Raw genomic sequence first — 44008 nt, forward strand, 5'->3', positions numbered from 1 at the left:
CTCTGGAGGAAGAGTTCGGCGTTTCCGCCGCTGCTATGGCTGCTCCCGCTGCTGGCGCTGCTGCTCCCGCTGCTGAGGAGAAGACCGATTTCGACGTGGTCCTGACCGGCTTCGACGCCGCTGCCAAGATCAAGGTCATCAAGGTTGTCCGCGAGATCACCGGCCAGGGCCTGGCCGAGGCCAAGGCCACTGTCGAGGGCGCTCCCAAGACCCTGAAGGAGGGCGTGTCCAAGGACGACGCCGAGGCTCTGAAGAAGCAGATCGAAGAGGCCGGCGGCAAGGTCGAGCTGAAGTAATTTCGCTCTCAAAGCCACATAGAAAAATTCCCTGTCCTTTGGGCAGGGAATTTTTTTTGCCTGCACACACTGCTTATGAGATATTCCGCCCATGCCTTCCGTATTACAGGTGAAAAGCTTTTCAAGGAGAGAGGCCCATGCTGACAAAGCAGGAATTTGACCGCGCTGCGGAACAGTATCTGGATATGGTGTACCGGATTGCCCTCAACTACTTCCGCCATCCCCAGGACGCGGAGGATATCGCCCAGGAGGTGATGCTCCGGCTATGGCGGGAGGAGGGGGCATTTGGCAGCGATGCCCATCTGCGCTACTGGCTGGTGAGGGTGACGCTGAATCTCTGCCGGGATCACGCCCGCAGCGCGTGGCACAGGCGCACGATCCCCCTGGTGTCCTGTCCGGAGCCGTCCTTTTCCACGCCGGAACGGTCAGCACTCTATCAGGCGGTGATGGGGCTGCCGGCCAAGTACCGCCTGCCGCTGTATCTCTATTATTACGAGGGCTATTCGGTGACGGAAGTAGGGGAACTGCTGCGTCTGAACCCATCTACCGTCCAGACCCGTCTGGCCCGCGCCCGGGCAAAGTTGAAACAGGAATTGGAGGAATGAACCATGGAACAGCAGTATCGGGAGATGTTTGATGAGGTGCGCTCCTCCAGCCGTTTACAGGAGGAGGTACGAAAGATGAGCGAGATGGAACGCAAGCCCGCAGGAAGAAGATTTCCCAGGAAAATTCTCATGGCTGCGGCAGTACTGGCAGTGCTGGCCGGAACGGCGGTGGCGGCCGTGGGAGCACCGGGAACCCTGCGGGGCTGGTTCGCCCAGGAGTGGGAGGAGACCACCGGATCCACTATGGACGAAGAACAGCTGGCCCTCATTGACCGGCTGACCCAGCCGGTAGGCGTCAACGATACGCAAAACGGTGTCACGGTGACGGTGGATTCCGCCACCATTGGAAACAGCACCGTGTGGCTGCTGGTGAAGGTCAGCGGGGAATACGCGGAGGACTCCTCCCTCCGATACCACTTTGACAGCATAGACATGACTCTGGACCCGGACCCGGATGAAGTGGGCACCCCCGGCGGATACGGTTTTGAATTCCCCTATGCCGGTGTATCCCAGGATGGCACGCTGACCATGCTGGTTCAATATACCATCGATCTTGCGGGGCAGAGCTCCCTGATGGATGAGCCCCGGCAGGTCACGCTGCTGCTGGACGACTTGGTATGCAATGATATGACCGCGAGCGGCGACGAGGATGTGGTCCTGGCGGAGGGCCACTGGACCTTGACTTTCTCCCTGGAGCCCGGGGAGGCGGGGACCATGCTGACCATGGAGGAACTTCAGGCTCCCGCCATGGATTTGTCGACCCAAGACATCAGAACCGTCACCTTGTGGGATGTGGAGATCTCCGCTACGGACATCACTTATGTTCAGCTTGCGGAAGATCAGGAATGGAGCCCCCTGAAATGCGCCCTGGTGCTGGAAGACGGCAGTCAGGTGAACTGGTCCAGCGGCTCCAGCCGCTTCCGGGACGAGGCCAGTACTCAGTGGAGCAGCGTTTATTACTGGCAGGTGCCCGTGGACCTCAGCAAAGTCACGGCCCTCCGCTTCGGGGAAGTGGAGATTCCCCTGAACTGAAAAAACAGGAAACCTCCCGGCGCGGACAGCGCCGGGAGGTATTTTTGTGGTATCCTGTGACCAACAGGGGATAAATCCTGTCTATAAGGGTGAGAGGGGAGGGATGGCCATGGAGGACCGGGAGATCCTGGCGCTGTTTCAGCGGCGGGATCAGGAAGCGATACCGGCTTTGGATGCACAGTACGGCGGGCGGCTGCGTGCACTGGCCATGCGGCTGCTGGGGAGTCCCGAGGACGCTGAGGAATGCGTCAGCGACACGTACCTGGCCGCCTGGAACGCCATCCCGCCGGAGGAGCCTGTATATCTCTTCGCGTATCTGGCTGCCATCTGCCGCAACAAGGCCCTGAGTATGCTGGGCCGGGAGAATGCGCAAAAGCGCCGTGGGGAGCTGGTGGCGCTGACGGCGGAACTGGAGCTGTGTATCCCCGATGAGCGGCGGGAGATGGAGCAGGATGCCCGGGAGATCGGGGAGGCCCTCGGCCGCTTCCTGGCGGGCCTGGGAGGGGAGAACCGCCGGTTCTTCCTGCGGCGCTACTGGTACGCCGAGAGCGTAAAGGAGGTAGCCCAAAACTGCGGCGTCAGCGAGAGCAAGGTGAAGATGTCGCTGCACCGGACGAGGAAAAAGCTGAGGGAATTTTTGCAGAAGGAGGGACTTTGGCAATGAACGGACAGGATCTGTATGAGGGGCTGCGGTATGTGGATCCGACTTTGCTGGAGGAGGCCATGGAGCCGGTGAAACAGCCCAAGTGGCGGCGGTATCTGCCGGTGGCGGCCTGCCTGTGCCTGCTGCTGGCGGGGACAGCGGCGGCAGTGCTCCACAGTGTGGAGATCCGGATTCTGGATGTGGAGCACCTGGAGGATTACCGGGATGCGGATCCTACCTTGAAATCCATCCAGAACGGATCGGCGGACCAGGCGTACCAGGCGGCGGCTGAAGTGGAGATCACGCCTCTGGCATCCTTGTCGCAGCAGATTCGGGAGGATGCTGCGGCAGGCAGGAGAAGCCATAAATTTGACAGTTGGGACGAGGCAACAGAGTATCTGGGTGTCGACCTGCCGGGTCCGGAGGGCCCCACTGACCTTTATTTCAAGCTGGAGGAGGGTCAGATCTCGGAGATCAGGCTCAGCGTGCACAACACATATGAGGGGGAATGGCACGCTGGAATCGGTGTGAAAGCATATCTGTACACGGAGTATTACTCCGGAGAGCCGGGAGAATTTGTGCTGTTCCACGGAGATTTTGAAGAGATTCAGGCGGAGGAACTCACACTCTCCAATGGGGACACCGCTCAGCTGGTACCAGTGTTCGGCAGTAATGGCTTCGGAGCAGTGATGGCCTTCATGGCTCGGGGACAGGGGTTCTATATAGCGGATGCCGTCTGCCCGGAGGAATACGAGCAGCAGGCGACAGAGGAGGTGATCAGGCTCCTGAGCGGCATCTGACCCCAATCAAAAAGAGACGGCTTATGCCGTCTCTTTTGCTATGTACGCCTTCACAGGAACTGGCAGAGGAGGATGGGGAAGAAAATCGCCGGAACCATATTCATCACCTTGATCTTGGTGATATTCAGCATGTTCAAGGACAGGGCGATGATCAGCAGGGAGCCCACACAGGTCATCTCACCGATGACGGTGTCGTTTTGCAGCAGCGGCGCCAGGAAGGCGGCCAGCAGGGAGATGCTGCCCTGATAGAGAAACACCGCCACGGCGGAGAATGCCACGCCGATCCCCAGAGAGGAGGCGAAGACGATGGAGATGATCCCGTCCAGCATGGCTTTGGCAAAAAGCATGTCGTGATTGCCGGTAAGGCCGTCGTTGAGAGCGCCCACAATGGCCATGGCTCCCACGCAGAAGAGAAGGCTGGCTGTGAGAAATCCCTCTGCAATGGTAGCTGTGCCGCCTTCGTGAAAGACCCGCTTTGTACGCTCCTGTACCCAGTTGCCCAGTGTCTGCATCCGCCGGTCCAGGTCCAGCAGCTCCCCGATGAGGCAGCCCAGCACCATGGAGAGGATGGAGATGAGAGAGTGTTCTCCCTCCAGGCAGCCGCTGATGCCCAGGTACATCACGCACAGCGCGGCTCCCTGGGTGATGATAGCCTGGAGCCGCAGCCCCGTGTTAGAAGCCCCGGCAAAGAGCGTGGAGAAGCGGGTACCCAGCCACTTGATAAGCAGCCCGACGGCGGAACCGACTAAAATAGCCAGTACATTGACAATGGTGCCGGTCAGCATGGGACGACGCCTCCTTTTCCTGCAATGAGATCCCGCACAATGGCACTGCCCAGCAGCAGCCCGGCGACGGCGGGAACCCAGGGAGTGCTGCCTGGTACACTGCGGCGCCCCGGTGGCGGGGCCTCCAGCTGTTGCGCCTCCACAGCTTCCTCGGGACTGAATACTACTTTTACATGTTCCATCCCCAGCCGCCGAAGTTCACGGCGCATGACCCTTGCCAGGGGGCATCCGTAAGTCTTGGACAGGTCTGTCAGACGCAGGAGGGAGGGATCCAGCTTGTTGCCGGTGCCCAGGGCCATCACCAGGGGGATTCCCAGGCGGCGGGCGGTCTGGGCCAGATCCAGCTTGCAGGAGACCAGGTCGATGGCATCTGCAATGTAGTCATACCGGCAGCCCTCCGGGAAAAACTGCTCCCGATGGGCGGCGTCGTAGGTGGCGTGGATGGGATGGAGCACCAGAGCGGGATTGATATCCAGCAGCCGCCGGGCCACTGCCTGCACCTTGGGCTGCTCCAAGGTGGAGTGGAGGGCTTCCAGCTGGCGGTTCAGGTTGGTGAGGCTTACGGTATCCTGATCCACCAGTGTCAGTTCACCGACACCAGCCCGGGCCAGACACTCCGCCGTATAGCTGCCCACACCCCCCAGGCCGAAGAGAATCACGTGGCTTGCCGCCAGGCGGGCCTGAGCCTCCGGCCCCCAGAGCATTTCACTGCGGAGGAATTGATTTTCCATAGCGTGCTTGTCTCCTTTTCCTGTTTAGGGGAGTTTTCCCCGGAAAAAAGATGCCGGCTTTAAAAAGCCGGCATCTTTTACCTGAATCAATCAGCCAACGAACCGCATACCGAAGGAGCTCTGCTCAGCGGTATAGCCTTCAACTTTCTCCTCGCTCCAAGTGGCCATGTCATCGGACTTGAGAGCATTGGTGACCTGCAGCTCCCAGTAGGTCTCAGGAGCGGTGCCCACGAAGTACATGATGTGGTAGCCGTAGGTGGTCTTCACGATGCCGGTGTCGCCGCTCTGACGTGCGGGATCAAAACACCAGTCCTCAAACTCGGAAACCATGGTGCCGAGCGTGACATCCTCGTAGAGACCGCCCTGGGCGGCATTGGAGTCCGTAGAGTTCTCCTTGGCCAGTTCGGCAAAGGAGTCCTCAGTGGCCTCGCCGGCCTTCCACTGAGCCAGCAGATCCTCGGCTTTCTGCTTGGCTTCGGCGTCCTTGGCCTCCACATCGGCCTCGTAACCCTCGTCATCGGAGCTCAGCTCAGAATCCTCCGGCTGGATGAGAATGTGGCGGACATTGATGGGGTGATAATCGTGGAGCCGCTCGTTGAAGCCCACCACATAGTAGGCGGAGCCGTCGGTGTCCTCCAGCACGGCGGTATCGCCGGCCTGGCGGGCAGAGTCAAAGAGCCAGTTCATAACAACGCTGTCACTGTAAGTGCCGGCTTCGGCAGAGGTGACAGAAAGTCCTGCGTCATCCGCCAACTGCTCCAGATCGCCGCCGGCCTGCCAGTCGGCATAGAGCTGATCGGCGGTGGCCTTGGCATCAGCCATGGCCTGGGCGGTCATCTCATCGGTGACCTCGATCTCGTTGCCGTCTTCGTCCGTAGTGGCGGCAGCGCCGCTGATGCGGACATACTGGTAAGATACCTGATCGTAAGCGTTGGGATCCTCGTTATAAGCGGCGGTGAGCTCGTCTTCCGTATAGGTCAGGTTGTCCTGATGATCCTGAGAATAATACTGGGCCAGGAGGGAACGCTTGAGCTGTTCCTGATACACCTTTTCGGTCATGGTGCTGCCGTAGATCGTGCCCAGGTACTGCTTTTCCGTGTAACCATAGCTGGAAGCAGTGCTCTTGAGAGCCTCCAGAGAGCTGTCATAGTCGGCCTGCATCTCATCGTCCCAGGTGAAGCCTTCCTCAGCGGCGGCGTCGTTGAGGGCCTGGACGCTGGTCATGTAGTCCAGGGTCTGCTCCATGAAGAAGTCAAACCAGGACTGGTCGTCGCTGTAGGCCTGGTCCCGCAGATCGGCGGTGGTGTCCAGACCGATATAGCTGAGATAGTAATAGTTCTGGTTCACCCAGTTGGTGTAATAGTTCTGGAAGTAATAATTGACCTCAGCGGCGGTGTACTTTTCACCGTTGATGGTAGCGGCCGTAGCCGTCTTGGGAATGATGTTGGATTTCCAGATCACTGCGATGATCGCCACGATCAAAAATACCACGCCAATGGTGCCATAGAGGATGTTGGTACGCTTTTCCTCCTTGCGCTGCTGTGCCTCACGGGCGGTCTTGGGATTGCTCCAGTCGGAACCGGAGAGATCCTGCCGGTTTTTCTTTTCTCTTGATGCGCTCATTTGTGTTTCAGTCCTCTCAAGTATTGGTGCAAGGTTCGCAAGAAACCGTAATTACGCACTCGCTTATTATAATGGAAAAGCGCCGCATGTGCAAGGGGAAATTCTCTGGAATTCCGGTTCTGCGGCGGAGATTGGGGCAAATTACGCCAGTAAAAAAGCGGAGCAGTGTTTTTCTGCTCCGCCGGTGCCGACAATACAGGAAGATCCCCACAGCGGCCGTGTAGGACTCGTTATAACCTGCACCTTCAAGGCCAGGTGGGTCGCCTCCAGCCCGCTTTATCGCTTCCAACTTCCAACCGCAGACGGCAGTCGGGAGGCCTGCGAACCACGGACTGATCCGGCATCCCTTATAACGAAATGTGGGTTAAAAAAAGACCTATCACGAACCCCGCAGGGATCCTTTACAACGTATCACAAAAAGCGGCGGAATGCAATCGAAACCGCGCTCTCAGCCATCGTCTTCCTCGTCGAACAGTTCTTCCATAAAGCGCTCATAGACTGCATCCAGTTCCTCATCGGAGTCCAGGGTGGAAAGCAGATCCTCACCGTCTTCATGGATGACCTTCAAAATCACAAGACCGCTGTCCGGATCTTCTTCTTCGCCCTCGGTCTCAGCGGGGAAAAACGCCTGATACTGCTGCCCGTTATACTCCAGAGCGGAGACGAATTCCAAAACGATCTCCTGACCGTCCTCATCGGTGACTGTCAGGAAAGTGGGGCCGAACTCCTCACTCATGTGCGCATGCTCCTTTCGTGTATGCTGGCATTATTGTAACTGACTTCCGGAAAGATTGCAAGGGCCGGAAGTTTTGAAAATAAGGAAAAGCACGAAGGCACCGACGGGATTATCCTGCCCAAAACAAAGAAACCCATGCGAACAGGGAACTTTTTCTTGACGAATTACGACTTTTTCAATATTGACACGGGATGTTAGAATAGTAGATATTATGGATTCGTGCGGCCACGCGCCATGCGGCGGCACGGCACAGCAACGGGGGAGAATCCCCTATAAAAATCTGAGCAAAGGAGGTGCCCTGAGTTGGAGCACGGAAAGCGGGAATCCATTCCTGAGCGGCCCCCCCACCGGCAGGGGACCAAAAAGAAGCGGCAGGGGAGCAGCGCAGGCCATCGGGTGCTGTTTGTCTTGGGGACATTGGTGCTGATCGGGGTGTGCACATCTGCCATCATCGCCGGTATCTTTATGAAGTACGTCAATACCACCCTGGCACCCACCCTGTATGTCAACGCGGATGACTACAACATGAGCTACAGCTCCTTTGTCTACTATCAGGACAAGGAGACCCAGGAGTGGAAGGAGTATCAGACCCTGTACGGCGATATAAACCGTATCTGGGTGGATATTGAGGATGTGCCGGATGCCCTGTGGCAGGCGGTGGTGGCCATTGAGGATGAGCGGTTCTTTGAGCATAACGGTGTGGACTGGAAGCGGACTGCCGGCGCCACGCTGAATATGTTTATCGGCATGCGGGATACCTTCGGTGGTTCCACCATCACCCAGCAGCTGCTTAAGAACATGACGGGCGACGATGACGGCACGGTGAACCGTAAGGTCCGGGAGATATTCCGGGCATTGGAGTTTGAGAAGAATTACAGCAAAAAGGACATTCTGGAGCTGTATCTCAACTATATTTACCTGGGCAAGAACTGCTACGGCGTGCAGACGGCCGCCCAGTTCTACTTTGGAAAGGATGTCAGCGAGCTGTCTACGGCGGAATGCGCCTGTCTGATTGCCATTACCAACAACCCCTCCATGTATGGGCCCATGTCCGACATTGAGGTCCCGGTGGAGCAGGATGACGGCACCATCCGGTACAAGACCCCACGGGAGTTGAATAAGGAGCGGCAGGAGAACATCCTCAAGAAGATGTCTCAAGTGGAGGGGCCTGCCACCCTGGACGGAGATTCCACGGATTCCAGCACCTGGGAACCTTTCCTGACGGAGGAGGAGTACGAGACCGCCGTGAACGAGGTTCTCCAGTTTACTGACGGTACCACCTCTGCGGAGGATCTGGTGGCGGAGGTCTCCGGTGCCAGCGGCATCAACTCCTGGTTCGTGGACCAGGTGATCCTGGATGTCTCCAAGGACCTGGCGGAGCTCAAGGGGATTTCCCCGGGCGAAGCACGGACCCAGCTTTACAGCGGCGGCTATAAGATCTACACCACCCTGGACCCGGAGATCCAGGAGATCGCGGAGTCTGTCTATGAAGATCGAGGCAACCTCAATAACCTCACCTCTTCTAATGGACAACCCATCCGTTCCGGCATCACCATTATGGATCCCTATACCGGTGACATCGTGGCTCTGGTTGGCGACATGGGGGAGAAAACCGGCAATCTCATTACCAACTACGCCACGGACAAGCGTCAGCCGGGTTCTTCCATTAAGCCGGTGACGGTATATGCTCCGGCTCTGGACGCGGGGGCCATCACCATGGCTTCCACCTTTGATAACTATCCTGTCCGGCTGCTCAACGGTACGCCGTGGCCTAAAAACTCCCCCAACACCTATACGGGCATGACCACCTTGGCTACCGGTGTGGCCAAGTCCATCAACACCGTGGCCATCCAGGCTCTGGAGCGGGTAGGCGTAACGGAGGCCTATGCCTTTGCCACAGAGAACCTGCATCTGGGGCTGGTGGCCCAGGATATGAATGAGAGCCCTCTGGGTCTGGGCGGCCTCACCTACGGCCTGTCCACCGTGGAGATGGCAGCGGCCTACTCCACTTTTGCCAACGGCGGAATCTACAACTCTCCCCGAACCTATATCCGGGTGGAAGATCGGGACGGCAATGTGGTTCTGGAGAACGAGACCCAGAGTGAGGAGGCCATGAAGGAGACCACCGCCTACTTCATGAATCAGCTCCTGAAGGGGGCTGTAACCAGCGGTACGGGTTCCAGTGCCAGGTTCAGCGGCATGACCATTGCGGGTAAGACCGGTACCACCAACGATAACTACACCCGCTATTTCGTGGGCTACACGCCTTACTATGTGGCGGCAGTGTGGACGGGCTATCAGTACAATGCCCGGGTCAGCTATAACGGCAACCCCGCTATCACCCTCTGGAAAAAAATCATGCAGCAAGTCCATGAAGACCTGCCCTACAAGGATTTTGAAACGCCTTCCAGCGGGCTGGTTACTGTTCAAGTCTGCAAGGACAGCGGCATGCTGGCCGGTGAAGCCTGCGCCCTGGATCCCCGGCAGGATCGGATCCAATCGGTGACGGTGGCGGCGGGAACAGCGCCCACCGAGACCTGTACCATGCACGTGGTGCGGGATTACTGCACAGAGGGCAACTGCCTGGCAGGCGAGTACTGCCCGGAGAGCTCTGTGGTGCAGAGGGCATTTCTGGATCACGTCCGGGAGGACTACGGGCCCAATATCAAAGCGGATGACGATGCGTATCTGCTGAGCACCGTGGAGGAGGCCTTTGCCGAGACTGGCTGCACGGTTCACTCCTCGGAAACTGTGGTACCGGAGAATCCAGAGGACGGAGAGAATCCCGCCATTGATCCCAATGATCCCAACTATGATCCCTCCGGCGGATTCGGAGACGAGAATATGGATGATTCCAACAACGGAAACTCCGAAAGCAATACCGGTGGAAATTCCAGCGGCGGAAACTCCGGTGGTGGAAATACCGGCAATGCCGGGGATGACTGGTGGAGCGGATTCTGGAACAGCGGAACCTGACGAAAAGAGGACGCCTCAATTTGAGGCGTCCTTTTTGTATGTTTCATCAAAACCTACCGGGAAAGGAGGGGGACATCTTCGCAGCAGGTCAGTCCTTGAGAGCGGCGCAGTCAGCGGGGGCACCGGAGAGCATCTCCAGGCCATGAGCCAAGGTGGGGAGGACTGCCTCCAGATTCTCCTTGGCAGCTTTGGGGGATCCTGGAAGGTTCACGATCAGGGTTCCGCCCCGGATACCTGCCTGAGCCCTGGAGAGCATGCCCCGGGGTGTGATCTGCATGGAGGCATAGCGCATGGCCTCCGGGATCCCCGGTGTCAGCCGCTGGCACACAGCCAGGGTGGCTTCCGGTGTTACGTCCCGGGGAGAGAAGCCGGTGCCGCCGGTGGTGACAATCAGATTCACCGGGTGCTCATCACACAGTGCCCGCAGGGCGGCTTCGATGCGGATCTGTTCATCCGGTACCACCAGGGCGGTCTGGATTTTATACCCGGCGGACTGGAGTATTTCAGCGACAAGAGGGCCGCCTGCGTCGGGGCGTTCTCCCCGAAAGCTGCGGTCACTGACGGTGATGACGGCGGCTGTAAACATAAGGCAATTCTCCTTTACAGTTATTGAAATAAAAGAATATCTTCCGGTGCAACAGATACGGTAAGCCGGGATGGGGCCCCTATGGTCCTCCATGCTGTCCTGTCCAGTTCCATCCGCAGAAGGGGGGCACCGGAGGCGGAATTTTCCGGCCGCAGCAGTATGGCAGCGGCGGTCAGATCCTCCACTACCCGCTCTACGGTGCAGGGAATGGCGTTGAAAGCCCCTGCTTCCGATGGGATCACCCGGCGGGCACGGATACCGGCACGACGCACGGAGGGAGGAACGTCAGGGCAGGAGAGGGTAACACCCCACTGAGGAATGACCAGGGTGCCGTTTCCCGGCAGAACATCCAGAAAGTTCTCACATCCAGAGAGACGGGCGGCAGCTTCCGTGGACGGATGGGCAAATAGATGGGCGGTATCTGCCGGCAGCTGGGTGCGGCCATGATCCATGACACACACCCGGTTGCAGTTGCGATAGACCTCGCCCCGGTCGTGGGAGACCCACACCACGGTGCCGGGGAAAGCGGAGAGGGTGTCCGCCAATTCCAACTCCAGCTGCTGTCTGAGGTAGCTGTCCAGGGCAGAGAAGGGCTCGTCCAGCAAAATGGCACGAGGCTCTGATGCCAGGATCCGGGCCAGGGCGCAGCGCTGCTGTTGGCCGCCGGAGAGCTGATGGGGCCGCAGCTCCGCCACTGCCTCCAGCTCCATGCGGCGAAGCAGTTCCGACACGGCAGCTGTGCGGCGGGATTTCTCCCGGACTGCCACCGCGATGTTCTGCCGAACCGTCATGTTGGGGAAAAGGGCATACTGCTGAAAGAGATAGCCCACTTGCCGCCGCTGGGGCGGAAGATCGATTTTGGCGGCGCTGTCAAAGAGGGGAATGCCATCCAGAGTGATCTGGCCCTCATCCGGGGTCAGAATTCCGGCAATGCACTTGAGGGTCACGGATTTCCCGCAGCCGGAAGCGCCCAGCAGGGCCAGGACCTCGTTTTCCGCGTCAAACCGGGCTTCCAGATGAAACGCGCCCAGTGTTTTTCGGATATCCACATGGAGCATCAGGCCCGTACCTCCTTTCCATTCCGCTTTTGTCGGCTTTCCAACAGATTGACCGTCAGCAAAAAGACGGCGGAGATGGCGATGTTCACCAGCACCCAGCGCAGAGCGCCGGCGTCGTCGTTGGTGCGCCAGAGTTGGTAGACGGTAGTGGAGATGGTGGCGGTACGTCCGGGGGTGTATCCGGCGATCATGGAGGTGGCTCCATACTCGCCCAGGGCCCGGGCAAAGGCCAGCACCGTCCCTGCCAGGATGCCCTGGCGGCACACCGGCATCCGGATACGCCAGAAGATATAGGTATTGGAGAGGCCAAGGGTTTGCCCGGCCTCCGCCAATGTATGGTCAAAACTCTCAAAGGCGCCCCGGGCAGTGCGGTACATCAGGGGAAAGGCCACCACCACGGTGGCAAAGATAGCAGACCACCAGGTCATCACCAGTTTGACGTCGAATGTTTCCAGCACCCAGGCACCAAGGGGGCGCTTGGGCCCCAACAGGATCAGCAGCAGCCAGCCTACCACTGTGGGGGGCAGTACCAGCGGAAGCGTCAGCACCACATCCAGTACGCCTTTTACCAGACGGGGAAGCTTGGCAATATAGTAGGCCGTAAAAATGCCCAGGAAGAACACAGCCACCGTAGAGATGGCGGCGATACGCAGCGAATTGTAAAGGGGATACCAGTCCATACGCAGAACCTCCTGAGAGGAAATGGGGGATCCGCCATCTCTGCCCGCCAAAGGCGGGACGCCGCTGTGCGGCGTACAAGTGTTTTGCAGAGCAAAACCTTGGTTCGGGCAGGCTTTGCCTGGCCGGACAAGATCAAGCCGGGGTCCCCATTGGGCTGTTGCCCAATGGGGAGATGGCGGCGATACGCAGCGAATTGTAAAGGGGATACCAGTCCATACGCAGAACCTCCTGAGAGGGAATGGGAAAGATTGCCTAGCAAGGCAATGCGGAGAACCGGGGAGCGGACAGGATATGTCCGCTCCCCGGTCATTACGCAGGTTTAGGATTCCGCGGCTCAGACCAGGGGAGAGAAGCCCACGGCCTCAAAACAGGCAAGGGCCTCATCCGTGGAGAGGAAGTCCAGGAACGCCTTGGCGGCCTCGGGATTGGCGCTGTTCTTCATGACGGCGGCAGGATAGATCACTTGGCCGCACATGTCGGCGGTGGCTTCGTCCACCACGGTCAGGCCGGCGGAGAATGCGTCGGTGGCGTAGATGATGCCGCAGTCCACTGCCCCTTCGCTTACCTGAGTGGTGACCTCTTTGACGTTGGAGCCGTATGTAATGCAGCCAGCAATGGCGGCTTCATCGATCCCGTAGTAGGCAAAGATCTTCTGGGTGTACTGGCCTACGGGGACGTCGCTGTTGCCCATGGCCAGCATCACATCACCGCTTTGGAGCAGTTCCGCAAGCTGGTCAAAGGTTTCGATCCCCTTGGGATTCCCCTCGGGAACAGCCAGCGTTACTTTGTTTTCCAGCAGATCCAGCCGTGTGGCGCTGTCTACGAAGTCCAACCCCTCGGTATTCTCCTCACCGCCCTGGGCATCCAGCTGGTTCATCTGCTTGGGAGCGGCGGAGATGAAAACATCGCAGTCGGCTCCCTCCTGGATCTGGGTTTTCAGGGTGCCGGAGGAGTCATAGGTGGGCACAATGGTAACGCCCTCATTGGCCGCTTCATAGGCAGCAATGGCCTGGTTCAGGGATTCTTCCAGGGAGGCGGCGGCGAAGACATACAGCTCCACAGGCTCGGCGGCTTCCTGGGTCTCTTTTTCGGCAGGATCCGTGGTTTCCTCTTGTGCAGAGGATCCGCAGGCGGTGAGGGCAAGTACCATGGACAGGGCCAGCAGTAAAGACAGCGCTTTTTTCATGGGGGATCTTCCTTTCTGATGATAATATGTTCTGTCCGCCAATGCAAGGGCGGTGTTGAACTAACGTGATATTCACTTGAGAATAACGACGTGGGAACGATATGCGCCGCAGATACGGCGCATATCAAACGCACTTTATTTTCCGAAGGGGCACTCCGGCCAGTGGCAGGGCTTGCATCCCAGGCACAGCCCGCCCTCGCCCAGAGTCACGATCTGTTGCCGGGTCACCGGCACATCCGCTGTTACAAAGGGCAGCACCAGATCGAAGATGGTGGCGCCGGCGTACATGACGCAGCCGGGGAGGCCCATGACAGGGGTACCGTCGTCGTAGTAGCCCAGCAGGAACATAGCGCCGGGCAGTACCGGAGCACCGTAGGTGATGATCTTTGCCCCGCTTTCCTTGATCCCACCGGGAGTGTTGTCATCGGGATCCACGCTCATGCCCCCGGTGCAGAGAATCACATCGGCGCCGGTGGCCCGGGCTTCCGCAATGGCATTTGCCACGTTTTCCACCCCGTCGCCGGAGTAGGAGACAGAGAGGGTCTCGATACCGTAAAATGCAAGTTTGTCCTTCACCACCGGGGGGAAGGTATCCTGAATGAGACCCTTTTTCACCTCACTGCCGGTAGCCACGATGGCAGCAGTGCGCCGTACCCAGGGCTTGAGCTCCAGCAGGGGCGTATCCCCGGCGGCCTGCTCCGCCGCTTGCAGCTTCTCCTCCGGGATGATGAGGGGGATCACCCGCATGCCTGCCAGCTTGTCGCCCTTGCGGACGGCGGTTCCGCCCTTCCGGGTGGCGATCATGATGTCCTCAATGGAATTGACGGCCATCAGCTTTTCGGAATTTACCCGAAACAAGCCGTCACAGGCGGCTTTCAGCTCGATCTTGCCCTCTTTCACCTCGCTGCGGTCCATGTGGTCGCCCACGCACAGGGTATACAGCCGCTCGGCAGCGTCATTTTCGTGGAGCATTCCCGGCGTCATCTCCCAGACGTACAGGTGCTCCTTGCCCATGGAGAGCAGCACCGGGATATCCTCCTGTGTCACCACATGGCCCTTGCGGAACCGGGCGTCCTTGTACTGATCTTTGATAATTTGGGTGAGGTCGTGGCAGAGCACATGGCCCACGGCATCCTCAGTTTTGATGAGTTTCATTTCTCCGCCTCCAGGATTTCAATTTCGTCTCCGGCCCGGACGGTGCCTTCTTTCACCACCACGGCAAAGATGCCCTCTGTGGGCATGACGCACTTGCCCACCGCCTTCTTGATGGCGCAGTCGCTGTGGCACTCCTTACCGATCTGGGTCACCTCCACCTCCGTCCCCCCAATACGCAGATGGGTGCCCACGGGAAGGTGCTTGAGGTCGATGCCCCGGGTATTGATGTTTTCGGCAAAGACTCCCGCGTCCAGAGGGATCGGGCAGGCGGCACGCATGGTGTCCACGCTCTCCTCTGCCAGGAGGGAGATCTGCCGGTGCCAGTCTCCGGCGTGGGCGTCTCCCACGATGCCGTGACGCAGTTTCAGATGGATTTCCGGAACGGGATGCTTGATAGTCCCCTTTTTTTCGCTGATATTGACGGATACGACAGTGGCCAAGTGGCTCACTCCTTTATTTTGTAGTCTCCGCTTTTGCCGCCGCATTTTTCCAGCAGGCGGATATTGGTGATGCGCATGTCCTTCTGGACGGCCTTGCACATGTCATAGATGGTCAGAGCCGCCACTGACACTGCGGTGAGGGCCTCCATCTCCACGCCGGTGACGCCGGTGCAGGTGACGGCGGCCCGGATCTCCACCATGCAGGGATCATCCGACAGGGCGAAGGTGATGTCAATGCCGGTAAGGGGGAGAGGGTGGCACATGGGGATCAGCTCCCAGTTGTGCTTGGCGGCCTGAATGCCCGCCACCTGGGCGACAGAGAGAACATCGCCCTTTTTCATGGTGCCGTCCTTGATTTTTTGCAGGGTCTCGGGAGCCATATGGATCTCCCCGGCGGCCACAGCGGTGCGGTGGGTGACGGCCTTGTCCGTCACGTCCACCATCTTTGCCCGGCCCTGTTCATTGAAATGGGTCAGCTCGCTCACGGTTCAGCCTCCAATTTGATTCATGTTGCGCGGGGTATCGCTCCGGCGCTCCGCCAGATGATGGCGCTCCGGCTTGTGGAGGATCCCCTGGCGGATGGCGTCCTCCAGTGCCGGGCCGTGGAGCCCCCGCAAATTGATTTCTTCACGGCTGTGGAGACATCCTTTCAGCTTGCCGTCCGACGTTACCCGAATGCGGCGGCACTGGGCACAGAAGTCGTGATTCACCGGGGAGATCAGTCCCACGGTACCCACGGCTCCCGGTAGCTGATACCGCCGGGCCACGCCTCTGGATGCAATCTGCTGTAAAGTGGGTATCCTTTTCAGAACAGTATCTCCGGGGAGAAAACAGGACTTGTCCCATGCGGCACAGGGGCCCATGGGCATCAGCTCAATGAACCGCACCTCCCAGGGGTGCTCCTGGGTGAGGTTTACAAAATCCCCGATCTCATCGTCGTTGAAGCCGCCGATGAGAACGGTGTCGAATTTCAGATCCCGGAACCCGGCGTTCTCCGCTGCCCGGATACCGGAGAAGACTTCCGAAAGATTCCCTAGCCGGGTCATCTCTGAGAAGCGATCCGGCCGCAGGGTGTCCAGGCTGATGTTCAATCGATCCAGTCCGGCTTCCCGCAGCGGGGCTGCCAGCTGGGGCAAAAGGGAGCCGTTGGTGGTGAGGCACAGTTCCTCCAGTCCAGGGATGGCACGCAGCTGGCGGCATAGTTCCACGATTCCCCGGCGTACCAGAGGCTCTCCGCCTGTTAAGCGAATTTTCTTTACACCGCAGCGTACACAAGTTTCTGCAATTTCGGCAAGCTCCTCCAGAGAGAGCATGTCCCGGTGATCCCGCTTTGCAACGCCCTCTAGAGGCATGCAGTAGCGGCAGCGGTAGTTGCAAAGGTCGGTGACGCTCAGCCGCAGGTAATCGATTGTCCGTCCACACCCATCCAGCATGGCGTCCTCCTATCGTGATACTCAAGTTAGGTAAACGGTGCTGCTATTATTATAGAGGTTTCCTGGGAAAAGTCAAGAAAAAGGGGACGCCTTACGGCGTCCCCTTGGTATCGGCGATTCGTGTGCGGATGGTGCATACGGTAACTGTCAGCAAAGCGGTGAAAAATACCAGAAACAGCACATCCACGGCCTGTGGCAGCAGACGCAGACCCAGGCTGAAACTGAACTCCGGAATTTGATACAGATGGGTATCAAGCCGGTTTTTCAGAGCGTTCAGCAGAATCAGGGCCGCCCACCCGCAGATGAGATACACGACATTCCGGCCTCTGGGTTCCACGCGGACACGGCGGAACGCACGGATGGTCACCAGGAACATCACCAGCATCACCATCAGTTGAATCCAGGCGATCAGAAGGCGGATATAGTTTTGTTCCGGTGTGAAGGACAGGGTGAACAAAGTCAGCTGCCAGGTGATGCCGGTGGCCCAGCGGAGATAGACCTCCACAAGGAGATACACGGCCCAGGCGCACCAGAGACCCGGACGTTTTTTGGCCAGGAAACAGATGACACCGCAGGATAGAAAAGGGGTACAGAGGATCAGCCCCTCCAGCAGTCCGCCGGCCACGGTACACACCAGCACCGTCACAAACGCCATACACAGCAGGACGATGCCTGCGACTTTCCGCCCCGGAAGATTGCCTGTTGCCGGTGGCTGGATGGTTGGGGCTGCTGGAGCGGTGGTGTCATCTGACGAATTTTCCGGTGGCGTTCCGGTGACCAACTCATCCAGCGTCACCCCGAATATCCGGCTCAGCTTTACCAGCTTGTCCAGATCCGGCACGCTTCCGTCTGTCTCCCACTTGCTGACAGACTGGCGGGAGACGTCCAAGGCTTCCGCCAGATCTCCTTGTGAGAGGTGTTTTTCCGCCCGCAGACGGCTGATGTTGCTTCCAAGGCTCATGCTTGCTCCTCCTTTTCCTGGTCACAGAGTACCAAAGAACCACAGAAATGTCCACCAAGCGGGCTTGAAATTTTAGCAACCGTCAGTTGCACCCCGGAAGGATTTTTGAAATACGGGGTGGTACACCCGCGTTCTTGACGCTTGCAGGGGGAAGTGCTATTCTATGGAAAGAAGAACGAAAGGGGAGGCGGCGGCATGGGACTGGCGAGCCTGTTGGATATCCGGCCCGGCGTTACCGCCGTCATCGGCGGTGGGGGCAAGACCACGCTGCTGCGGACTTTGGGTGGAGAATTGGGGGCAGACGGGAAACACGTGCTGGTGTGCACCACTACGAAGATCCTGCCATTTCCGGATCTGCCCTGTGCCCGGACGTCGGCGGAACTGGAGATGCTGAGAGAGAAACATCGGCTGGTGTGTGCCGGGACCCCGGTGCCGGGAACGGAGAAGCTCACCGCACCGGAACTTTCCATGGCACAGCTTGCCGCCATGTTTGACTATGTGCTGGCGGAGGCCGACGGTGCCGCCCGCCGTCCTCTGAAAGCCCATGCCCCTCACGAGCCGGTGATCCCGCCGGAAGCCAATCAGGTGATCTGTGTGGTGGGGGCGTCGGGGTTCGGGCAGCCCATCGCCAGGGCCGCCCACCGGCCGGAACGCTACGCGGCCCTGGCGGGAGTTCCGGAGACGGCAGAGGCAACACCCCGGACGGAAGCGGCGGTTCTCCGGGCGGAGAAGCTGGGAGGCCTGATCTATGTGAATCAGGCGGAAACGCCCCAGGCCCGGGAGAACGCCCGGGTGCTGGCAAGACTGTTGGAACGGCCCGTCCTGGCGGGCAGCCTGCAAAGAGAGGAGTATTTCTTATGCTGGTAGTGATTCGCGGCGCCGGAGATTTGGCCACCGGCGTGGCATTGCGGCTGTGGCGGGCCCATATCCGGGTGGTGATGACGGAGATCCCGGCCCCCACTGCCATCCGGCGGACGGTGTGCTTTTCCCAAGCCATCGTCCACGGGGAGGCCACGGTAGAGGATGTGACGGCCCGGCAGGCAGAGAACCCCAAGCAGGCTCTGGCTTTGCTGAAGGAGGGCGTGATCCCGGTTCTGGCAGATCCGGAGGGGAAATGCATCCCCGTGCTGCGGCCTGACGCGGTGGTGGATGCCATCCTGGCCAAGCGGAACCTGGGCACGAAGATCACCGACGCGCCGGTGGTTATCGGCGTGGGCCCCGGCTTCACCGCCGGAGTGGATTGCCACGCGGTGGTGGAGACCATGCGGGGCCACTATCTGGGCCGGGTGATCCATGAGGGGAGCGCCATCCCCAACACCGGCATCCCGGGGCTCATCGGCGGCTTTGCCGGAGAGCGGGTGCTTCGGGCCCCGGCGGATGGGATTTTCCATCAGCTGCTGGACATCGGCGCCCAGGTGAAGATGGGTGATGTGGCCGCCACGGTGAACGGCGAGCCCATGGTCTGCACCCTGGACGGCGTCCTGCGGGGCATTCTGGCGGACGGCACGCCTATCCACAAGGGGATGAAGTCCGGAGACATCGATCCCCGGTGCGAGATCAAGCATTGCTACTGCGCCAGCGACAAGGCCCTGGCGGTGGGCGGCGGCGTGCTGGAGGCCATTTTGAATCTCACAGGCGCACTGGAAGAGAGACCGTGACCGCAAGAGCGGCGGAAAGGACAATGTATGGCAGAAAATGAAGTAAAGCTGACAAAGCTTGCCAAGTGCGCCGGCTGCGGCGCCAAGGTGGGAGCGGGAGTCCTGGCCCAGCTGCTGGACGGCATCCGGGTCCATGAGGACCCCAATCTGTTGGTGGGATTTGACAAGAGCGACGACGCGTCGGTATATAAGGTCAGCGACGATCTGGCTCTGGTGCAGACGGTGGACTTTTTTCCGCCCATTGCCGACGATCCCTACCTCTTCGGACAGATCGCCGCCACCAACGCATTGAGCGATGTGTACGCCATGGGCGGCGAGCCCAAGCTGTGCCTGAATATCATGGCGGTTCCCGAGTCCATGTCCAAGGAGACGGTTCATCAGCTGCTCCGGGGCGGCTACGATAAGGTCTACGAGGCAGGGGCCCTGATTACCGGCGGCCACAGCATCCTGGATGATGAACCCAAGTACGGCCTGGCGGTGACGGGCTTTGTCCATCCGGATCATGTGCTCACCAACTCCGGGGCGAAGCCGGGGGATGTACTGCTGTTCACCAAACCGCTGGGCATCGGTGTCATCACTACCGCCGCCAAAGCGGAGATGGCATCGGAGAAGGGCATTGCCTTGACCCAGAAGCTGATGACCACCCTCAACAAGGCCGCCCGGGATGCCATGGTGAAGTACCGTGTCCACGCCTGCACGGATGTGACGGGCTTCGGCCTGCTGGGCCACTCCTGTGAGATGGCTCAGGGCAGCGACGTGGAGATCGAACTCCATGTGGCGGATATCGACCTGATTCCCGAGGCGGTGGAGCTGGCCCGGATGGGGATTCTGGCTGCCGGCATGTACCGCAACCGCTCCTTTGCAGAGCCCTGGGTGGACGCCGGAGAGACGGAGCTTTGCCGGCAGGATGTGCTCTACGATCCCCAGACTGCCGGCGGTCTTCTGATGGCAGTGGATCCGGCGGACGCGGAGGCACTGTACAAAGAGCTTCAAGGCTGCGTCCCCAGTGCCCAGCGCATCGGTGTGGTGCGGGAGTACCGGGGCGGGAAGCGGATCTTCCTGCGGTAAGGAAATCAAAAAAGGACGCTCCCGAAAGGAGCGTCCTTTTCTCAGTATTGGGATTCCATATTCTGAATGGTTTGATAAAACCATTCATTTACCGGAACAGGGATATTGTGCTGCTGGGCCAGACGGCGGATGGTACCGGAGAAGAGCTCCACCTCGCTTTTGCGGTGGGCCTTGCCGTCCTGGCGCATGGAGGGTTCCCCGTCGGCAGGGAAGTGGTCAATGATGGAAAGCCACCCGTCGATATCCGCCTCCGACAGGGCTACCCCCTCGGCATTGGCCACGGCCACCACCTCCCGCATGGCACCCAGCATGGCATCCCGGGCTTTGCCGGGGACCTGTACGCCGCCGTAGCCGCATTGGAAGACCATGGTGGCCTGGTTGCAGCCGGTGTTGCACAGGAGCTTGCTCCACATGTGGGTGCGGATGTCCGGGTGAAGGACGTAGGGGAAGCGGATGACGTCAAAAAAGCCCCTCAGACGGCGCAAATGGGTGTCATCCTGCCCGGCAGGAACCCCCAGGGCCAGCTCGCCCACCGGATCCACCGTTACCTGATTGCCCTCTTTCTTGGCAGACATCTTCTGGGCCACGCACCAGACCACTTTCTCCGGACCGAAAGCCTGCCCCAGCATGGGCTCGCTGGCGATGCCGTTGAGGACCGAGAGGAGGGTGGTCTCCGGCCCTACCAGATGACGGCAGGTTTCTATGGCGGCGGGAAGACCGCCAAACTTCACGGCGAAAAGCAGCAGATCCACGGGCTCCTTCCGCTGGGCGGCATCCTCGTAATGGAAGGAGCAGGGGTGGCCGTTATAGCACAGCTCCTGGCTGCGGTAACGCTCCGTGCGGGCCTTGTCCGCCAGAATGAGGACGTGCTCGGGGCCCAGCGCCTCTGTGAACAAGTGGGCGTACAGGGTCCCCAGAGCGCCCAACCCGATGATGCCTACCGTCTCAATCTTTTTCATGGATGACCTCCTGAAAGAAAGAGCGGCGGAATGTTCCGCCGCTCCGTAATTTGTGGAATGTGATTAGGCGATCCGAGCCAGCCACTTCAGGTCATAGGGCTCGAAGACCACTTTCTCATAGGCGTCCACGTCCATCATGGTGCCGTCCCAGTCGGAGTGGATGTCGCCGTTTTGCTTGATGAGGATATCATAGAGGATATCATAGGTGACGCCATCGGTGGGATCGGTTTCCACGATGGTAGAATAGGGCAGGGTCTTGTGATAGGTCAGTTCCATGCCCTTGTAATCGAAATGGAAGCCGCAGCGCATCCGGCAGCCGTCCAGTCCGGTGTACCGGGCCACCTGCTTGAGATCATGGAGGATCTTGTCACCCTCCTCCTCATAGAGGTTTTCGGGGGTGGTGGCGGTGTAGTCGAAGCGGAACTGGATGGAGGCGCCGGGGATCTTGCGGAAGCGCTCCATATAGGGCACCAGGTTTTCAGCGGGATAGTTCTTGTAAAGCACACAGTTGATCCGGAAGGGAACGGGCAGCCGGGCCAGCAGGGAGTCGTTGGATTCCACCACGTACTTCTGCATATGCCGGGAGACATTGATGCAGGTGATTTTGTCCTTGTTGCGCTGGGCAAAGGCCAGGATATCCTCCTCAGTGGTGTGCTCGGAAACAGGGAGGGTGGTATTGATATAGACCTTGTGGGTGGTGGGGATCTCGTCCAGCATCATCTGGAGAGTGTCCAAATCCGCCAGGGGCTCGCCGCCGGTGAAGACAAAATCACAATACGGCGTGATGGCGTCCATCCGGCGGATGCTCTGGCAGATCTTCTCCGCAGAGAAACCCGTCAGATCCGCATACTCTCCTTTATTGATGCAGAAAGGGCAATGGTTCTTACAATCATAGGGGACGAAGATTGTCACCGTGGCGCCGCCCTCCCGCGTCTTGTAGGGATGATTCATGTTGATCGGCCTTTCGTGATGATATATCGGCAAAACTGGTAAAAGTCGGCATAGACTTTTTTAGAAGTTTTCATGCACGCTCAAATATTTTAATGGATTTTACACGGAAGGTCAAGAGTTAATGTGAAATTCCCGCTGGAAAATGTGCGGAAAAGCAATGCGGGGCTGTACACGTCCCACAAAAAATGCTATACTACATGTACTTTTTGAAAAAATGAAAGGAGGCGGAGCGCGTGGATGGAACCACAATGCCGCTGCAGGCGCTTTTGGATCAGGTGACGGCACTGCTGGCGGCATACCCCGTGGCAGGGGAGTGGTACACCGCTTTCGTGCGGTTTTTGTTTCCGGTTTTGGCAGTCATGATCCTGTGGCGGGCGGTGCGCTCACTGCTGCGGATCCCCCATACGCCGGAGACCTGGGGGCAGCTGAGCCTGCCCAACGGGACGCCTCTGCTGCTGACCCATTGGGAGAATATCATTGGACGGGGAAAGTCCGCCGATATCTATTTGAATTATCCCAGCATTTCCCGTCAGCACGCCGCACTGTGCCGGGGGGAGAGCGGGGAGTGGACGGTCTATGACCTGGACTCCAAAGGCGGCACGCAGGTCAACGGAGAGCCGGTGAATGGCTCCGCCCCCGTGAAGCTGGGAGACACCATTACCCTGGGCGGCGTACCGCTGATCTTCCTGCCCCAGACCGTGGCGGAGCGGGAGGAACTGGAGGCCCGCCGGCGGGCGGAGCGTCCCGCCGCCATCTGGCCTTCCTTTTTGTGGCTGACGGTGTTCCAGGTCCTGGCGTGCCTGCAGCTGATCGTCTCCGAGGGCTCCGAGGCAACGGTCGGCATCCCGCTGGCCTTTTTGGGACTGACCATTTTAATGTGGCTGTATTTTGTGGCCCTGCGGGCAACCCGCTGCGTGGGCTTTGAGTTGGAGACCATCGCCTTTTTCCTGTGCACATTGTCCCTGTCGGTGACGGCTTCCAGTGCCCAGGAGAGCCTTTTCAAGCAGTTTTTGGCGATTTTGCTGGGATTGGGGCTGTTTTTGGTGCTGGGCATTTTCCTGCGGGATCTTTCCCGGGTCCAGCGCTACCGCTGGCTGATGGCGGCGGCGGCCATCGGGCTTCTGGGCATCACCCTGGTGGTGGGCAACCGCAAGTACGGCGCCGTCAACTGGATCTCTCTGGGGGGGATGTCCTTCCAGCCCTCGGAGATCGCCAAGATCTGCTATATCTTTGCCGGATCCGCCACCCTGGAGCGGCTCTTCCGCCGCCGGAACCTGACGCTGTTCATCGTCCTCACCGGCGTTTGCATCGGGCTGCTGGGCATTATGAGCGATTTCGGCACGGCGGCCATCTTCTTCATCACGTTTTTGGTGATCGCCTACCTCCGGTCCGGGGACTGGGCGACACTGTCTCTCATCTGCGGCGGGGCCGTGTTCGGCGCAGGGCTGATCGTGACCTTTAAGCCTTACATTCTGGACCGCTTTGCCACCTGGGGCCATGCTTGGGAGGCAGCCTCCACCACCGGCTATCAGCAGACCCGCACCATGTCCGCTGCTGCCTCCGGCGGCCTTTTGGGCATGGGAGCCGGGGAGGGCTGGCTCCACCGGGTGGCCGCGGCGGATACGGATCTGGTGTTCGGTATGCTCTGCGAGGAGTGGGGGTTGATCATCGCCGTACTGGCGGTGGCCTCCATCATTGTGCTGGCCTTTTTTGCTGTGCGAACCATCCGGGTGGGCCGATCCAGCTTCTATACGATTGCCGCCTGTGCTGCAGGTTCGCTGCTGGTGTTCCAGACCTGCCTGAACGTGTTCGGTTCCGTGGATCTGCTGCCCCTGACGGGCGTGACGTTCCCCTTTGTCTCCAACGGCGGCTCCGCCATGATGTCTGCCTGGGGACTGCTGGCGTTTTTGAAGGCCACGGATACCCGTGAGAATGCCAGTTTCGCGATCCGGCGGGCGCCCCAGCGGCAGCTGACGGAGGAGGCCCACCGCCGGGCGGCCCCGGTGGAGGATCCTTTCGGCATGGAGGAAAGAGAGGAGGCGGATCATGCGGAAGATTGAGCGGCGTGCCGTGGTCTGTCTGGCTCTGGCCCTGGCCCTGGCGCTGGGAATGGGCATCTTTTTGTGGAAGTATTTCACCCAGGGGGGCAGCTGGGCCTCCTCGGCATTCAACAGCCACATCTATACCAACGGCGTCCTGGCCAGCGGCACCGTTCTGGATCGGGACGGAGACATTCTCTCCACGGTGGAGAACGGGGAGCGCACCTATTACAGTGACGCCACCGTCCGTAAGGCCACCCTCCACGCGGTGGGAGACCTGCAGGGCAACATCGGCACCGGTGCCCTGAATGCCTTTGCCGACAAGCTCACAGGCTACGATCTTCTCAATGGTGCGTTCGGGGCGGAGCGGGGCAACGACCTCTATCTTACCATCGATGCCCGGTACAATTATGAGGCCTATCAGGCGCTGAACGGCCATGCGGGAACTGTGGCGGTATACAATTATAAAACCGGCGAGATTTTGTGTATGGTCTCTGCCCCCAGCTACGATCCGCTGAACGTGCCGGAGGACATCGAGACCAACGAGCGCTATGAGGGCGCTTATCTCAACCGTTTCCTGTCCTCCTCCTTTACCCCCGGCTCCGTCTACAAGACGGTGACGCTGGCGGCGGCCATGGAGGAGATCCCGGACCTTTTCTCCCGCACCTGGACCTGCGAGGGCTCGGTACAGATTGGAGATGAGACCATCATCTGCTCCGGTACCCACGGCCAGGAAGACATCCACGATGCTTTTGCCAATTCCTGCAATGTGGTCTTCGCTCAGCTGGCGGAGGAGCTGGGAGCCAATGTGATGGAGAAGTACACGGAGAAGGCCGGCTTGACGGACAGCTATTCCGTCAATGGCCTGCCCACCGCCCGGGGGACATTCTCCTTTGACGATGCCTCCGCCGGACAGCTGGGCTGGGCCGGTGTGGGCCAGGGCAAGGATCAGGTGAATCCCTGTGCCCTGATGGTGTACATGGGGGCGATTGCAAATGGCGGAAAGGCCGCCAAGCCCTATCTCATTGAAAAGACCGTGAGCTCTCTGGGCCTGCCGTCCCTGCCCCATTTGACCCGTCACACCGGGACGTTGATCGCCTCCGACACTGCTGCCCAGATGGCGGATATGATGGCGGAGAACGTGGAACGCACCTACGGAACCGGCCGCTTCCCCAATATGGACATCTGTGCCAAGTCCGGTACCGCGGAGGTGGGGGAGGGCGAGACGCCCCATGCCTGGTTCGCCGGGTTCCTGCGCAACGAAGACACTCCCTACGCCTTCGTGGTGCTGGTGGAAAACGGCGGCGGCGGCTCCTCTGTGGCCGGCACTGTAGCCGGAAAAGTGCTGGATATCATGGTCAACGGATATTGATTTTGATTGGAAAAGCGCACCCCGGACAGACAGAGGTCTGTCCGGGGTCTTCTGTGGATTTGCAGAAAACATGCTCGACTTTTTGACGTGAGAGCGCTATACTATGGGGAGAAAATTCTGCCGCGCAAAGCGTGGTATTTGGAAAGGAACGTGATCTTCCATATGGCAGAACCTATGAAATGCGGAACGGAGGAATTTGAGGTTCATCTGCCCCCGGAGCTGATTGCGGCGGAGCTGGAGCCCAATCGGCTGGATCTGCCCCAGCGGACGCCGGCGGAGCACATCCGCTATGCCCTGGATCATCCCATCGACTCCGCGCCGCTGAAGGAGCTGGTGAAGGCCGGGGACAAGGTGTGCATCGTCATCTCCGACGTCACCCGCCGCTGGCAGTCTCCGGAGACCTATATTCCCATTCTGATCGCGGAGCTGGAGTCCGCCGGCATCCGGGATGAGGACATGCTGATTATCTCCGCCACCGGCACGCACCGCCGCCAGACGCCGGAGGAGCACATGGGCTTGGTGACCCGTGAGGTTTATGACCGGATCGAGCTGGTGGATCACGTGTGCACCGACCAGGACAACCTCACCTATGTAGGAACCACCACCCGGGGTACCCCGGTATGGCTGGACAAGCGTGCTCTGGCGTGCGACAAGATCATCCTCACCGGCGGTGTGGTGTACCACTTCATGGCCGGCTTCGGCGGTGGCCGCAAGAGCGTCCTGCCGGGGATCGCCGGCCGGGAGACCATTATGAAAAACCACAACCTGGCCCTGAATCCCGGTATTGGCAGCGGCTCCAATCCCAATGTTCGCAGTGCCAACATGAATGAGACCAACCCGGTTCACGCCGACATGATGGAGGCCTGTTCCATGGCCAACCCCACCTTCCTGGTGAACGTGGTGGTCAACGACGATCAGCAGATCATTGCTGCCTTTGCCGGCAACTGGGTCACCGCACACCGGGCGGCCTGCGACCTGGTGGATCGGATGTACGGCGTGCCGGCCAAGGAGAAGACCCCTCTGGTCATCGCCAGCGCAGGCGGCTTCCCCAAGGATCTGAACTTCTACCAGACCATCAAGACCCTCTGCAACGCTTTGGAGGTGGTGGAAGACGGCGGAACCATCATTCTGGTGACCCGCTCCGAGGAAGGCTTCGGCAATGCTGACACGCAGCAGCAGATTGCCGGTTATCCCACCATGCTGGATCGGGAGAAGGCTCTGCGGGAGAACTTCTCCATCGGTGCTTTTATCGGCTACCTCTTTGCCGAGAGCGCCGAGAAGTATCATATGATTGCCGTCACCGGTATGGATCAGGCCGACTTCGGAACCTCCAAAATCCACGTGGTCAAGACCCTGGACGAGGCTCTGGCACTGTCCCGGGAGCTCAACGGCGGCAAGGATCTGCGGGCTACGCTGATGCCCCACGGCGCCAACACCCTGCCCAAGTTTGCGTAAGGCAAATCAAAAAAGCCGAATGGAATCATTCCATCCGGCTTTTTCTATGTTTCCGACGGTTCGATATCGAAGAAGTAGCGCATCTCGTAGATGGTGTTTCCCACTTCCAGGGTGGCATCCACGGTGTAGTGGGCGCCGTACGGGGGTGGAGGCAGCACCAGGGCATCCTCCGCAGCCTCCGCGGAGAGGGTATCAAACTGCGTACGCTCCCAGTCGGAGATCTGAATGGTGCAGGCAGAGGGGGTCAGAGCTCCGCTTATCTCCATAGGATCCTCCGGGTAGTACCCTGGGGGCAGGAAGTATAGCCGCACGCCGGTGAGATCATAACCGCCCAGACTGCCGGAGCCTCCGTGCATGACTTTGGGTACCCCCAGGGGGACTCCGTCCGAGGTGCAGGAGAGGACCCGGGTGACCGCATAATCCCACCAGATGTCATGCTCGGGATCGCTGCTTTCCAGGAATACCATCAGCTGCGGCACTTCCATGGGCTCAGCGGTGAAGATGGAGGCAATATAGTCCCAATCCACCGGGGAGGCAGTGAGATATGTGGTTTTCCCCGCACCGGAGTTGGAGACCGTTAAAGCATGTTCACTGAGATTGACCCAGCGGGTACCGCTTGGTATGCGGTAGGTGAGGGCCAGCTCCTGCTTCTCGGTGGAGAAGGTATAGTTTCCTGCAATCTCCTGGAATTGCAGGAAGGAAAGATAGCGATTCAGTGCCTCCGGATCAGCGCAATCGTGGCAACTGTATTTGCCGTCGATTTTGAGACTGGTGCCGGTGAGGTCAAACGCCGCGGTATCCTGAGAAGAGAAGATGTATGTTTCTCCGGTGCCGGAGCCGTAGGCGATGGTCACATACCCACAGCTGATGATCAGGAGAAAAAAGATCAGGCTCATCACCCCGATGCCGCGGCTGCGGCTGCGGGGCTTGACCACATTGCACAGCCGGTAGCGCAGAGATTTGGCAGAGGCGGACAGGCACGTGGTGAAACCCCGCTCGTCCCCGGCAGTCTGCAGCAGCAGACGGGCGTACTCTTGGCGGGTCTCCGAAGCGGCGTCCCGCAGTACGGCTTCGTCACAGCTAAGCTCCAGATCGTCGGCGCTGCGGCGCATGGCCAGCCACATCAGGGGGTTGAACCAGCAGACAGCGGTACAGAATGCCAGAAAGAATTTGTTCCAGCAGTCCTGTCGCCCGATGTGCACCAGCTCGTGGCGGAAGATCAGGGACAGGTCATCGGGGGCATAAGATTGCTTCGGAAGTACTACCCGGACAGATGGGCGGAAAAAGCCGATGGACAGGGGTGTGCGGACCTCGGGGGAGACCACCAGGCGGTAGCCCGCTTTTTTGAACCCGGCGGATTTCTGCTCCGATTCCCAGAGAGACAGGATTTCCGGGTCCGTGACAGGCCGGGCGGCTTTCAGGATCCTCCGGCGAAAGAGCAGGTGGGAAAGCAGGTTCCACCCCAGCACGGCAAAGGCCCCCGCAAGCCAGAGGATACAGAAGGCTTTCAAAGCCCGTTCCGGTACCGAGAGTGCCCAGAGCGGGCGGGAGAGTTGCATGGGGCTTTGCAGGGCCAGGTAGAGGTAATTGGGCAGCAGCCAGAGAAGGGCGCAGCTGCGGGCACGGAGGGTCCGGCGCAGCAGGGGCAGCAGTGCCATCAAAAGCAGGTAGTAGATACTGATGTGAAGGAAGATGGAAAAGGACAGGGAGAGCAATTTCTTCTGAATGGTGTCGGAATACTGCAGGACGGGGTAGCCCAGCAGCGCCCCTGCAAAGAATACAGGCAGCAGCATGGCAGGGAAGATGGGGGCGTAGCGCAGGTGTGAATCCGTCTGGGATTCCCGTTCCTCCCGGGAGTAAAGCCCCAGCGCCAGGGCGCCGGAGAACAACAGGGCAAAAAAGCCCCGGATGAACGTTTCCGGGCTCATAGGGCGTCCCTTTCCAGCAGGTCCCGCAGCTCCTCCAGCTCCTCCCGGCTCAGGCCGCTCTCACACAGGGCGGCGGCAAAGGTGGACAGATTTCCCCCACAGAGCTTGTGAAAGAAGGTGCTGCTCTGGGCGGCCAGATAGTCCTGCCGGGTCACCAGGGGGACATACCGGCTCCGGCGGCCGTCTTTTTCGATGGAGAGAAAGCCCTTTTCGCTCAGGCGGGTCAGCAGGGTCAGCAGGGTGGTGACAGCCATAGGGTGGGTGGAGGCCAGAATGGCCTCCAGATTCTTGCGGAATACCGGAGGTTCGCAGGCCCAGACAGCTTGCATCACCTCCAGCTCAGCGTCCGGCAGACGGCGGATAGGCTGCTTCACAGGATCACTCCTCTACGTTTGTAGTATATTGATATTCTACAATTATAGAATAAATCTGTCAAGTCCTCTTTCCGGGTAGAAGAGGAAAAAAGGAAGCACCCCCAGCTCTCCAGGGACGCTTCCTCATGTGACGTGAATTTCCTTTACACTGTACTGCAAATCACGGCGTTGACCTTCTCGGCAAAGAAGGACCACTCCGCTTTTTTCTCCTCCAGCATTTTCAGGCCCTTTTTGGTGATGCGGTAATATTTGCGCATCCGGCCCGTCTCCGCCGCTTTTTCCCGGACTGTCACCAGTCCGTCGGCTTCCAGGCCGTGGAGAATGGGGTAGAGGGTACCTTCCTTGAGTTCAAAGGTGTGGTCGGAGCGGCGGGAGAGTTCCGTAATCATCTGGTAGCCGTATAGTTCCTCCCGGCTCAGCAGGGACAGAATCAAAAGGGTAGTGCTGCCGCTGATGAGGCTCTTGTCGATTTTCATGTTGTCCCTCCTTTTTGATTGGCAAAATAGAAATTCAGAGTATCGTATGTACGTGTTTCCTGCAAGATCCCGGTGCTGTCATAGATCCGCAGTACGCCGGAACTGATGCGATCCTCGGTCCACAAGATTCCGGCGGCTTGCGTTTCCTTCGGTGTGGAGGCGAAAGCAAAGCAGTGGTCATTGATTTTGGTTCCTTCCAGGGTCAGCGTACCCTGTGTTCCGCGGGTGTCTTTCGGGGTCAACTCCAGTTCCATCCGCGCCGTGTCCTCCAGAAAGCCGATCACCTGTGCGGTGCGGCTGACGTAGTCGCCGTCGACTTCCGTCCGATAATCCATGATATACCGAAATCCCGGCTGGTACAAGGTGACATCCTCCAGATAGTTCCCAAGAAAGCCGTCTTTGTAGACTATGGAGATCAGCTGGCCGTTGTTTTCCCCGTAGAGCACCGGCCGGCCGAACCGGTCCACATCTTCAAACCAGAGGTCTGTGACGGGCTCCAGTAGCCAGGCGTCCTCTGCCCGCCGCATCACCGTCTCCATCCGCCAGGCGGGGAAGCCCTCATGCCACTCCACGCAGAAGATCAGCACTGCAGTTACCAGGAGGTTGCGCAGGAACTTTTGCTTTCGGTTGAGCCTGGGAATCTTCATGACACCGCCTCCTCCCAGTCGATATGGATGGTCCAGGACTCGCCGTAGGGATAGGAGAGTTCGCACCACGCGCCGGGCGGGTCATCCTGCGTGGGGCCCGTAAAGGAGATGTAGTAGAGCGTTCGGAAGGGATCGGAAGCGGTTTGGCTGACAGCCAGGCGCCCGTCGGCGGGACCCCGGATCACTTTGCCGTTTTCATCGGTGCCGATATAGTCGTAGTAGGTGTCGTAATAGGTCCCATCGGAAGCGGTCAGGATCAGGTCCTCCGTAAAGTCGCTGCGCGGAGAGTCAAAGGGATTTTGGTCGTCCCGCGCCAGGGCCACCGTGGTCCAGTAGAGGGTATAGCCCGCGGTGTCGTTGTCACCGGGATAGTCGCATTTCCACACCGCTGCGTAGGGGACCGACCAGGTGTCGCCGCTGCGCTCCACCACGCAGTCGCCCGTTCCGGTAAGGACTCGGACGGACTGTTCACATTCCCAGTCGCCGGGAGAAAAGCGAAAGAAGCCGTCAGCCTCATACTGCCCGTCCCGGGGCGCCGGATGGGTAAAGCGGGAAAACCAGTTCATGTTGCTGCCAAAAACGAAGAAGGCAGCCAACGCAAGGACCGGGACCATGACCTTGCTTGCAAGCCACAACCAACCCAGAAGGGGCTTGTGGACCCGGTCCAGTGCCCGGCCTACCTCTTTCGCGTCTCCCATGGCTTCCAAAGCACGCTCCAGAGCCAGGTCATGGTCAAACCCGATCCGCTCCAGGTCCTTCACATGGTCTTCGTAGTGGGCAGTGAGTTCTGCGGCGATGTCGCTCCGGTCCCAGAAAAAGCGCACCTGCCGGGTGGCGGTATCGCACCATTTGAAAAACTCCGTCAAGCTGCGCACCTCCTTGCAGGATACATCGGTGATCTATGATTATAATACATAGACTGTCGAGGGATGTCAATGATTTCCCTAAAGAGGGCAAGAAAAATTTCCATATTGGGGAGAAGAGAGTGTTCCGGCTTGTGGGATTCTCCGGGTTGCTGCTGCTTTTCCATGGAATCTATGGAAATTTTGCTTTGACATTTTAATTTTGCACCGCTATAATACAAGCTGCGTGTAGCAAATGTGTTCCGCAAAGCGTGTCATGACAAGATCCGTCGTGACACGCTTTTTTATTTTGAAAGGAGCGTTTATTATGCCGAAAACCAAGTTCCAGGGTATTATTTTTGGACTCATCATGTCCATCACCATGGCATATGGAATGGAGGTGTATAATGTGGCGTTGAAAGAGGGAGGCCTTTCGCAGATGACCAACCGGGTGTTTTGGGATGCCCTTTTGGAGGCGGCCTACATGTGGATCTTTGTGTTTTCCTTTTCCAATCTATGGGGCAACCGGATCGGGCATAAGCTGGCGGAAAAAATCTGCCGGGATGCGGACAGCCCGTTCCTTCATACCATCTTCATCTCCTGCTGCACCGTACTCGTGATGTGTCCAACCATGAGTGCTGTGGCGGCAGTGCTGTTTTCCGTTGTAATGGCAGGAGGAAGTTGGGGAGAGCTGCCAGCCTATTGGGTGGGAACCGTGCTGAAGAATTATCCCATGGCCCTGCTTTGGAATCTCTTCGCCGCCGGGCCCATTACCCGTTTGCTGTTTCGCCGTTTGTTCGCCCGCCAGCTGGCGGCGGCGTGACGGGAAGAGCGGTTTTTACTGTTGTCGTTCCGTATCAGTACGGTGCTTGCGGCGGGAGTCCTGCTGTTTTGTGAGACTGCACCAAAGGCACCGGGGAAATTTTCCTTGCATCCCATTTGCAGAATGTTATAATAGAAGAGAAGAATGAGGGCCAGAACCCCCGAAATGCTCCCCGGCGCTGCCGGACGGGCGGTTCCCACTTGCGGGAATGGCTGTAAAACCGCCGTTGGTTTGAAAGCAAACCAGCGGCGGTTTTTTATAATCCGTTATGTCTCATTAAATATCACGGATTTGTCCGAAAAAGTGGAGGGAACATGGATTTACCAGCATAAATTATAGAAAGAAATGGAGGAAAGCTGATATGGATTTGACAAAGAGTGTGAAGGGCGCGGCATTTTCTGCCGCTGTAGCCACGGTGCTGCACTATCTGGAAAAAGACCCGGAGGCCAATCTGTCCAAGGCGATGCAGGTAGTGGATCAGGCTGTCCCGGAGGGGTGGTATGCCCCGGAACGGGCTGTGATCCGCAAGGCCATCGCGGAAAAGGGAAACTGGTACCAGCTGATCATGAAGATCTTTGCTCTGGACGAAGGCGTACGCAAGGCATTCCTCCAGAACTTTATGGTCAACGCCTCCCTCAAGGGCAGTGCCCGGCAGAAGGAGGTGGCGGAAAAAGAGAACTGCAATGTGCCCTGGGCCATTTTGCTGGATCCCACCTCTGCCTGCAACCTCCGGTGCACCGGGTGCTGGGCGGCAGAATACGGCCATAACCTGAACCTGGATCTGGATACCATCGACAGCATCATCCGCCAGGGTAAGGAACTGGGCACCCATATGTACATCTACACCGGCGGAGAGCCCATGGTGCGCAAGGCAGACCTGATCCGCCTCTGTGAAATGCACCCGGACTGCGAGTTTTTGGCTTTCACCAACGGCACCCTCATTGACGAGGCCTTCTGCCAGGAGATGCTGCGGGTGAAGAACTTTATCCCGGCCATCAGCCTGGAGGGCTTTGAGGCCGCCAACGATGGACGCCGGGGCCAGGGTATCTTCCAAAAGGTGCAGGCGGCCATGAAGCTGCTCAAGGACCACAAGCTGCCCTTCGGCATCTCCACCTGCTACACCAGCGCCAACTACGACGACATCAGCAGCGAAGCCTACTTCGACATGATCGTGGAGGCGGGGGCGCTGTTCGTGTGGTTCTTCCACTACATGCCGGTGGGAAACGACGCGGCGGTGGAACTGCTGCCCACTCCGGAGCAGCGGAAGACGGTATATGAGCGGATCCGTGCCTACCGGAAGACAAAGCCCATTTTCAGCATGGACTTCCAGAACGACGCGGAGTATGTGGGAGGCTGCATCGCCGGCGGGCGGAACTACCTGCACATCAACGCCGCCGGAGACGTGGAGCCCTGCGTGTTTATCCACTACTCCAACGTGAACATCCACGACCACACGCTGCTGGAAGCGCTGAAGAGCCCGCTGTTCATGGCCTACCACGACGGGCAGCCCTTCAATGAGAACATGCTGCGGCCGTGTCCCATGCTGGAAAATCCGGAGCGGCTGCGGGAGATGGTGAAGAAGACGGGGGCCAAGTCCACGGATCTGCAGTCCCCGGAGATGGTGGACCACCTGTGCGACAAGTGCCGGCCCTATGCGGAAAGCTGGAAGCCCGCGGCGGAGGAGCTGTGGAAGGAGAGCCGGAAGCGCAAGGGCTGATTGGAGGGCCGTCTTGTTCCGCTGTCCTTCATTCTCCGGCCTCCATTGAAATGAAAAACGAAACGCCTGTGTTCTTTTGAGAACACAGGCGTTTTACGTCCGGGTATGGCATTGAAGCGGAGCGGAAACGGAGGAAGCTGCTTATGTGTCTTTACGGGATCTTCACCGGCACCTCCGCACCGCAGATCACTATGGACTGGATATCCTCCAGGGGGATGGGCTGGTCGAAGAGCGCTCCGTAATCCCCTCGCCAATCGGACCCCTCCCCGCCGCCGAAGTGAAGGTTACAGTCTTCCACCGCCAGATCGGTGCCGTCGGTCAGATGCAGGGAGACCGTGAGCCCGGCATTGGGGTCATTGCCCGATTGAGTGCGGATATCATCGGTATCGGCAGAGCGAAGCTTCAGATCCATATGGATGCCCAGCGGGGAGAGAAGGATCTTGTAAATCTGAAATTTTGTGCCAGGAACGTTGATATCTTCTGAGGGAACTGAAATGGTGGTATCCCGGTAGCGGGCTGTAAAGCGCAGCTCCCAGGTTCCCTCTGCCAGGGTAGACCATTTGCCGCTTTGTGGATTCAGAAACTCCAGATCCTCAAAGACCACATGGATGCCCCGGAAAAAAGGAAGCACGGCGGAGCTGGTCCACCGCTCCACGATCCGCAGCTGGTTGTCCGGCAGATCCCCGTCCCGGCAGTATTGCCAGGAGCCGCCGCCGGAGGAGAAGTTGTGATAGGCATTGCTGTAACTGTCAAAAGAGACGTTCTCCGGGATGGGTTGTCCGTCATCCCGGGTAAGGGTGTAAACGATGGCGATGTTGTAGCGGTCGCCGATGACTGCGTCGGCGGTGAGGGTGTAGCCGTTCACTGTGACGGAGGCATCCACCGGCCGGCCCACATTGTCCACCAGTTCTGTCTGGGCATTGCCGTAGAGGGGGGCCAGAAGATTGCTGACGGAGCCGTCCGAGAGCTCTGCGCCTACAGACATGGTCAAAATGGCCGCAGCTGCCGCCAGAATGACCATCCGCCGCAGCGGGCGGCGCTTTGGGCGGGCATTCTGCGGGGAGCTGGCCTGTTCCAGTGCCTGCTGGACGCACCCTGACGGGGCGCGGACATGGGAAAAAGCGGAGCGGTAGCGTTCAGAGTTGGTCATCATCCCAGTCCTCCTTCAGTCGTTTTTTCAAGGTCAGCCGGGCCCGGCGCAGCCAGGTGCGCACTGTGGCCGCCCGGACATCCAGCAAAGCGGCGATCTCCTCTGTGGAGTATCCCTCATAGTAATAGAGATCCACGGTCAGCCGCTGATTTCGAGGGAGGGAGAGAACCGCCTCGTACAGCGCCCGGCTGGCCGGCTCTGAAGGCGCCGCTGTCTCCGGCATCTCTTCCAAGGGGACTGTCCGGTGCCGCCGGGCAGTCCGCAGGAGGTTTTTGCTTTTGTTGATGGTCACTCGCAGCAGCCAGCGGCGTTCATGTTCAGGGGATGTAAAGGAATTTTGCTTATGAAAGCGTTCCAGCAGCACATCTTGCAGCACATCCTCCGCGTCACAGGGATGACCCGTGTACTGCAGGGCTACCCGGTAGATGGTGTCGCCGTACTGCGCCGCGGTTCGTTCCAGCTCCCAAGTTTCCATTGGTGTTCCTCCGTCGTGAAAGTTCCTTTCATCTATCATAACACCGCGGGGGAGGGAAATGTTTCATAAGTCGAAAAAGAAGATGGAAAAACGCCGGAGCCCGCCCATGATGCACATGAGGGATCCGGCGTATGGAACAGGAAAGATGACCCGGGAGAAAGGTGACCCGAGAGGATGACTTGAGATTTTGCGGATTTGCCGATAAAATAGAGCAAAGTCCCTTTTGCAGCGGAAACCAGGAGGGGAGAAGCGCAATGCATGTTGTGGTGGTGGGAGATTTTCCCCCAGATGTCAGGGAGCGGATCAGAGCCGCTTTTCCCTGCCGGTGGGAGATTCATATCGTTACGGAGAATGAGGTCTGGGATTTCTTACAGAAAGCCGACGTGATCATCCCGGAGCATTTTACAGTGGATGACCATGTTTTGGATCAGGCTCCTGGTCTGGTGATGATCCAGACGGGTTCCGGCTTTGACAACGTGGATGTTGCGGCTTGTACGAAACGGGGTATCCGGGTCTGCAATGCCGCGGGCGTGAATGCAGCGGCGGTTGCGGAGCATGTGATGGCACTGATGCTGGGGTGGTATAAGAACCTTCCGTATCTCGACAGGTTTATGAAGGAACACAGGGATCAGGGGGAATTGTGCTATTCCGGTTCGGAGCTCTTTGGAAAGACCATCGGGATCATTGGATTGGGCAGGATCGGCCAAAGAGTTGCCGGCTATTGCCGGGCGTTTGGCATGCGGATCATGGCCGCGGAACACGGAAATCCTGCTCCGCCTTATGTGGAACGGGTGGAAGTGGATCAGCTCTATGCGCAAAGCAGCGTGATTACCGTGCATGTGCCTTTGAATGCCTCTACCTATCATATGATAGATGGGGAGGCCTTCGGGAAGATGCGGAACGATGCGCTTTTCATCAATACGGCCCGGGGCGCTGTGGTCAAGGAGGCCGATTTGATCCAAGCGCTGGAGGAGGGGCAGATCGCGGGCGCATGTCTGGACGTATATGAACAGGAACCCCTGGCGGTTCACAGTCCGCTGCGGGATCTGCCCAATGTGATTTTGACGCCCCATACGGCAGGGTTGCCGGACGGCGTAAGATTTCATGCCGGACGCTACCGCTTTTTTGCCGATAATATCGGGAGAGTGGAGAACGGGATGATTCCGGAAAACGCATTGAACGATGTTCCGATCTTACGGATTCCGAGAGGTGCGGGCATCCCGGGCGTTTGACCGGTGCACAGCCATGGAACATAGGCTCCGGGATAAAATGGAATAAAAACAAGAAAGCCTGTGTTCCAAAGAACACAGGCTTTGCTTGGTACGCCGTGAGGGATTCGAACCCCCGGCCTTCTGGTCCGTAGCCAGACGCTCTATCCAGCTGAGCTAACGGCGCATGTCTCACAGACAGCTTATACATAATAGCATGGACGTTTTTAAAATGCAAGGGGTTTTGAAAAATTTTTTCAAAAAAATTTTCAGAATTTGGCGGGGCTTGTAAATAATTGATTTATGTGCTAAAGTTAAACTATCTATAAAAAGAACTGGATCGACGATTGCGGCGTGGATCAGAAAGCGGTGGCATATGGAGAACGGCACTTTCAGAAGTGTGACATTCGGCGGATTTGCAAAGCAGGATGTTGTGGACTATATTGAACGGACCGCCCGGGAGACGGCCCAGGCCCAGGAGCAGCTGTGGCAGAAGAATGAGGCCCTGCGGCAGGAGACAGAGTCCCTGCGGGCCCGGGTGGCGGAATTGGAGCGCAGCGAGAAGGAACTGCGGGAAAAAGCCGACGCCCTTGCCCGGGAGCGGGAAGCATTGTCCGGAGAACTGAGCAGGGAGCGGGCCGCCCGGCAGGAGCTGGAGTCTGCCCGTGCGGAAGCGGATGACCTGCGGGCGGAGACTGAACGCCTGCGTCCTGATGCTCAGGCCTATGCCCAGTTCCGGGAGCGCTTGGGAGCCATCGAATGTGAGGCTCGCAAACGGGCGGCAGATCTGGAGGAGAACACCATCACCCGGATGGAGGAGGCGTTGTCCTCGTTCCGGACCCGCTATCAGGAGGTGGCATCCTCCTTTGATGCAAAGGCCGTCCATGTGACGGGAGAACTGCGCAAGGTAGAGGTCAACCTTTCTCAGCTGCCCAGGGCTCTGGATCAGACCAGCGCGGATCTGAAGGAATTGGAGGAGTTCCTCGAGAAAGCAAAAAGTGCGCAGTGAGCGTGTCATGTATGAAAGAAACGCAGGCCGGATGGGCATTTTTCCCGGCCTGCGCTTTTTTGCATTTTTTTGCGTATAACGCAACGGAAATATGTGAAAAATAAAACGAAAAACGCGATTTTCAAAAAATACGTGTACGCTTTTGGAAAATTACGCACACGTTTACGACTAATCTGCAAAAAAAGAAAAGGTGAGTTTGTGCAAAAAGAAGAAAGCACCCCCATCCACGCAAAATTACCTTGCATTGAGGCGGGGGTTGACCTATACTTTGATTGTGCAATCATTTAAAGTTTCCCCCCATATTTTGCGGTTAAGATCGGATCGGTCTCCCGAGGGGATCGCCGGACGGAAGACCGGAGAGAAAGAAGGTGAGGACATGTCATTGGAAGCGATTGAAAAGATCAGCCAGGTGGAGCAGGAAAACCGGGAGCGCCGCGCAGCAGCAGACGCCCAGGCCAAGCAGCTGGTGGCGGATGCACAGCGGGACGGACAGGCTTTGATCCAGAAGACCCGGGCCGATGCGGCAGAGAAAGGCAAGGAGATGCTGCGTCAGGCGGAGGAGCACGCAGCCCAGCGGGCGGCGGAGATCTCCGCCGCAGCCAACGCGGAGGGCGACGCCCTGCGGACAGCGGCCGCACAACACCTGGAAGAAGCTGCGGAGTTTATTGTCGGAAGGGTTGTGAATCAGTGATATGGCCATTGTAAAAATGAAAAAGCTCCGCGTGATGGCGATGGCCGGCCAGAAGGAGGAACTGCTGCGGCAGCTGCTGCGGCTGGGCTGTGTGGAGATCAGTGAGCCGGACAGCAAGCTGGCGGATCCCGCATGGGCCGCACTGCTTCAGCGTGGTACCTCTCATCTGGTGAACAAAAAGAGCGAGATCGCCGACGTGGACACCGCGCTGGCGGCTATCAAAAAATACGCGCAGCTTAAGGATGGACTCTTCATTAAGCGCCGCCCCATTTCCGAGAAGGATTTTCTGGATACGGGGACGGCAGACCAGGCTAAGGAGGCCGCACAGAAGATCGGGGATCTGCTGCGCAGCCTCACGCAGCTGCAAGGCGACGAGACCCGGCTCCAGACCCGGTGGGCCGGACTGTTGCCCTGGAAGTCCCTGGACATGCCGCTGGAACTGGAGGGCACCACCTATACCCGGTTCCGGCTGGGGGTCTGTCCCGGTTCCACGGATATCGGGCAGGTGAAAACGGAACTGGGGGCCTCCGGTGCCGCCGCGGAACTCTATGAGATCAGCGGGGACAAGCAGCAAAAGTATCTGTTATTGATCAGCCTGCGGGCAGACGAGGAAGCGGCACTGGAGGTTTTGCGGCCCCATGGCTTCAGCGTGGTGACCATTCCCGATACCACCGGGACTGCCGCCGATAACATTGCCCGGCTGGATGCCCAGATCGCAGAAAACGAAAAGCAGCAATCCGTTGCTGTGGATGCCATTGTCAAGAGCGCCGGAGCGCGGGACGCCCTACGGCTCTATGCGGACCGCCTGACGGCCGAAGCCGCGGAGGAGACCAACGCTGAACGGCTGATGACCGACGGCACCATCCTCTTCTTTGAGGGATGGGTACCGGCGGAGAAGCTGTCCAAGGTAGAAAAGCTGCTCACCTCCATGGACTGCGCCTGGGAGGCGTCTGATCCCACGGAGGACGAGATCAGCCAGGTGCCGGTGCTGCTGAAGAACAACTGGCTGACCCGCCCGCTGAACATGGTGACGGAGATGTACTCTCTCCCCGCCTACGACAATGTGGATCCCAACCCGCTGATGGCGCCGTTCTTCATCCTGTTTTACGGCATCATGATGGCAGACATGGGATACGGCCTTTTGATGATCCTGGCCTCGGTACTCATTACCCGGGCCTACCGGCCCAAGGGAACGGCAGGACACCTGTTCGCCCTGATGGGGCTTTGCGGTGTCAGCACCTTCATCATGGGTGCCATCACCGGCGGCTTCTTCGGCGATTTCCTCACCCAGGTGGTGCTGCTGACCACCGGCAAGGATTTTGCTCTGCCGGCGCTGTTCACGCCTCTGGATGATACGCTGATGATCCTGGTGGGAGCCATGTGCCTGGGCTTTGTGCAGATCGTCACCGGCATGGTCATCAGCCTGGTGCAGAAGGTGAAAAAGGGACAGGTCATGGACGCCGTGTGGGAGGAGATCACCTGGTTCGTGGTCTTCGCCGGCATCGGACTCATGGTGCTGGGCGTCACCAACATCGTACTCTATGTAGGCCTTGTGATGGTGGTGGCCGGCCCGGTAATCACCGGCAAGGGCCTGGGCAAGATCACCGGGATCTTCGGTTCCCTCTACAATCACGTCACCGGCTACTTCGGCGACATCTTGTCCTATTCCCGTCTCATGGCGCTGATGCTGGCCGGCAGCGTCATTGCCCAGGTATTCAATACCCTGGGTGCCATCCCCGGCAACATCGTGGTTTTCATTATCATCTCCATGGCGGGCAATGCCCTGAACTTTGCGCTGAACCTGCTGGGCTGCTATGTGCACGACCTGCGTCTGCAGTGCCTGGAGTATTTCGGCAAGTTCTATGAAGACGGCGGAAAGCCGTTCCGTCCCCTGGCGGTTAATACGAAGTTTGTAGACATCCAAAACGACTAAGGAGGAAATTAATTATGAGCGGTTTCTTTGATGCATTCGGCGGTCTGGCTCTGGGACTGTTGGGCGCCGGCCTTGCGGCAGCACTCTCCGGCGTTGGCTCTGCAAAGGGTACCGGCATCGCCGGTGAGGCGGGCACAGGCCTCCTGTGCCAGGATCCCTCCAAATTCGGTAAGGTTATGATTCTGCAGGTCATCCCCGGCACCCAGGGCCTGTACGGCCTGGTGGTGTGGTTCTTCGCCATTTTCCGCATGGGCCTGCTGGGCGGCGACGGCCTGCCTGATCTGACGGTACAGCAGGGCCTGCAGTACTTTGTGGCGTGCATGCCCATGGCTTTGGGCGGCCTGTTCTCCGCTATCGCTCAGGGCCGCGTGGCTGCCGGTTCCATCAACATCCTGGCCAAGAAGCCCGACGACTGGTCCAAGGGCATGGTGCTGTGCATCACCGTGGAGTTCTATGCCATCCTGTCTCTGCTGGCTTCCATGCTGATGATCATCAATATCAGCAAGTAAGCGCCGGAAGAAAGGCGAATTGCTTATGAACGGAATCGAAAAAATCACCCAGCGCATCGGCCAGGACACCCAGGCGGATATCGACCGCGTACTGGCGGATGCCCAGGCGGAGGCCGCCCAGATCACTGCCAAGTTCCAGGCGCAGGCGGAAGCCGAGGCCCGGGATCTGGCGGTCAAAAATGAGAAGGCCGCCGCCGAGCGGGAGGAGCGGCTGGTGAGCGTGGCCCAGATGGAGGCCCGGAAGGTGACTCTGGCCGCCAAGCAGGAGATGGTGGAGAAGACCTACGCCCTGGCGCTGGAGAAGCTCTGCTCTATGCCGGACGAGCGCTACGCCGAGATTCTGGCGGGCCTTTTGGTGAAGGCGTCCTCCACCGGACAGGAGGAGGTCATCTTCTCTCCGGAGGACCGGGCCCGGGTGGGCAAGGCCGCCGTGGCCAAGGCCAACGAGGCCCTGGCCAAGTCCGTGGCGCCGGAGCTGCCCAAGGAGCTGACGGAGTCCAAGGTGGGCGCCATCATCAATAAGGTGGCGGCAGGCGTCTCTGCCATTGCCCAGGGGACGGCTATGCTGACCCTCTCTGAGGAGACCCGCCCCATTCACGGCGGCTTCATCCTGAAAAACGGCAACATTGAAGTGAACTGTACCTTTGATACCCTGGTGCGCCTGCAGAAGGCGGAGACCGCGGGAGCGGTGGCAAAGAAGCTGTTCCCGGAGGCATGACAAGGAGGAAGTGTCTTGGCAAAAAAAATCAAAGACACCGATTACCTGGTAATCTCCGCCCGGATCAAGGCTATGGAGACGGGGCTTTTGACCCGTGAGCGCATGGAGCAGGTCCTGGAGGCCCGCAGCAATGAGGAGGCCGTGAAGATCCTGCAGGAGTGCGGCTACCCGGAGCTGGACCCCTCCGATCCCGAGGCCATGGATGCGGCCCTCTCCGCCGTGCGGCAGGAGACGCTCTCGGATCTCTCCGACGGGGCCCCGGATGCCAGGTATATCGAATTGTTCAAGCTCAAATATGACTATCATAATGTGAAGGCTCTCCTGAAGGCAGAGGCCATGGGTACGGATCCGTCCAGAATGCTGATGGATATGGGCCGGGTGCCTGTCAAGGAGCTGCGTCAGGCTCTCCAGACCCGGGAGCTGGACGCGCTGCCGGCCATGCTGGCTCAGGCGGCGGCGGAGGCGCGGGAAGTGCTGGATACCACCCGGGATCCCCAGCTCTCCGATATCGCGCTGGACCGGTGGTACTACCGGGAGATGGCCGCTGTGGCAGAGGAGACGGGCAGTGCGTTCCTTCGGGGCTATGTCCGCACCGTAGTAGACGCGGCCAACCTGCGTGCCCTGGTGCGTGCCCTGCGGATGGGCAAGAACCGGGAGTTCCTCTCCGGTGTGCTGGCCCAGGGCGGCGACATCGCCCCCGACGCCGTGCTGGCGGTGGCTGCCGCCCAGGGAGGCGGTATGCGGGAGCTGTACGGCCCCACCCGGTTTGCCGCTGCGGCGGAAGCCGGAGCCGACGCCCTGGAGGGCGGCGCTCTGACAGAGTTTGAAAAGCTCTGCGACGACGCGGTGGGGGATTACCTGGCGGGGGCACAGTACGTGCCCTTCGGCGAGGCACCCCTGGTGGGCTATCTGGCAGCCCGGGAGACGGAGTACACCAACCTGCGCATCCTGCTGATGGGGCGCGGCGCGGGGCTCCCGGCGGACGTGATCCGCTCCCGGCTGCGGGCAAGCTATGTGTAAGGCGGTGTGACGATGGCAAAGACATACGGAATCGCCGTCATCGGCGACTGGGAATCCGTCATGGGCTTCCGGGCCCTGGGCCTGGATACCTATCCCGTTACCTCTGTGGAGGAGGCCAAGGAGAAGGTGCGGGAGCTGGCCAAGACCGACTGTGCGGTGATTTATCTCACAGAGCAACTGGCCAAGGATATGGACGATGTGATCTCCCGGTATAAAGACGAGCTGCAGCCCGCCATCATCCTGATCCCCGGACGGGAGGGTTCCCTGGGGATCGGACGGGAGAACATTCAGAGATCCATCGAGCGGGCTGTGGGCGCGGACATCCTGTGATGCGCGCCCCGGCGGGGAACAGGCTCCTGCGGGAGCGGTTCCCGTTCCTTCTGGCGAATCTATCCTGAAAGAAGGTTGAATCAATTTGAGCGGAAAAGTTGTGAAAGTATCCGGACCGCTGGTGGTTGCCACGGGCCTGGCGGACGCCAATATGTCCGACGTGGTTCGCGTGGGCCCGCAGCGGCTGATCGGTGAGATCCTGACCATGAAGGGCGACTCCGCCTCCATCCAGGTTTACGAGGAGACCTCGGGCCTGGGCCCCGGCGCCGAGGTGGTCACCACAGGCGCCCCCATGAGTGTGGAGCTGGGCCCCGGCATGATCGAGGGCATCTACGACGGTATCCAGCGTCCGCTGGAGAAGATCGTGGAGAAGGTAGGCGCCAACATCACCCGCGGTGTGGAGGTTCCTGCCCTGGACCGGGAGAAGAAGTGGGACTTTAATGCCGTGGTCACTCCCGGTACCAAGGTCATCGGCGGCGATGTCATCGGCACCGTCCAGGAGACCGCTGTGGTGCTCCACAAGATCATGGTGCCCCCCAAGATGAGCGGTACCATCACCGATATCAAGAGCGGCTCCTTCAATGTCACGGAGACCGTGGCTACCCTGAAGACCGACGACGGCAGGGAAGTGCCCCTGACCATGACCCAGCGCTGGCCGGTCCGTGTGGGCCGTCCCTACCAGCACAAGTATCCCCCCAAGCGTCCTCTGAGCTCCGGCCAGCGGATCATCGACACCATGTTCCCCATCGCCAAGGGCGGCACCGCCGCCGTGCCGGGCCCCTTCGGTTCCGGCAAGACCGTGGTGCAGCACCAGCTGGCCAAGTGGTCCGACGTGGACATCGTGGTCTACATCGGCTGCGGCGAGCGCGGCAATGAGATGACCGACGTTCTGCGGGAGTTCCCGGAGCTGAAGGACCCCCGCACCGGCG

At 59.1% G+C, this 44008-nt stretch carries 44 protein-coding genes, 1 tRNA gene, 1 other RNA gene and 1 pseudogene; 23 read left to right on the forward strand and 24 right to left on the reverse strand.

Annotated features, from left to right (window positions below):
* The 5 genes from rplL to ACT67G_RS06315 all read left to right on the forward strand — a co-directional run.
* Positions 1-296 (forward strand): 50S ribosomal protein L7/L12 (rplL, locus tag ACT67G_RS06295; protein ID WP_443663545.1); only part of this gene is annotated, 296 nt, incomplete at its 5' end.
* A gap of 137 nt (positions 297-433) precedes the next feature.
* A complete protein-coding gene (locus tag ACT67G_RS06300; RefSeq protein WP_325244989.1) occupies positions 434-901 on the forward strand; it encodes an RNA polymerase sigma factor in 468 nt (155 codons plus the stop codon).
* 3 nt (positions 902-904) lie between these two features.
* Positions 905-1933 (forward strand): hypothetical protein, encoded by a 1029-nt coding sequence (locus ACT67G_RS06305; RefSeq protein WP_443663547.1) that lies wholly within the window; start codon positions 905-907, stop codon positions 1931-1933.
* A 109-nt stretch (positions 1934-2042) separates the two neighbouring features.
* A complete protein-coding gene (locus ACT67G_RS06310; protein ID WP_443663548.1) occupies positions 2043-2597 on the forward strand; it encodes an RNA polymerase sigma factor in 555 nt (184 codons plus the stop codon).
* The gene (locus ACT67G_RS06315; RefSeq protein WP_443663550.1) at positions 2594-3376 is read left to right on the forward strand and encodes a hypothetical protein; all 783 of its coding nucleotides are present in this window, start codon (positions 2594-2596) and stop codon (positions 3374-3376) included. The genes ACT67G_RS06310 and ACT67G_RS06315 overlap by 4 nt, the downstream gene beginning before the upstream one ends.
* Positions 3377-3426: 50 nt before the next feature.
* Here the strand turns inward: ACT67G_RS06315 and ACT67G_RS06320 are convergent, their stop codons facing one another.
* The 5 genes from ACT67G_RS06320 to ACT67G_RS06340 form a co-directional block, all read right to left on the reverse strand.
* The gene (locus tag ACT67G_RS06320; RefSeq protein ID WP_443663552.1) at positions 3427-4161 is read right to left on the reverse strand and encodes a DUF554 domain-containing protein; all 735 of its coding nucleotides are present in this window, start codon (positions 4159-4161) and stop codon (positions 3427-3429) included.
* Positions 4155-4892: a tRNA threonylcarbamoyladenosine dehydratase gene (locus ACT67G_RS06325; protein ID WP_443663554.1), complete on the reverse strand. Its 738-nt coding sequence runs from the start codon at positions 4890-4892 to the stop codon at positions 4155-4157. The genes ACT67G_RS06320 and ACT67G_RS06325 overlap by 7 nt, the downstream gene beginning before the upstream one ends.
* Positions 4893-4982: 90 nt before the next feature.
* Entirely contained in the window at positions 4983-6515 is a 1533-nt protein-coding gene (locus ACT67G_RS06330) for a peptidylprolyl isomerase (RefSeq protein WP_443663555.1), read from the reverse strand.
* 200 nt (positions 6516-6715) lie between these two features.
* A non-coding RNA gene (gene ssrS, locus ACT67G_RS06335) (6S RNA) lies at positions 6716-6915 on the reverse strand.
* A gap of 48 nt (positions 6916-6963) precedes the next feature.
* Positions 6964-7251: a DUF1292 domain-containing protein gene (locus ACT67G_RS06340; RefSeq protein ID WP_325247652.1), complete on the reverse strand. Its 288-nt coding sequence runs from the start codon at positions 7249-7251 to the stop codon at positions 6964-6966.
* 303 nt (positions 7252-7554) lie between these two features.
* Here ACT67G_RS06340 and ACT67G_RS06345 point away from each other — a divergent pair, with 303 nt between their 5' ends.
* A complete protein-coding gene (locus tag ACT67G_RS06345; protein WP_443663557.1) occupies positions 7555-10227 on the forward strand; it encodes a transglycosylase domain-containing protein in 2673 nt (890 codons plus the stop codon).
* Positions 10228-10315: 88 nt separating this feature from the next.
* Here ACT67G_RS06345 and ACT67G_RS06350 read toward each other — a convergent pair whose 3' ends face one another.
* From ACT67G_RS06350 to ACT67G_RS06390, 9 genes are all read right to left on the reverse strand, one after another.
* The gene (locus ACT67G_RS06350) at positions 10316-10813 is read right to left on the reverse strand and encodes a MogA/MoaB family molybdenum cofactor biosynthesis protein (RefSeq protein ID WP_325246865.1); all 498 of its coding nucleotides are present in this window, start codon (positions 10811-10813) and stop codon (positions 10316-10318) included.
* 20 nt (positions 10814-10833) lie between these two features.
* The gene (locus tag ACT67G_RS06355) at positions 10834-11871 is read right to left on the reverse strand and encodes a sulfate/molybdate ABC transporter ATP-binding protein (protein WP_443663559.1); all 1038 of its coding nucleotides are present in this window, start codon (positions 11869-11871) and stop codon (positions 10834-10836) included.
* The gene (modB, locus tag ACT67G_RS06360) at positions 11871-12551 is read right to left on the reverse strand and encodes a molybdate ABC transporter permease subunit (RefSeq protein ID WP_325246869.1); all 681 of its coding nucleotides are present in this window, start codon (positions 12549-12551) and stop codon (positions 11871-11873) included. Before modB ends, ACT67G_RS06355 begins: the two co-directional genes overlap by 1 nt.
* Before the next feature lie 335 nt (positions 12552-12886).
* Complete coding sequence (gene modA, locus ACT67G_RS06365; protein WP_443663561.1) at positions 12887-13738, reverse strand: molybdate ABC transporter substrate-binding protein; 852 nt, start codon at positions 13736-13738, stop codon at positions 12887-12889.
* 135 nt (positions 13739-13873) lie between these two features.
* Positions 13874-14893: a molybdopterin-binding protein gene (locus ACT67G_RS06370; RefSeq protein WP_443663563.1), complete on the reverse strand. Its 1020-nt coding sequence runs from the start codon at positions 14891-14893 to the stop codon at positions 13874-13876.
* A complete protein-coding gene (locus ACT67G_RS06375; protein WP_443663564.1) occupies positions 14890-15333 on the reverse strand; it encodes an MOSC domain-containing protein in 444 nt (147 codons plus the stop codon). Before ACT67G_RS06375 ends, ACT67G_RS06370 begins: the two co-directional genes overlap by 4 nt.
* Positions 15334-15338: 5 nt before the next feature.
* Positions 15339-15818, reverse strand: coding sequence for a cyclic pyranopterin monophosphate synthase MoaC (moaC, locus tag ACT67G_RS06380; protein WP_443663566.1), 480 nt, complete (start codon positions 15816-15818; stop codon positions 15339-15341).
* A gap of 3 nt (positions 15819-15821) precedes the next feature.
* Positions 15822-16766: a GTP 3',8-cyclase MoaA gene (gene moaA / locus ACT67G_RS06385; protein WP_443663567.1), complete on the reverse strand. Its 945-nt coding sequence runs from the start codon at positions 16764-16766 to the stop codon at positions 15822-15824.
* A 91-nt stretch (positions 16767-16857) separates the two neighbouring features.
* Positions 16858-17727, reverse strand: coding sequence for a helix-turn-helix domain-containing protein (locus tag ACT67G_RS06390; RefSeq protein ID WP_443663568.1), 870 nt, complete (start codon positions 17725-17727; stop codon positions 16858-16860).
* A 195-nt stretch (positions 17728-17922) separates the two neighbouring features.
* Here ACT67G_RS06390 and yqeC point away from each other — a divergent pair, with 195 nt between their 5' ends.
* The 3 genes from yqeC to selD are packed head-to-tail and all read left to right on the forward strand — an operon-like array spanning position 17923 to position 20453.
* On the forward strand, positions 17923-18594 hold the full coding sequence (gene yqeC / locus ACT67G_RS06395; protein WP_443663570.1) for a selenium cofactor biosynthesis protein YqeC: 672 nt from the start codon (positions 17923-17925) through the stop codon (positions 18592-18594).
* The gene (gene yqeB, locus ACT67G_RS06400) at positions 18585-19385 is read left to right on the forward strand and encodes a selenium-dependent molybdenum cofactor biosynthesis protein YqeB (protein WP_443663572.1); all 801 of its coding nucleotides are present in this window, start codon (positions 18585-18587) and stop codon (positions 19383-19385) included. Before yqeC ends, yqeB begins: the two co-directional genes overlap by 10 nt.
* Positions 19386-19412: 27 nt before the next feature.
* Entirely contained in the window at positions 19413-20453 is a 1041-nt protein-coding gene (selD, locus tag ACT67G_RS06405; RefSeq protein WP_325244103.1) for a selenide, water dikinase SelD, read from the forward strand.
* A gap of 41 nt (positions 20454-20494) precedes the next feature.
* On the opposite strand, the gene ACT67G_RS06410 is transcribed toward selD, so the two are convergent.
* Positions 20495-21412: a ketopantoate reductase family protein gene (locus tag ACT67G_RS06410; protein ID WP_443663574.1), complete on the reverse strand. Its 918-nt coding sequence runs from the start codon at positions 21410-21412 to the stop codon at positions 20495-20497.
* 63 nt (positions 21413-21475) lie between these two features.
* A complete protein-coding gene (locus ACT67G_RS06415) occupies positions 21476-22363 on the reverse strand; it encodes a hypothetical protein (RefSeq protein WP_325244099.1) in 888 nt (295 codons plus the stop codon).
* Positions 22364-22596: 233 nt separating this feature from the next.
* On the opposite strand from ACT67G_RS06415, the gene ACT67G_RS06420 reads away from it, so the two are divergent.
* The 3 genes from ACT67G_RS06420 (at position 22597) to larA (ending at position 27229) form a co-directional block, all read left to right on the forward strand.
* Complete coding sequence (locus ACT67G_RS06420; RefSeq protein ID WP_325244097.1) at positions 22597-24423, forward strand: FtsW/RodA/SpoVE family cell cycle protein; 1827 nt, start codon at positions 22597-22599, stop codon at positions 24421-24423.
* A complete protein-coding gene (locus ACT67G_RS06425; RefSeq protein WP_443663577.1) occupies positions 24410-25774 on the forward strand; it encodes a penicillin-binding transpeptidase domain-containing protein in 1365 nt (454 codons plus the stop codon). Before ACT67G_RS06420 ends, ACT67G_RS06425 begins: the two co-directional genes overlap by 14 nt.
* A gap of 162 nt (positions 25775-25936) precedes the next feature.
* Complete coding sequence (gene larA, locus ACT67G_RS06430; protein WP_325244093.1) at positions 25937-27229, forward strand: nickel-dependent lactate racemase; 1293 nt, start codon at positions 25937-25939, stop codon at positions 27227-27229.
* A 44-nt stretch (positions 27230-27273) separates the two neighbouring features.
* Here the strand turns inward: larA and ACT67G_RS06435 are convergent, their stop codons facing one another.
* The 5 genes from ACT67G_RS06435 to ACT67G_RS06455 all read right to left on the reverse strand — a co-directional run bounded on the left by ACT67G_RS06435 (position 27274) and on the right by ACT67G_RS06455 (position 31520).
* Entirely contained in the window at positions 27274-29157 is a 1884-nt protein-coding gene (locus ACT67G_RS06435) for a M56 family metallopeptidase (protein WP_443663579.1), read from the reverse strand.
* Positions 29154-29531, reverse strand: a complete 378-nt coding sequence (locus ACT67G_RS06440) for a BlaI/MecI/CopY family transcriptional regulator (RefSeq protein WP_325244089.1) — start codon at positions 29529-29531, stop codon at positions 29154-29156. The genes ACT67G_RS06435 and ACT67G_RS06440 overlap by 4 nt, the downstream gene beginning before the upstream one ends.
* 143 nt (positions 29532-29674) lie before the next feature.
* Entirely contained in the window at positions 29675-30007 is a 333-nt protein-coding gene (locus ACT67G_RS06445; protein WP_325244087.1) for a PadR family transcriptional regulator, read from the reverse strand.
* Positions 30004-30654: a hypothetical protein gene (locus ACT67G_RS06450; protein ID WP_443663581.1), complete on the reverse strand. Its 651-nt coding sequence runs from the start codon at positions 30652-30654 to the stop codon at positions 30004-30006. Before ACT67G_RS06450 ends, ACT67G_RS06445 begins: the two co-directional genes overlap by 4 nt.
* Positions 30651-31520, reverse strand: a complete 870-nt coding sequence (locus ACT67G_RS06455) for a hypothetical protein (protein ID WP_443663582.1) — start codon at positions 31518-31520, stop codon at positions 30651-30653. Before ACT67G_RS06455 ends, ACT67G_RS06450 begins: the two co-directional genes overlap by 4 nt.
* Positions 31521-31824: 304 nt before the next feature.
* On the opposite strand from ACT67G_RS06455, the gene ACT67G_RS06460 reads away from it, so the two are divergent.
* Positions 31825-32319, forward strand: a complete 495-nt coding sequence (locus ACT67G_RS06460; protein ID WP_443663584.1) for a DUF2798 domain-containing protein — start codon at positions 31825-31827, stop codon at positions 32317-32319.
* Between the two features lie 361 nt (positions 32320-32680).
* Positions 32681-34036 (forward strand): radical SAM protein, encoded by a 1356-nt coding sequence (locus ACT67G_RS06465; protein WP_443663585.1) that lies wholly within the window; start codon positions 32681-32683, stop codon positions 34034-34036.
* 151 nt (positions 34037-34187) lie between these two features.
* Here ACT67G_RS06465 and ACT67G_RS06470 read toward each other — a convergent pair whose 3' ends face one another.
* A complete protein-coding gene (locus ACT67G_RS06470) occupies positions 34188-35189 on the reverse strand; it encodes a DUF4179 domain-containing protein (RefSeq protein WP_443663587.1) in 1002 nt (333 codons plus the stop codon).
* Complete coding sequence (locus ACT67G_RS06475) at positions 35173-35661, reverse strand: RNA polymerase sigma factor (protein WP_443663589.1); 489 nt, start codon at positions 35659-35661, stop codon at positions 35173-35175. Before ACT67G_RS06475 ends, ACT67G_RS06470 begins: the two co-directional genes overlap by 17 nt.
* A 254-nt stretch (positions 35662-35915) precedes the next feature.
* On the opposite strand from ACT67G_RS06475, the gene ACT67G_RS06480 reads away from it, so the two are divergent.
* Positions 35916-36893 (forward strand): D-isomer specific 2-hydroxyacid dehydrogenase family protein, encoded by a 978-nt coding sequence (locus ACT67G_RS06480; RefSeq protein ID WP_325244073.1) that lies wholly within the window; start codon positions 35916-35918, stop codon positions 36891-36893.
* 86 nt (positions 36894-36979) lie between these two features.
* Here ACT67G_RS06480 and ACT67G_RS06485 read toward each other — a convergent pair.
* Positions 36980-37056 (reverse strand) — tRNA-Arg (locus ACT67G_RS06485).
* Positions 37057-37302: 246 nt separating this feature from the next.
* On the opposite strand from ACT67G_RS06485, the gene ACT67G_RS06490 reads away from it, so the two are divergent.
* The 8 genes and pseudogenes from ACT67G_RS06490 to ACT67G_RS06525 form a co-directional block, all read left to right on the forward strand.
* Positions 37303-37878, forward strand: a complete 576-nt coding sequence (locus ACT67G_RS06490) for a hypothetical protein (RefSeq protein WP_325244071.1) — start codon at positions 37303-37305, stop codon at positions 37876-37878.
* Positions 37879-38254: 376 nt separating this feature from the next.
* Positions 38255-38569, forward strand: a complete 315-nt coding sequence (locus ACT67G_RS06495) for a hypothetical protein (protein WP_325244070.1) — start codon at positions 38255-38257, stop codon at positions 38567-38569.
* Between the two features lies 1 nt (position 38570).
* Positions 38571-40502: a V-type ATP synthase subunit I gene (locus ACT67G_RS06500; RefSeq protein WP_443663592.1), complete on the forward strand. Its 1932-nt coding sequence runs from the start codon at positions 38571-38573 to the stop codon at positions 40500-40502.
* Positions 40503-40516: 14 nt separating this feature from the next.
* Entirely contained in the window at positions 40517-41011 is a 495-nt protein-coding gene (locus ACT67G_RS06505) for a V-type ATP synthase subunit K (protein ID WP_326215333.1), read from the forward strand.
* A 25-nt stretch (positions 41012-41036) separates the two neighbouring features.
* Complete coding sequence (locus ACT67G_RS06510; protein WP_443663594.1) at positions 41037-41729, forward strand: V-type ATP synthase subunit E; 693 nt, start codon at positions 41037-41039, stop codon at positions 41727-41729.
* 15 nt (positions 41730-41744) lie between these two features.
* Positions 41745-42749, forward strand: coding sequence for a V-type ATPase subunit (locus ACT67G_RS06515; protein WP_443663596.1), 1005 nt, complete (start codon positions 41745-41747; stop codon positions 42747-42749).
* A gap of 12 nt (positions 42750-42761) precedes the next feature.
* Positions 42762-43079, forward strand: a complete 318-nt coding sequence (locus ACT67G_RS06520) for a V-type ATP synthase subunit F (RefSeq protein ID WP_325244062.1) — start codon at positions 42762-42764, stop codon at positions 43077-43079.
* Between the two features lie 85 nt (positions 43080-43164).
* Positions 43165-44008, forward strand: a pseudogene (locus ACT67G_RS06525) (V-type ATP synthase subunit A); the annotation flags it as partial.

Source organism: Dysosmobacter sp., assembly GCF_052306735.1.
Taxonomy (GTDB): Bacteria; Bacillota; Clostridia; order Oscillospirales; family Oscillospiraceae; genus Oscillibacter.

What these genes read in the sequence shown, in the direction of transcription:
- ACT67G_RS06300 (WP_325244989.1), top strand. Translation starts at nt 434, where the DNA reads ATGCTGACAAAGCAGGAATTTGACCGCGCTGCGGAACAGTATCTGGAT.
- ACT67G_RS06305 (WP_443663547.1), top strand. Translation starts at nt 905, where the DNA reads ATGGAACAGCAGTATCGGGAGATGTTTGATGAGGTGCGCTCCTCCAGC.
- ACT67G_RS06310 (WP_443663548.1), top strand. Translation starts at nt 2,043, where the DNA reads ATGGAGGACCGGGAGATCCTGGCGCTGTTTCAGCGGCGGGATCAGGAA.
- ACT67G_RS06315 (WP_443663550.1), top strand. Translation starts at nt 2,594, where the DNA reads ATGAACGGACAGGATCTGTATGAGGGGCTGCGGTATGTGGATCCGACT.
- ACT67G_RS06320 (WP_443663552.1), bottom strand. Translation starts at nt 4,161, where the DNA reads ATGCTGACCGGCACCATTGTCAATGTACTGGCTATTTTAGTCGGTTCC.
- ACT67G_RS06325 (WP_443663554.1), bottom strand. Translation starts at nt 4,892, where the DNA reads ATGGAAAATCAATTCCTCCGCAGTGAAATGCTCTGGGGGCCGGAGGCT.
- ACT67G_RS06330 (WP_443663555.1), bottom strand. Translation starts at nt 6,515, where the DNA reads ATGAGCGCATCAAGAGAAAAGAAAAACCGGCAGGATCTCTCCGGTTCC.
- ACT67G_RS06340 (WP_325247652.1), bottom strand. Translation starts at nt 7,251, where the DNA reads ATGAGTGAGGAGTTCGGCCCCACTTTCCTGACAGTCACCGATGAGGAC.
- ACT67G_RS06350 (WP_325246865.1), bottom strand. Translation starts at nt 10,813, where the DNA reads ATGTTTACAGCCGCCGTCATCACCGTCAGTGACCGCAGCTTTCGGGGA.
- ACT67G_RS06355 (WP_443663559.1), bottom strand. Translation starts at nt 11,871, where the DNA reads ATGCTCCATGTGGATATCCGAAAAACACTGGGCGCGTTTCATCTGGAA.
- modB (WP_325246869.1), bottom strand. Translation starts at nt 12,551, where the DNA reads ATGGACTGGTATCCCCTTTACAATTCGCTGCGTATCGCCGCCATCTCT.
- modA (WP_443663561.1), bottom strand. Translation starts at nt 13,738, where the DNA reads ATGAAAAAAGCGCTGTCTTTACTGCTGGCCCTGTCCATGGTACTTGCC.
- ACT67G_RS06370 (WP_443663563.1), bottom strand. Translation starts at nt 14,893, where the DNA reads ATGAAACTCATCAAAACTGAGGATGCCGTGGGCCATGTGCTCTGCCAC.
- moaA (WP_443663567.1), bottom strand. Translation starts at nt 16,766, where the DNA reads ATGCTGGATGGGTGTGGACGGACAATCGATTACCTGCGGCTGAGCGTC.
- ACT67G_RS06390 (WP_443663568.1), bottom strand. Translation starts at nt 17,727, where the DNA reads ATGAGCCTTGGAAGCAACATCAGCCGTCTGCGGGCGGAAAAACACCTC.
- yqeC (WP_443663570.1), top strand. Translation starts at nt 17,923, where the DNA reads ATGGGACTGGCGAGCCTGTTGGATATCCGGCCCGGCGTTACCGCCGTC.
- yqeB (WP_443663572.1), top strand. Translation starts at nt 18,585, where the DNA reads ATGCTGGTAGTGATTCGCGGCGCCGGAGATTTGGCCACCGGCGTGGCA.
- selD (WP_325244103.1), top strand. Translation starts at nt 19,413, where the DNA reads ATGGCAGAAAATGAAGTAAAGCTGACAAAGCTTGCCAAGTGCGCCGGC.
- ACT67G_RS06410 (WP_443663574.1), bottom strand. Translation starts at nt 21,412, where the DNA reads ATGAAAAAGATTGAGACGGTAGGCATCATCGGGTTGGGCGCTCTGGGG.
- ACT67G_RS06415 (WP_325244099.1), bottom strand. Translation starts at nt 22,363, where the DNA reads ATGAATCATCCCTACAAGACGCGGGAGGGCGGCGCCACGGTGACAATC.
- ACT67G_RS06425 (WP_443663577.1), top strand. Translation starts at nt 24,410, where the DNA reads ATGCGGAAGATTGAGCGGCGTGCCGTGGTCTGTCTGGCTCTGGCCCTG.
- larA (WP_325244093.1), top strand. Translation starts at nt 25,937, where the DNA reads ATGGCAGAACCTATGAAATGCGGAACGGAGGAATTTGAGGTTCATCTG.
- ACT67G_RS06435 (WP_443663579.1), bottom strand. Translation starts at nt 29,157, where the DNA reads ATGAGCCCGGAAACGTTCATCCGGGGCTTTTTTGCCCTGTTGTTCTCC.
- ACT67G_RS06445 (WP_325244087.1), bottom strand. Translation starts at nt 30,007, where the DNA reads ATGAAAATCGACAAGAGCCTCATCAGCGGCAGCACTACCCTTTTGATT.
- ACT67G_RS06450 (WP_443663581.1), bottom strand. Translation starts at nt 30,654, where the DNA reads ATGAAGATTCCCAGGCTCAACCGAAAGCAAAAGTTCCTGCGCAACCTC.
- ACT67G_RS06460 (WP_443663584.1), top strand. Translation starts at nt 31,825, where the DNA reads ATGCCGAAAACCAAGTTCCAGGGTATTATTTTTGGACTCATCATGTCC.
- ACT67G_RS06465 (WP_443663585.1), top strand. Translation starts at nt 32,681, where the DNA reads ATGGATTTGACAAAGAGTGTGAAGGGCGCGGCATTTTCTGCCGCTGTA.
- ACT67G_RS06470 (WP_443663587.1), bottom strand. Translation starts at nt 35,189, where the DNA reads ATGATGACCAACTCTGAACGCTACCGCTCCGCTTTTTCCCATGTCCGC.
- ACT67G_RS06475 (WP_443663589.1), bottom strand. Translation starts at nt 35,661, where the DNA reads ATGGAAACTTGGGAGCTGGAACGAACCGCGGCGCAGTACGGCGACACC.
- ACT67G_RS06480 (WP_325244073.1), top strand. Translation starts at nt 35,916, where the DNA reads ATGCATGTTGTGGTGGTGGGAGATTTTCCCCCAGATGTCAGGGAGCGG.
- ACT67G_RS06495 (WP_325244070.1), top strand. Translation starts at nt 38,255, where the DNA reads ATGTCATTGGAAGCGATTGAAAAGATCAGCCAGGTGGAGCAGGAAAAC.
- ACT67G_RS06500 (WP_443663592.1), top strand. Translation starts at nt 38,571, where the DNA reads ATGGCCATTGTAAAAATGAAAAAGCTCCGCGTGATGGCGATGGCCGGC.
- ACT67G_RS06505 (WP_326215333.1), top strand. Translation starts at nt 40,517, where the DNA reads ATGAGCGGTTTCTTTGATGCATTCGGCGGTCTGGCTCTGGGACTGTTG.
- ACT67G_RS06510 (WP_443663594.1), top strand. Translation starts at nt 41,037, where the DNA reads ATGAACGGAATCGAAAAAATCACCCAGCGCATCGGCCAGGACACCCAG.
- ACT67G_RS06520 (WP_325244062.1), top strand. Translation starts at nt 42,762, where the DNA reads ATGGCAAAGACATACGGAATCGCCGTCATCGGCGACTGGGAATCCGTC.